The organism is Butyricicoccus sp. AM27-36 (assembly GCF_003480945.1).
Taxonomy (GTDB): domain Bacteria; phylum Bacillota; class Clostridia; order Oscillospirales; family Butyricicoccaceae; genus Agathobaculum; species Agathobaculum butyriciproducens.
The window spans coordinates 170,232-227,725 of sequence record NZ_QUJR01000005.1; the positions used below are offsets into that span (position 1 = coordinate 170,232).

The following is a 57,494-nucleotide window of genomic DNA, read 5'->3' on the forward strand; positions in this document are numbered from 1 at the left end:
GCAAGGACTATATCTCCGGCATCACGTTTTCCGGCGGCGATCCGCTTTTCCCCGGCAACCGTGAGGAGGTCAGCGAGCTGTGCCGCGAGATTCGGCAGAAGTTTCCGGACAAGACCATATGGCTGTACACCGGCTATCGCTGGGAGGAAATCAAGTGGCTGCCGTTTCTCGATCAGATTGACGTGCTGATCGACGGTCGTTTTGTACAGGCGCAGGCCGATCCGCAGCTTCACTGGCGCGGCAGTGCCAACCAGCGCGTGATCGATGTTCCGCGCACGCTTGCGGCTAACAGTATCGTCCTGCATGACGATAAGTAAAAAGGAGTGCTGAATTATGCAACAGATCGCACAGTTTTTCAAGGTATCCGAGGAACAGTTTGTCCGTGACTGGTGCGCGGCTACCCGCCGCAGCGCGGATGAGGCCAAGAAGGTCTATCAGAACATCCGGCTGCCGCGCCGCGCGACCAAAGGCTCTGCCGGCTATGATTTTTTTGCGCCGGAAAGCTTTACGCTTGTTCCGCATGAGACCATCCTTATTCCGACCGGTATCCGCGTTATGATCGAGGACGGTTGGGTGCTGAGCCTGTACCCGCGTTCCGGTCTGGGCTTCCGTCACCGTCTGCAGCTCGACAATACGGTCGGTATTATCGACAGCGACTACTTTGAGGCTAAAAATGAAGGACATATTCTCATTAAGATGACCAGCGACGATCACAAGGGCAAGACCCTTTCGGTTGCCGCCGGCGACGGCTTTGCACAAGGTATTTTCCTGCCGTTCGGTATTACCGTGGACGATGAGGCTGACGGTGAACGCACCGGCGGCTTCGGTAGCACGACTGAAAAGAAGTAACGATTTCATAAACAGCCAAAAGCGCATTCACAGAGATTTATCTGCGAATGCGCTTTTTCTTATGCCCTGTTTACATGAAACAGGCAGCACAGGATCCCGCGTAAGCACTTGGGACTTTTCCATACAACAACCTTCATATGCCTTACCCTCCTTCAGCACTGCAGCAGGAACAGCCCTGCCGCGATCACTGCCAGTGCAATCAGCCACACCGGCAGACAGGATGGGAGCAGACTGCCCAGCAGCAAGCCTGTTCCAAACATAAATACGGCAAGGCCGATTGCCTGACCACGGCAGAACATAGCGCATCACGCTCCTGTTACCAGTATAAGCAGCTCGGATAAAAAATGTGACAGCAAAGCGAAACCGATCTGCTCATATTTTACGCAAGCGCTTCATATGGTAATGCAGGAGCAGCGGTGAAACCAAAGGAGGCAGCATCAATGGAACTGAATCAAACAAGCATCTGCTACTACGAAAAGAAATTAGCGCATATCTCTGCGGCGACTGAGAGTGCGGATTCGATTGTGCCGGACACGTTTCCGGATATCGGACGAATTGTGTGCGCGTATGGTACGGCGGCCATCAAGGACCAGACTCCACAGAATGACCGCCTGCTGGTATCCGGCATCGTGCAGACGACCGTACTGTACGAACCGGAAAACGGTGGTAAGCTGCGTCGGCTCTCCGTGCCGGTCACGTTTGCGCATATTGAGGAATGTGAGGGTTTAACGGCAGAATCTATCTGCAGCACCGTGTGCCGCATTGCTGCAGTAGATGCCGAAGCTATGAACAGCCGCAAGGTGAGCGTCAGCGTTCAGCTTTGCTTTTTAACCGAAGGCTACTACAAAGCTGAGTGCGACGTGACGGAATCGGTCGAACTGGACGGCATAGAATGCCTGAGCCATTTGCAGAGCATAACGCTGCTGGAGCAGGTACGCAGTTATCCGGTGACAATACTGGACGACATACAGCTTGCGGATGCAGCGGAGCTGTCCCTTCTGCACACCGACTGCACGATGCAGGTATCCGAGTGCCGCGCCATGCATGGCAGAATCATCGTGAAAGGTGAAGCTGTGCTGCACTGTCTTGCCATGCAGGAGGATGATGCTGTGCGCGTACTGAACAGCAGCACGCCGTTCACGCAGATTCTCGAGCTGCCGGAAGCAGAAGAAGACGCCCTGACTGCAGTCCGGATGACCGTATCTGAGGCAGACTGCCGATTGGAATCCGATGGCATGCTGTCCTGCACCATCAGCGCACAGGCTATGGTGCTGCTGCGGCAGGAGCGCAGGCTGCGCTGCATCGAGGATATGTATCTGCCCGGCAAGGAGCTTGCTGCGCAGGCAGAGCATCCTGTATTGCAGAATATGCCATCCGCGCAGCCGTTTACATCCGAAGGCAGCGAGACTTTGCAGACCGCACAGCATGTATCTCATGTGATTGCCGCGCAGGCGGTCTGCTGCGGCGCAAAGCGTGTATCGGAGAGCGAGCTGCAAATCAAAGCTGGTATTCGCGTGCTGTATTTGAGTGATGAACAGCAGCTTTGCGCGGTACAGCGTATTGTACCGCTGACCATGCCGTACAGCGAAGCCGGAGAGCCGGAAGAGCTTACGCTTTCGGCACGCGCCACAGCGGCGGGTGAGCGAGGATTGCTTTTGACTGTCACCGCAAACGGTGCTGCTGCAACACAGGAGCGTGTGACATTCTGCCATATCTCTGCGTTGGAGATCAAGCCAAAGGAGAGCAGTCATAACGGCGTAACACTGGTTCTCAAGCAGATCAACGGCGAAGAACGGCTGTGGGACATTGCCAAAAACTGCGGTACGACCGAGCAGGCCATCCGCTGTGCGAATGACTTGCCGGCAGAGGCAGAGCGTGTGCAGAATGCCATGCTGCTGATTCCGATTCAGGACTGAAAGGCGGGAAGAGAATGGAAAACCAGATTTACGACCAAATCAGCAGCCGTACCGGCGGTGATATTTATATTGGTGTTGTCGGTCCGGTTCGTACGGGCAAATCCACATTTATCAAGCGGTTCATGGAGACTATGGTGCTGCCCGATATGGAGAATCCATACAAGCGGGAGCGCGCACGGGATGAATTGCCGCAGTCCGGCACCGGACGGACAATTATGACTGCCGAACCGAAATTTGTGCCGGAAGAAGCGGCGGAAATCGCTCTGCCGGAAGGCGGCGCATGCCGGGTACGGCTGGTGGACTGCGTAGGCTATCTGGTAGAGGGCGCACTCGGCGGCATGGAGGGAGATACACCGCGCATGGTATCTACACCGTGGCAGGAGGAACCCATGACACTGGCCGAAGCGGCAGAGATTGGCACACACAAGGTTATCGGTGAACACTCTACCATCGGACTGGTGGTGACGACCGACGGCAGCTTTACCGAGCTGCCGCGTGAAGCCTATATACCGGCAGAAAAACGCGTAATCGAGGAACTGCAGTCACTCGGCAAGCCGTTTCTCGTGCTGGTAAACTCGTCAGAGCCGAACGGCGAAACAGCACAGCGTGTATGTGCCGAGCTGCAGTCGCAGTACGGGATTGCACCGATTGCGGTGAACTGTCTTGAACTGGATGAGAGCGGCATTGCGGATATTCTGCAGCAGGTGCTGTATGAATTTCCGGTCTGCGAGATTGGTTTTGTCCTTCCGCGTTATATCGGTACTCTGCCGCTGCATCATCCGGTGCAGAACAGCATTTACCAGTGCATCCGCACAGCCGCCGAAGGCGGAGAAAAAATGCGCGATGTACAGAAGCTATGCCGTACCCTCGAAGAGAACGAATACGTCGAGCGGGCGAGCGTGGACAATATGGCGCTCGGCAGCGGCTCGGCGGTCGTGCATGTGGACATACCGGAAACCGTATTCTATGGCATTGTCGGCGAGCAGACCGGCATTCAGGTGCGGGATGACGCAGATTTGATTCGTGTGCTTGAGGATTTTGCTGCGGTGAAACAGCAGTACGAACGGCTGCATGGTGCGCTCGATCAGGTATATCAGACCGGTTACGGCATTGTGATGCCGTCGGTGGAGGAGCTGTCGCTCGAGGAACCGGAAATCGTTCGGCAGGGAGGGCGGTATGGTGTGCGTCTGCGGGCTTCTGCACCATCCATCCATATGATGCGGGCCAACATCAAAGCTGAGGTCAATCCGATCGTCGGCACGGAAAAGCAGTCGGAAGAACTGGTACACTATCTGCTCAGCGAGTTTGAGGAACAGCCGGAGAAGATTTGGGAGACCAATATTTTCGGAAAGTCGCTCAATGAACTCGTGCGTGAGGAACTGTCGCACAAATTGAGCCGTATGCCGGATGATGCCCGTGGTAAAATCCGCGAAACACTGGAAAAGATCATCAATGAAAGCGCAGGAGGACTCATTTGCATCATCCTGTGAAATCGGGCGTGCCTGCCAAAAACAGGCACGCTTTTTTAACAGAATTGTAAAGACTGTCCGCTTGTAAAGGTCGATTTGCTGTGCTAAAATGTATAGTGTATAGAAATGCGCATTTGAAGGAGACTTTTACTTGACCAAACAAGTGTTTATCATAAACGGCAGCGGCGGTGTCGGCAAGGATACCGTATGCAGTGCTGCCGCGCAAAGCTGGAAGGTGCAGAACATTTCGTCCATCACACCCATTTTGCAGGTGGCCAAAGCCGCAGGATGGGACGGCACCAAAACACCGGCGGCACGCCGTTTTCTTTCGCAGCTGAAGGCAGACTGCACAGAATTCAACGACCTTCCGTTCCGCTACTGCACAGAACAGCTGCAGATATTTACTGAAAATGATGCGGAACTGCTGTTCGTCCATATCCGGGAACCGGAGGAGATCGAGCGGTTTCGTCAGACAGCAGGCGTAAACTGCAAGACCATTCTTGTGCGTCGACCGACACTTGAGCAGGCACGCGGACAGCTGGGCAACCGCTCAGACGATGGCGTTGCAGCGTACGCCTATGATGCGGAATTTCTCAACGACGGTTCGCTGGAGGAACTGCCCGCAAAAGTACACGACTTTTTACAGGCTCTGATCGAGAGATAACTTCCAAGATCAGACACGGCTCTGTTTCACAGGAACAGCGCATAGAAAGGAACATCAAAACATGAGCCAGAACAAGAAGAAGTTCTTCGGCAAACACAAGAATGAACAGGAGCTTGAGCAGACACAGACGCTTCCGCCGATATCAGAAAACAACTCTGACAAGACCGTTCAGACGGAGGAAAATACTGCACCGGAAGAAGCATCCGAAAAAGCTGATGCTGACGAAAAAAACGAGAAGGCAGAGCAGTTTACTGAATCCTTTCGCAAAAGATTTAATCAAAGTAAATGCGTCCGCGTTATCATTGCAGCCGGATTGATTATTCTGCTGGTCGGCGGTTCGGTATTTGCTGTCATTCGCTCGCGCAATACCGGCACGGAGGACACAATTCCGACGACTGCAGTCGTTACCTATGGCGATATTGGCACTTATATCGAGGGCAGCGGTGAAACGGCTGCGCGCAATACGGAAGAACTTGGCTTGGGAATTGAGGGCAAAATCTCTCAGGTGCTGGTTTCCGAGGGAGATGAGGTGCATGCCGGTGATCCGCTGGTCGTTGTCGATCCGACCGGAATCCGCGAACAGCTGACAGCGGCACAGGCAGAATTCACTGCCGCGCAGAGTGAGCTGACCAACGCACAGGCAGCGATTACGCAGGCACAGAGCCGCATTGCCTCGGCGCAGAGCCAGTACACCCACGGCAGCGCTACGGCACCGTTCAGCGGCAAGTTTATCGCATCAAGCACATTTACAGCAGGGCAGAAGGTAAGTGCAGGACAGACCATCGGCCGTATGGTCAACGACAGCCAGATGCAGCTTGCTGTACAGTTTAGTTCGGAATATGCCAAAGATATCAAGGCCGGTCAGACGGCTACGATCTCTACCTCTGTCGGACAGGTTTCCGCTGTGGTTTCGTCGATTGATTCCGCTTCCGGCAAAGGTACTTTCCTTGTTGTATTAACCGTACAGAATCCTTCCGGTGCACTGGCGCAGGGAACGAGTGCTACCGCAACGATCAACAGCGACAGTGCCGGCACGATTTTCTCTTCCGGGTCGGGCACGCTGGACTACATCAAGGAGCAGGTTATCACGGCACCGATCGGCGGTGAAATCACGGCCTATAACGGCTCGAACCACACATACAGCAGCGGTGCAGTCATTATGTCGATCTCCAATGTTGCAGCGCCGGATACTTCGGACGCGCGGAGCAGCCTCACGGCTGCACAGAGTACGGCTGCAGCCGCACAGGCCAAGGTGAGCGAGATTCAGACGCGCATTCTCAAACTGCAGCAGGAGATTCTGGATGCTACGATGACGGCTTCGATTGACGGCGTTGTCACCTCACTGAACGCAGAAGAAGGGGAGGAGACCGATGGTACCGAGCCTCTGGTTGTTGTTTCCGACCTGAACGATACCGTTGTTACGGCCGAGCTGACGACAGATGAAGTGCAGTCTGTCGAGCCTGGTCAGACGGTAACAATGAACATGTACACGATGGATGGTTCCGAGCTGCCGCTCACCGGTGTGGTTGACTCGGTTTCGCCGGAGCCGAGTCAGAACACGGGCAGTCAGGGCAGTCTGACGACTTTTAAGACAATTATCACGGTTGATTCTATCGAAGGTCAGGCGATTTCCAGCGGCATGATGGTCGATTACAAAATTGCAGTTGCCGAATCGGACAGCTGCTTGATAGTACCGACTTCTGCTATCGTTCACACGGCGGATGGCAGTACGGGTGTATTCACCAAAACGCTCATCGACAAGGACGGCAACGAAATTCCGTTCGATGATACACTGCCGATTCCGGACGGCATGGAAGCACCCGAAGGTTATCAGCTGGTAGCGGTGGAAACCGGCGTTTCAGATGCGAACAATACCGAAATTTTCTGGGGCATCGATGAAGGTGCAACAGTTTATCTGAATGCCACACCAAATACATCAAACGCGGTAACTGATGAGGAAAATACAGCATATAACAGCTGATAAGCAGCATAAAGCACGGATTTTGTTTTAGAAACAGAAACCGTGCTTTCCTTTATTTCTTGCAAACTGGCATTATAAAATAATTATAATCTGAATATTTTAACATATTCAGATTAGGCGTATAATGCGTTCATACACCAAACAACAAAGGAGTCTGAACGACATGAGCGTACAATATAAGCTGAACAAGGAACTGGCCCAGATGCTGAAGGGCGGCGTCATTATGGACGTAACCACACCGGAGCAGGCAAAGATTGCCGAAGCAGCAGGCGCATGTGCAGTTATGGCATTGGAGCGCATTCCGGCTGATATCCGTGCAGCAGGCGGTGTTTCCCGTATGAGCGACCCGAAGATGATTCGCGGTATTCAGGAAGCGGTTTCCATTCCAGTTATGGCAAAGTGCCGTATCGGTCACTTTGTTGAGGCACAGGTGCTGGAAGCAATCGAGATCGACTATATCGACGAGAGTGAAGTGCTGTCTCCGGCGGACGATGTATACCACATTGATAAGACACAGTTCAAGGTTCCGTTTGTATGCGGTGCGCGTGATCTGGGTGAAGCTCTGCGTCGCATCGCTGAAGGCGCTGCAATGATCCGTACCAAGGGTGAGCCAGGCACCGGTGATGTTGTACAAGCGGTTCGTCACATGCGCGCTATGAACGCAGAGATTCGCCGTGTGCAGAATCTGCGTGAGGATGAGTTGTTTGAGGCCGCAAAGCAACTGCAGGTTCCGGTTGAACTGCTCCGAAGTGTGCATGAAAATGGCCGACTGCCGGTCGTAAACTTTGCAGCAGGCGGCGTTGCAACTCCGGCTGACGCAGCACTGATGATGCAGCTTGGCGCAGAAGGCGTATTCGTTGGCTCGGGCATCTTCAAGTCTGGCGATCCGGCAAAGCGTGCTGCAGCAATCGTAAAGGCGGTTACTAACTACACCGATGCAAAGCTGATTGCAGAACTGTCTACCGATCTGGGTGAAGCAATGGTTGGCATTAACGAGAACGAAATTGCATTGCTGATGGCAGAGCGAGGCAAGTAAAATGGCAGTTGGAATTCTGGCGCTGCAGGGCGCCTTCGCAGAGCATGCCGCAGTGCTGGATAAACTCGGCGTACCGCACTTCGAAATTCGCCAGAAGCGCGATTTGGATCAGCCGATGAATGGTTTGATTATTCCGGGTGGGGAAAGCACAGTAATGAATAAACTCTTGCGTGAACTGGAATTGTATGATACGCTGCGTGAACAGATTCAAAATGGACTTCCTGTATTCGGAACCTGTGCCGGTCTGATTCTGTTGGCTAAGCAGATTGATGGCGGCATACCATGCTTCAGTGTGATGGATATTCGCGTAAAGCGTAATGCCTATGGCAGACAGCTTGGCAGTTTTTTCACGGATGATCGGTTTGGCAGTATCGAGAGAATCCCGATGACATTCATTCGCGCACCATATATTGAGAGCGTAGGAAATAATGTCGAGGTGCTATCCATTGTTGACAGTAATATTGTTGCTGCACAGCAGGATAATATGCTCGTGACCGCATTTCATCCGGAATTAGATAAGGATTTGACGGTGCATCAGCATTTCATTCGGATGGTTGAGCAGTTTCGGTTGAAGAATACAGGATAACTAAAATAAGCGGCTCTGTATGAGCCGCTTACAGTCTGTCGAAAAACCCAGTTGCCCATTAAGCGGCAACTGGGTTTCTATCACATATACAACAGAAAATAGACAGGTCCTTAGGGCTCCTTTGCTACTGCAATGTGTGACGGAAATGTGTGACGGAGCCGGATCCGATGCTGAGTATGCTGGAATGACTGTGCATAGAGCTCATGGAGGTCGAGGTGGACCAGCAGCTAGGAGCAGAGAAAAGTCAGCGCATTGTCAGCATGGTGGTACTTATCGTGTGCGGTGTGGATGAAAACGGTCATAGGGATATCATTGCCGTTGAATCTATGGCCGAAGAATCCGGGAGCTCCTATGAAGTGCTGTTTCAGAATCTGGAGGACCGTAGTCTGTCCACGCCCAGGCTTATCCATTTCAGATGCACACGCCGGACTGGTTTCGGCAATTCGTGAATCCTTTCCCGACGCCTCATGGCAGCGCTGCAAGCTGCATTTCATGCGGAATATTCTGGTCTATGTGCCGCAGAAAGAGAAGAAATCCTAATCGTATTCGTGAAGCAAGGCGACGTTCCGGTGTTTCAACGCTTAAAATTGCTTCGGCGCTCGGTATCTGCCGTGATACGGTCTATCGCTGGGAACGTGGCGAAACATTATTTTCGTCCAGCGTCCTGTTGAATCTGGGGGACATTTTTGGTGTAACTTGTGATTGGCTGGTATGTCGTAGCGATGACCCGTATAAAACAGTTGACGAGGTAGGCATTCGTAGTGTAGAATCTAATTTAGACATAGGAATCTAATTATACAAAATAATGATTTTGTATAATTAGCAAACCATCTATCTAATAACAATTAGTAATTAACTGTTTTCATCCTATTTTCTCCAGATACTCTATCATATCAGCCACAGCACAATCATTATTAGAACTTACCATCACATTTACATTTCGCAGCACTTCCGGCTCTGCATTGGCTGGTGCAAACGAAATCTGAGCTTCTTGCAGCATGGATTCATCATTGTAGCTATCGCCAATAGCAAACACACGTTCAACGTCTGGTAAGTATTCAACAATATTTCGTAGAGCCGAACCCTTATTCACACCAGCGGCTGTGATTTCACAGAATGTCGGCATGCTGGATGTCACATCAAATACATGCGGATATCGAATCAGTAAATCCTGTGTAAGTGCGGTGATTTGTGCCGGTTCACCGGTAAAATTGACCGTACACCAGTCCGCAGTTGCGCTTTTTGCAAACTGCTCATTAGAAAGCATCTGATAATCCAAATGCAGCTTGTGCATGTGCTGCAGCGTGTGATCACTCATTTGACGAATCAGCGCCGTTTCTGCAGTAAAAACCTCACAACCGAATTGTGAATTATTTAACAATACATGCTCGATCATTTCTTTCGTCTCGTACGGCATGCCGGAGCAATACAAAATCTTGCGATTTTCATCGCAAATCAACGAACCATTCATCACACTGTATGGCGCATTGACCGGCAACTGGTCTATATATGTGCCAATAGCATGAGGAGAACGGCCGGTCGCAAGCGACAGCCGTCCTCCCTGTTTCGTAAAATATTGTAATGCGCGCAAATTTTCTGCCGGAATTTGCTTTGAATCATCGAGCAGCGTACCATCCATATCGCAGGCCAGCAGCATACCCTTAAACTTTTTCATTGCATACGCTCCAATTTATCAAGAACTTCAGTAAAATATTGTGGCAGCGATGCCGAAAACTCCATCCGCTCCCCTGTTTTCGGGTGCGTGAGCGTCAGCTTCGCTGCATGCAGACATTGACCGCCGATATTGGAAAACCGGTCTTTTTTCAGTCCGTACACCGGATCACCGATAATCGGATGACCAATAGATGCCATATGTACACGAATCTGGTGCGTACGTCCAGTCTCAAGCTGAAACGCCATATGTGTGTAGCCGTTATACCGTTTGATGACAGTATAATGCGTGATTGCCTCCCGTCCGCCTTCCACGATTGCCATTTTTTTTCGATCAGTCTTGTGACGGGCAATCGGCTTATCCACCGTTCCCGTATCATCCTTAACAGAACCAACCACAATCGCTTCATAGCCGCGATATGCCGTATGCGCCGCAATCTGAGCCGCCAGACTCTGATGTGCGGCGTCATTTTTCGCCACAACGAGCAGACCACTGGTATCCTTATCAATACGATGCACAATGCCCGGTCGATGTTCACCGTTAATACCAGACAGGCTGTCACCACAGTGGTACATCAATGCATTTACCAACGTACCGTCCCAGTTGCCGGCCGCCGGATGCACAACCATGCCGCGTGGCTTGTTGACCACCACAATATCCGCATCCTCATAAACAATATCCAGCGGAATATTCTCCGGCTTGAGATCTACTTCCTTTAACTCCGGAAGCTGAACCGTAACCGCCTCGCCGCCGACCAGCTTGTAATTTTTCTTGAGCGGCTGACCGTTACAGCTTACTGCCTGCTCTGACAACAGATTCTGCGCCGCAGAACGGGTCAGTCCTTCAATCTGCTCTGCCAGCCAGCTGTCGATACGCTTGCCGGATTGCTCTGCCGGAACTGTAAATTGTAATTCACTCATGGTTACTTCTCCGCTTCGCTTGTCTCCTTGTGCTGAAACATAAAATATAGCACAAACAGTACGCCACCTACACAAATGAAGATATCTGCCACATTAAATACCGGGAAATGAATCAGACGGAAGTCAAACATATCGACAACAAAACCGCGTGCTACACGATCAATGGCGTTGCCGAGTGCGCCTGCCGCTACCAGAATCAGCGACCAGCAGCCAAGCTGAGTCTGCAGCATATTCCTGTAAATCGCTATGAAAATGGCAACTGTAATCACAATGGCCAATACAACAAAAATCCAGCGTGAATCAAACTGCGCGAACAGGCTGAATGCTGCACCGCGATTCTCAATATAGGTCAAGTGAAACACACCATTGATCAACGGAATGGTCTGCTGTGCCTGCAGGGATGTAAACGCCCAGTATTTCACTGCCTGATCTGCCGCGATCATCAGCAAGATTGCACAAATATAAATCGGCATTTTCTACCTCCAAAACAAAAAGGAGGAACAGAATTGCTCTGCTCCCCCTTGGATTCTTCTTTTAGCCTACAACCTTGGCACAGCGAGCACACAGACCCGGATGCTTTGCATCAGAACCAACGGTCTTAGCCTGCTTCCAGCAGCGCAGGCACTTCTCACCTGCTGCGCGGGCAACAGCAATCTTCAGACCCGGCAGATTCTCGCTTGCAGAACCCTCGCCGTCACCGGCAACCACATCAAGTTCGGAAACGATGCACAGATCAGCCAGATCCTGACCACAGCCGTTCAGGAATGCAGCCTGCTCAGCGTCAGCGTAAACAGTAACGCATGCTTCCAGCGGCTTGCCGATGGTCTTAGCAGTACGCGCACCCTCGAGCGCCTTGTTTACATCATCGCGGAATGCTGTCAACTTGTCCCACTTAGCACGATCCTCATCGCTGAAGGACAAAGCCTCGTCAGCCTGCGGCATCTCGTTATATGCTACGTTGCGAGCATCATCCTCAGCAGCGTGCGGCATAGCCTGCCAGATTTCGTCTGCGGTAAAGCACAGAATCGGAGACAGCATGCGAACCAGCGCACTCAGGATACGATAGATCGTAGTCTGTGCAGAGCGGCGGCTCAGACCATCGGTCTCATCGCAGTACAGACGATCCTTGATCACATCGAGGTAGAAGTTGGACATATCAACAACACAGAAATTATGAATTGCATGGAATACGGTGTGGAATTCGTAGCTATCATATCCCTCACGAACCTTTGCAGCAAGGTCGTTCAGCTTCATCAGTGCCCACTTATCCAGCTCCGGCATATCTGTGTATGCAACAGCGTTGGTCTTAGGATCAAAGTCAAACAGGTTGCCCAGAATGTAGCGAGCCGTGTTACGGATCTTGAGGTAGTTCTGCGACAGATGCTTGAGCATATCCTTGGAAATACGCATATCCTGACGGTAGTCAGAAGAAGCAACCCACAGACGCATTACATCTGCGCCATACTGCTTGAGGATATCCTCCGGAGCAATACCATTGCCCAGAGATTTGGACATCTTCTGGCGCTCCTCATCCACAATCATACCGTGGGTGATAACCGTCTTGTACGGAGCCTTGCCCTGCGTAGCAATAGAAGTCAGCATCGAGGACTGGAACCAGCCGCGATACTGGTCGTTGCCTTCCAGATATACGTCAACCGGGGTCTTCTGGCCTTCGCGGTTCTCGATAACAGCACGCCAGGAGGAACCGGAATCGAACCATACGTCCATGGTGTCGGTTTCCTTGTCAAATTCGCTGCAGCCGCACTCACACTTGGTGCCTGCCGGCAGAATCTCAGCAGCCGCCATGTCGAACCATGCGTTGGAGCCCTTTTCACGGAACAGATCAGCAACGGTCTTAATCGTCTGCTCATTTACCAGCGGCTTGCCGCACTTCTTGCAGGTGAAGATCGGAATCGGAACACCCCAGACACGCTGACGGGAAATACACCAGTCAGAACGCTCACGGATCATGGAGGTCATGCGCTCCTGACCCCAGCCGGGAATCCACTTGATGTCCTCACAAGCCTTGACTGCGTCATCCTTGAGCGCATCAACAGAGCAGAACCACTGCTCAGTAGTGCGGAAGATGATCGGATTTTTGCAGCGCCAGCAATGCGGATAGCTGTGCACGATGTCCTCGGTTGCGAGAAGTGCGCCGCAGTCATCCAGATCCTTGAGGATAACCTCGTTGGAATCATCCACGAACATACCCTCGTACTTGCCGGATTCAGCGGTATGGCGTCCCTTGCCGTCAACCGGAACGATGATCGGGATGTTGTACCTCTGGCAAACGATAAAGTCATCAGCACCGAAGCCCGGAGCGGTATGAACACAGCCGGTACCGGCATCGAGCGTTACATGGTCACCGGTGATAACCAGAGAATCACGGTCGAACAGCGGGTGCTTGGTCTTGATCAGCTCCAGATCAGAGCCAAGAACGGTTGCGAGAACTTCCCAGCTGTCAATACCGGCAGTCTTCATAACAGAAGCAACCAGTTCCTTAGCCAGAACATAAACCTCGCCATTCGGGACCTTAACGAAATCATACTCGAAGTTTGGGTTCAGAGAAATTGCAAGGTTGCCCGGAATGGTCCAGGTAGTGGTGGTCCAAATTACGAAATATACGTTCTCTTTGGTACCAAGCAGTTTGGTGATAACACCCTTGTCATCGGTTACAGCGAATTTTACAAAGATAGACTTACACGGAACATCCTTGTACTCAATCTCTGCCTCAGCCAGTGCGGTCTCGTCGTGCGGGCACCAGTAAACCGGCTTCTGACCCTTGTAGATGTAACCCTTCTTAGCCATCTCGCCGAAAATCTCAATCTGAGCAGCCTCATAATCGTGGGTCAGGGTCAGGTACGGACGATCCCAGTCGCCGATAACACCCAGACGCTTAAACTGGGTACGCTGGGTATTGACATGATCGTGTGCAAACTCTTCACACTTGGAGCGGAACTCCGCAGTGGAAACCTTGCTGCGATCCATGCCGTAAGCCTTGATTGCCTGACGCTCAATCGGAAGACCATGGGTATCCCAGCCCGGAATGTACGGAGCCTGATAACCCATCATATTGCGCGAACGCAGAATAAAATCCTTGAGGATCTTATTCAGTGCATGACCCATATGCAGATTGCCGTTTGCATACGGAGGGCCGTCGTGCAGAACGAAAAGCGGTTTGCCCTCGTTCTTCTTCATCAGTTCATGGTAGAGGTCGTTCTTCTCCCAGTTTTCCAGAAAACCCGGCTCGCGCTTCGGCAGACCGGCACGCATCGGGAATTCGGTTTTGGGCAAATTGATCGTGTTGTTGTAATCCTGCTGCATTGTGCAGTATTCAGTCCTTTCGCTTATTTACTTAACGTCCTTCGGGTCGTATTCAGTGCCGAACTGCAGTTCGCCGAAGTCGAATTTACGCGTTGCATCTTCCACTGGTGCATCGCCCTTCCCAGTCGCATTTGTGTTCTTTGCATCTTCAGTCTGCTGTACCGGAGCGAGGTTTTCGCCCTTCGCCAACTCTGCCAGTGCTCTTGCCTGCGACTGATACAGCTTTGCTACATGAGCGATGAACTCAGCAGTGTTCTTGCGGGCAGTCTCCAGTTTCTGTTCCTCGGTGTTGATTTCCGCCTGGGTGTCTTTCACCTTGTTTGCGGTTTCATCCTTCGCAGAAGCAATGATCTCCTCTGCTTCCTTCTTTGCCTTGTCGATTGTCTCCTGTGCAATCGACTGAGCGGTCAGTAGGGTACGGTGCATTCCTTCTTCAACACCGCGGTATTCTTCAATTTTATCGACCAGCACCTTCATTTTTGCCTTCATAGCAGCGTTTTCCTTCTGCATCGCTGCAAATTCCTCTGCAACACGCTCGAGAAAAGTATCGACAGACTTCATGTCATATCCGCCGAAAACTGCTTTTTCAAAGCCGATTTCTTGTATTTCCTGCACCGTCATATGTTTTTCCTCCGTCTTTATATCATTTGCCGTACTGACACGGAAAAATGGTCGGGCTGCGCCCGACCAAATCAGCGCCGTTTGTCCGGCAGGCTTAAAGCATATATACCATTTGTTCTAAAACAATCAGAACAAAAAATGCCAGCATAAACGCAAAATCAAACGGACAATTCCGCAGTGCACTCACGCGGCTCAGCAGACTGCGAAAAGGTTGAATGAGCGGCTCGGTAACAAGGCACAGAAACTCGTAGATTTTCGAGTCGCTGCCCTGTACGAACCAACTCATGATTGCCCGTGCAAAAAACATAAACTGCAGAATGCGCAATAAGCTGCCTACGAAATATATTACCAAGCTGTTCACGATAGTACTCACGATCTGCGCTTAGAAATACATACCGCTGTTTTCCAGTTCGTCGATCAGATCGCCCATAATATCAACATTGTAGGGTGTGATAATATAGGTGCTGTTTGCAACCTTCTTGATCTTGCCTTCGTTTGCATATGCAACACCGCTGAGGAAGTCCACCAGGCGACGGGCAATATCCTTGTTGGTCTGCTCCAGATTGAGGACAACCGTGCGCTTGTCCTTGAGATGATCTGCAATCTCTGCAGCCGCCTCAAAACGATCCGGCTTGACCAGAACCACAGCCAGCTGTGTAGTAGTATTGATGTTTACAACCTTATCGCTGCGATCGTGACGGCGCACCTGAGGCGCGTCCTGTGCATCACTGTCGTACGAACGGTCATAGGATCTTCTATTGTAAGATGATGGCTCGCTATCCATCGCAGGTTCTTCGTTTCTCTGACGGGGCATCTCGTCTTCGTAGTCGTCCTCCAACTCGCTGCCCTTTACCCAATCAATAAAGCCTTTGATTGAACCCATGCCAAGTTCCTCCTTATGTTTTAAGGCGAAACGATCTGATACGGCCGTTTGCCAAAGATCGCCGTGCCCACGCGAACCATGTTCGCTCCGCACGCAATCGCCGTTTCAAAATCATTCGTCATTCCCATAGACAAATAATCCATATCTACATTATCGTATTTTTTCGTCAAAATGTCAATAAATACTTGACGCATTTCGGTAAAGTAGTTTGAATTTTTTGTTTTTTCATCTGCAACGGGAGGAATTGCCATCAATCCGCGGATATGAAGTGACTTTTTTGCGCTCAATTTCACGATCGCATCGTGCAGTTCTTCGGGCGGAAGACCGCTTTTTGCGGCTTCTCTGCCGATATTTACCTCCAGAAGAATATCCTGACAAACACCGCGCTTCTCGGCTTCCTTGGCGATAGCCTCGCCGAGATGAACCGAGCCGACTGACTGAATCAGCGAAACCTTGCCGATCAGGTACTTGACCTTGTTGGTCTGCAGCGTGCCGATAAACTGAAGGTCTGCGCCATCGTAGGCGTCCTGTTCATACTTTTCCTGCAGCTCCTGCACACGGTTTTCACCGCACACGCGGATGCCTGCTTCGATGGCTGCCTGCACGCGCTCGGCGTCATTCATTTTGGTTGCAGCCACCAGCGTAATTTCACTGGGATCGCGCCCTGCCTGCACGGCGGCATTGTTGACGCGCTCGATCACAGATTTTACGCGTTCCTGCAGTTCTTTCTTTTCTTGCTCCGTCATGTTTTCACCACCATATTGTTTTGCAGATTTTTACCTTGAACGATAACCTGGTCTCGCTCGACCAGCATATCGGAGTCGGTCGCACTCTGTTTGACGACATAATAATCGTCCGCCTCAAACAGCTCGTTAATCATTTTGAATTTCTGTATCGAGCCGCTCAGGATGAACACGCCGGGGATTTGCGTGGTCTTTCCGTCGCTGTCTGTTTGTTCCTGCACGCGGACGGCACTCTTCGGCACCTTGAGTCCGGTGTAGGTCGCAATGATAATTTCGATCGGCTGTTCGCGCATGGAAACCATTTCACTGCTGAATTCTGTGCCTTCCATCACCAGCAGAGCCGTATCACTGCCACCTTGATGATTGATGGAATGCACGGTTACTTTGGATTCCATCGAAGCCTGCGTAAAGTTTACTGTCAGCTCCTGACCGACCTGCAGACGCTCGGCCTGCTCGGCCGGAATCTTAGCTGCCAGATACCAGTTGAATCCCTTGACGATCTTGCCGAGCGAATTGCTGTTCTCAGCAGACGGCTGCTGCGCAACGGTCTTGTCAAACTGCTCCACGGTCATCTCATCCAGTGAGGATGGTGTGAGAATACTCTCGTATCCATCCACTACCTCGGAGAAATATCCGGACGAAGATGCAGTAAGTTCCGTGGTCCGGCCGGTAAGCTGATGCTCAAGCGAGGACTGCTCAGAAACCAAAGCGTCACGTTCGGCAGATACCTCGTTGGTATCCACATTGCCTGCCTCACGGCGCAGCGACAGCGTGCGCAGCGAACTTGCGGCGGATGCGACCGAAGAACCGCTGCCTTCCTTCACCTGCTCGGCCAGCTGCTCGATCGTCAGCGTGATGACCTGATCCAGCTTTGCGATGTTTGAGCTGTCCGATGCGGACTGCAGCGCCGTATCCAGAAGAGAAATACGTTCCTCCAGCGGATCGAGCTGTCGGCTCAGGTCCATAGATTCCTGATCGGAATAGATGATCGCCAGCGGTGCGTCCTGCTGTACGCGTTCACCGCTGTACACGATGTGCTTGACCGAGCTTCCCGTGGCATTGTCGATCGGTTCTTCATCGCGGAAGAACCAGCCATCGCTCGTAAAGCTGTCATTAACTGTGACATGCAGAGCCGGTGTGGTCTCCGGTGCAGCCGAAAAAGCGTTAGAAAGACGGCCGCCCAGATAAATCACCATCAGCACTGCCGCAATGATAAATACAACGCGGTTTCCGCCGTCATTCCGCCGTTTTCGCGGCTTGGATTTTGTGCTTTTTGTCTGTTGTCCCATGTAAAGACCTCGTATATGTTCACTGTTCCGCACGCTCCCCTCTCGGTGCATGGAGATCGACTCTATGCTGTGGGATCAGAGTAGAGATTGCGTGCTTATAGATCATTTGCTGTTTTCCGTCGCTCTCCAAAATCACAACGAAGCTGTCGAATCCGCGGACGATACCGCGCATCTGAAAGCCGTTCGTTAAAAATACGGTGATGTTCTGCGCCTGCTGACGCAGTGCACTGAGCATTCTGTCCTGTAAGTTGATTTCGTTTCGCACAATGATTCCTCCAGTTGAAATTACAATTTATGGTATCATTGTACACCGTGGTTTTGAAGATATTTTGTCGTTTCCTGTAAGACGAAAGGAAGTTCTTCTCCACTATTATAATATATCCAGTGGATGCTGTCATCCCTTTTCAGCCAGGTAAGCTGACGTTTTGCATAATTTCTGCTGCGGCGCTTGAGCAATTCGGTACATTCTTCCAATGTTTGCTCGCCGTTCAGATAGCCGAGCAGCTCTTTGTAGCCGATGGCCTGCGCGGCAGTGCCGGTCAGCAGACCGCGTTCCACCAACCGTTTCGTCTCCTCCAGCAGACCGTTTTCCAGCATAAGATCCACTCTGCGATTGATGCGGTCATACAGAATTTCACGGTCAGACGGGCAAACACCGATCTTGAGCGCATCATACTTTGGCTCCGGGCGCTTGTTCCTGCGGTTAAATTCGTCGATCGTCATACCGGTCTGCTCATACACCTCAAGAGCACGAATGACGCGCTTGAGATTATTCGGGTGCAGACGTTCCGCTCCGGCCGGATCTACCTTAGCCAGACAGTCATGTACCGCCTGATTGCCCTGCTCAGCCGCCATCTGTTGATATTTCTCACGCACGGTCAGGTCGGTCTCATCGCCGGAGAATACGCTGCACTCGATGAGCGCGTCCATGTACAATCCTGTACCGCCGACAACGATCGGCATCATGCCGCGCGACAGAATATCCTGTGCAGCAGCGTCTGCCAGTTCGACATACCGCGCCACTGAGAACGTTTCGCCGGGCTCGCATACATCGAACAGATGGTGCGGTACGTCCTGCCGTTCCCTCATATCCGGCTTGGCGGTGCCGATATCCATTTCGCGGTAAAGCTGCATGGAATCCGCAGAAATGATCTCGGTATGCAGTTGTTGCGCCAGCGCGACCGATAAGGCAGTTTTGCCGCTGGCAGTCGGTCCGCAGATGCAGATCAAACGGTTTTCCATGCTGTTTCCTCACTTTTTATTGATTTACACGCTTGAACATCTTGTCAAGCTCATATTTGGTCAGACGAACGGTCGTCGGTCTGCCATGCGGGCAGGAGCGCACGTTGTCATCGCTCAGCACCCGCTCGCACAGGTCCTGCAACTCGGTCATCGTGGTCGGTTTGCCTGCCTTGATAGCCGCCTTGCATGCTACCGTATGAATTAAATCGTCCAGACGATCCGGCACGGTAGTACGGCTGTTCATCGCCTTTTCGGCCAATTCACTGATGACGCTCTGCACATCGCCGCTATCCAGATAAGCGGGCACGCTGCGTACGGCAAAGCTGTTCTCGCCAAAGCTGTCGATGGAAAAGCCTGCCTGACGGATGTCCGCGATCTGCGACTGCACAGCGGCGGCTTCCTCGCCGGTCAGCTCTACAATTACAGGCGTGAGAAGCTGCTGCTGCGGCATATCGGTCTCTGCACGCAGTTTGTTAAACAGAATGCGTTCATGCGCGGCATGCTTGTCGATGAGAATCAAGCCGTCCTTGTCCTCAGCAATGATGTACGTCTGGAAGCATTCGCCGATTACACGCACACCAGTATCTAGCGGCTGCAGGATCTGCGGCTTATCCTTGACCTCCGGTGCGCTGACAGGCGGCACAACAACCATCGGCTCATCTTCCGGCTCCGGTGTCAGCGTATGCACGGCAGGTGTTGGTTCTGCGACCGACGACTCAACCGGCTGTGCCATTCGCGGACGAATCGGTTCCTGCGGTTCGTCCTGCAGGATGCGCGGCGCGGATAGATAAGCCGATGCACTGCGCGGACGCTCTGCCTTTGGCGGGATCGAAACGAGAAAATCCTCTAAATCCGGTGCTTCCTCGTCGTTCTTTACCGGTGTAATCGGTGTTGGCTTTACACGCGGCGCGGCAAACGGCTTGGGGTCCACCGGCTTCGGAATCGCAAATCGCTGCTGCTCGTGCGTCAGATTATCTTCACGCGGCTTGGCAGGCGCTTCCTTCTCCTTGTGCTCCAGATGCGGCATATTGTCGTTTGCGGCAAGTGCATTCTTGCAGGCAATATACACGACTTCGAAAATCGGCTTTTCCTGCGAAAATTTGACTTCGGTTTTTGCCGGATGCACGTTGACATCGACCGCTGACAGCGGCAGATCAAGGAAAACCGCACCAGACGGATACTTTCCGGTGATAATCGCATTGCGATAGGCCTCTTCCATTGCAGCCTGCATAAGACGGCTCTTGACATAGCGTCCATTGACGAAAAAGTGCTGCATCGAACGGTTGGCACGTCCGGCGTGCGGCTTGACAATGTAGCCGTGTACGGTCATACCGTTGCGCTCGGTCATCGGCACTTCAATCATATTGGCAGTCATTTCCTTGCCGAATACACCGAACACCGGTGCAATCAGCTTGCCCTTGCCGTCCGACGAGAATACCTGCTTGCCGTCGCGAATGAGCGTGAACGCAATCTCCGGATGGGAGAGCGCCGCATGCTGTACTACGCCGAGAATGTAACCCGCCTCGGTGAAGTCCTTTTTGAGAAACTTCATGCGAGCCGGTGTGTTGAAGAACAGGTCGCGCACAACGATTGTTGTGCCTTCCGGACAGCCGGCTTCCTCCTGTGTCTGAATCTCACCGGCTTCCAGATGCAGGTGCAGACCCGCAATCGAACCTGCCTGACGCGTAAACAGATCAATGCGCGTAACCGACGAAATCGCAGCCAATGCTTCACCGCGGAAACCCAATGTGCCGATGGCGTTCAAATCTTCCTCGGTGCGCAGCTTGCTGGTTGCGTGGCGACGGAAAGCCACGGGCGCGTCCTCTGCCGACATGCCGCAGCCGTTATCCGCAATACGCAGATAGGTAATGCCGCCGTTTTCAATCTCCACTGTAATGCGGGTAGAACCTGCGTCGATCGCATTCTCGACCAGCTCCTTCGCCACAGAGGACGGCCGTTCAACAACCTCTCCCGCTGCGATCAGATCCGCAAGGTGCGGAGATAATTCATGAATCACTGCCATTTTTCTTTGTTTTCCTTTCCGGAACAAATCATGGTTGGTCTTTCCTGCCCTGATAAATGATTAAACCAGCTTTTTCAGCTCATACAGTGCGTTGAGCGCCTCGATCGGCGTCATGGTGTCCACCTGCAGTGCACGCAGCCGCTCTGCAACTGCATCGCCGGAGAGCGAATCTATCGTAATCTGCGGAACGTCTTCCGGTTCCTCGGCTACGGCGTGCAGCTCGATTTTCGGCATGGTGGATTCCAGATCAGCTAGCACGGCCTTTGCTCGCTTGATGACCGGATTCGGCACACCGGCCAGCTTTGCAACCTCAATGCCATAGCTGTCATCCGCGCCGCCGCGCACGATTTTGCGCAGGAACGTAATGTCATCACCGCGCTTTTTGACCGCGATATTGTAATTCTTGACGCCCTTAACCAGATCTTCAAGCACAGTCAGCTCGTGATAATGCGTTGCAAACAGCGCGCGTGCGCCAATGCGCTTTTTGTCCGCTACATACTCTACAACTGCGCGAGCAATGCTCATGCCGTCATAGGTAGAGGTGCCACGTCCAATCTCATCCAGAATGATCAAACTGGACTTGGTAGCGTGCCGCAGAATATCCGCGACCTCGCTCATCTCCACCATGAAGGTGGATTGACCGCTCGCCAGATCATCCGACGCGCCGACACGGGTAAACACGCGGTCTGCCACGCCGATATGCGCAGACGAGGCCGGTACATACGAACCAATCTGCGCCATGATGGTAATCAGTGCCACCTGCCGCATATAGGTGGATTTGCCTGCCATATTCGGGCCGGTGATGATAGCGACGCGGTTTTCCTTGCTGTCGAGCAAGGTGTCGTTCGGGATGAACAGACTGTCGGACAGCATTTTCTCAACAACCGGGTGACGACCGTCCTTGATGTCAATGCGGTCGGAAAAATCAACCACCGGACAAACATAGTTGTTATCACAAGCCACATCGGCCAGAGCACACAGAACGTCAAGCGCTGCGATAGCCTGCGCGGTTTTCTGCACACGGTGGACCTCAGCGGCAATCTGGTCGCGTACAGAAACGAATACCTCGTACTCGAGAGCGGTCAGGCGTTCCTGCGCACCGAGCACGGTGCTCTCGAGCTGTTTCAGCTCCTCGGTGATATAGCGCTCGCTGTTCGCAAGCGTCTGCTTACGAATATAGTTCTCTGGAACCGCCTCCGCATTGGAGCGGCTGACCTCAATATAATAGCCGAACACACGGTTGTAGCCGATTTTCAGCTTGCTGATGCCGGTACGCTCGCGTTCCGCCTGCTCGATTTCGGCAATTTTGCCCTTGCCGCCGGACGCAAGGTCGCGCAGACGGTCAATCTCCTCGTTGAAGCCTTTGCGGATCATGCCGCCTTCCCGAAGAAGAATCGGCGGCTCGTCTACAATGGCCTGCTCGACCAGCGCGCGGATGTCTTCGAGCAGATCAATCTTGCCGGTCAGCTCGCGCAGCATAGCCTGGCCGAACAGAGCAGCCTGCGTTTTGATCTCCGGCAGACAAGAAATTGCCGCCGACAGCGCACGCAGATCACGGCAGTTTGCAGTGCCGTAGGCTACACGCCCGATCAGGCGCTCCATATCAAACACCCGCTTGAGTGCGTCCGTCAACGCCGTGCGGGCAATTACATCGTCACACAATGCACCTACCGCCTGCTGACGGCGTGCAATATGCAGCGGATTATACAGCGGTTTTTCAATCCACTGACGAATCAGGCGCGAGCCCATTGCCGTGCGCGTGTGGTCAAGCACCCACAGCAGCGTGCCCTTCTTTTCCTTGGTCCGCATGGTCTCGCATAGCTCGAGATTGCGGCGTGCGATCAGGTCAAGCTCCATGTACTGACCCTGATGGTACACCTGCAGCTGATTCAGACTGGAAAGGCTGGCCTTCTGCGTCTGTTCAAGGTAATCCAACAGACCGCCGAGGCACCGCACAGTGCACGGCAGGTCGGTCAGACCGATAGCGTCAAAGTCCTGCACCTTGAAGTGCTCCTGAATGCGTTCCGCACTGCGCTGTGCCTCAAAGCACTCCTCCGGCATCGGCTCGATAAGCGCCTCCAGACGTTCCTTCAGAAAGGACTGAAGGCTGTCTGCCGAAATGGCTCCGCCACCGACCAGCACCTCACGCGGCACAAAACGTCCGAACTCACTGGTTATGTCATTCCAGTTATCCGATCCGGTCGCGTACACCGAACCTGTCGTAATATCAGCAAAGCATACGCCGACAGAACCACCGGCTGCGTATACGCAGCCGAGAAAGTTGTTCCGATTTTCATCCAGCATGGAGGCTTCCACGACCGTACCCGGTGTCACGCGTCGGATGATCTCGCGCTTGACCAGACCTTTTGCCTTTTTCGGGTCCTCCATCTGCTCACAGATTGCAATTTTGTAACCCTTCTGCACCAGCTTGGCAATATAGCCTTCCGCACTGTGATACGGTACGCCGCACATCGGTGCACGTTCTCCCTGACCGCAGTCGCGGCCGGTCAGCGTCAGCTCCAGCTCGCGGGAGACCAGCTTGGCATCGTCAAAGAACATTTCGTAAAAATCGCCCAGACGGTAAAACAGAATGTAATCTTTATTTTTGTTTTTGATCTCAAAATACTGCTGCATCATGGGCGTCAGTTCAGCCATGTTCTTACCTCTTTCTTATAATTTGTGTGCAAACAGACAGCGAAGCGAGGTTTTCTCGATCTCTGCCTCGATAAATTCACCGATTTTGATATCGTCACCGCGTACGCAGACAAGCAGGTTGCCCTCGGTACGCGCAGTGAACGGATACTCCGATCCCTTGGCATTGCCGTCCACAAGCAGCCGCAGCTTTTTGCTCTGATACGCCGCCTGCTTTTCAGCAACGATTTCATCCTGCGCCTTGAGCAGTCGCTCGAAGCGGCGCTGCTTGTCCTGCTGTGTTGCGTTATCCTCATAAGAGGCCGCGGGCGTGCCCGTGCGGGGCGAATACAGAAACGTAAACAGCAGGTCAAACCGGGTATCCTGCACCAGCTTTAAGGTGTCCTCGAAATTCTCTTCCGTTTCGCCCGGGAAACCGACGATAATATCGCTCGACAGCGTAATATCCGGCATTTTCGATCGTGCGGCCGCAATCAGCGATTTGTAGTGCTCTGCCGTGTAGCGGCGATTCATGCGATGCAGAATCTCGTCACTGCCAGACTGGAACGGCAGATGCAGCTGCTTTGCAACCTTATCGCACTCTGCCATAGCAGAGAACAGCTTGGGGGACGCGTCCTTCGGGTGGCTTGTCATAAACCGCAGCCAGAAATCGCCGGGCACGGCGTTGAGACGGCGCAGAAGATCGGCAAAATCCACGTCAATGCCGAGATCCTTGCCATAGGAGTTGACGTTCTGCCCGAGCAGAGTAATCTCCTTATAGCCTGCATCGACCAGCTCGCGCAGTTCCTTTTCGATCTCCTCCGGTCGGCGGCTGCGCTCTCTACCTCGCACATACGGCACGATGCAGTAGGTGCAGAAATTGTTGCAGCCATACATGATGGACAGCCACGCCTTCGCGCCCTTGGCACGCAGCACCGGCAGTCCTTCGGCAATATCGTCCTCGCCGCCGATGTCAAATACGCGTTTTTTCTCGGTCAGCACGCGGTACAGCAACGACGGAAACCGCCAGAGCGCATGCGTGCCGAACAGGAGATTTACCTGCGGATAGCTTTTCTTGATCTTCTCGACGTTCTTCTCCTGCTGGGCCATGCAGCCGCACATTGCAATAACAATGCCCGGGCGATCCTTTTTCAGATGGCGGAGTGCGCCGACGTTGCCGAACGCACGATCCTCGGCATGCTCACGCACAGCACAGGTGTTGAACAGGATAAAATCTGCCTCGTCGGGCGTATCGGTCATTTCGTAGCCCATTTCGGACAGCATGCCGCGGATACGCTCGGTATCCGCCTCGTTCTGCTGACAGCCGAACGTATGCGTATAGGCTTTGGGGCGCTTGTCCCCCAATAGGCGGGCTACTGCGTCAATATAGGTAAACTGCGATTGCAGCTGTTCTTCGGAAACATTCTGGGTTGCCATGAAACTCTCCTTTTATCGAAATGGAGTGCCGTCAGCGGTGAACACATTCATGCGGTGGTATGCGCTGAACGGAATTTCGTACTGCGGCAGATACTGCCGGATGGCACGGGTCAGATATTCCGGACTCATGTTGTTATTGCCGGCAGCGGTGGTGACAACAGCGGTCACCTCATCCGGACCATCGGTCACGGTCAGATCGCGCATCAGCTCACGCATATTGACGACCTTTTCGCCGCGCTTGGAGCGCTTGACGATCTCGACCATGGGGCGGCGGAACAGATTGCGCACATCGTCGGCAAAGCCCTTGGGCGTACCATCCTCAAAACCCCATGTGATGCGGTACTGCGACCATTCGATCGAACCGACCTTCATGCCGCCGTCGGCAAGCGGGTAAATCTCGATTGCACGCAGGCCCTCGGGAAATACATCATTGAGCGCTTCCACCGCATTTTCCGGCACGGCTTCTGCCGTGATATTGAAATCCAGAAATTCGCACTCGCCGGAGTAGCCGGTCGAGAGCGGCAGCGCCACCGAAACGTAGGCGTGCTGGTTGAAGCCCTCGGTAAACCACAGCGGCATTTGACAGCGCGCCATCGAGCGCTGCATGGCGTGCATGAGATCAAGGTGGGAGATATACTTGGCGCGTCCCTCCTTGGCAAACTTCATTCTTGCCTTAAACATGGCACTTGCCTCCCTTCAGCAGAGCGCTTGCGCCGCAGCCGGCACACTGGTGCATACAGTCCGGCGTGATAGCCGCTTCACGGGAACGCTCCCACTCACGCTTGAGATGCTCCTTGCGCGTGCCGCAGCCGATGTGATCCCACGGGAACACCTCGTCCATCGGACGCTGACGGGATGCGTAGAACTCTGGATCGAGTCCGCAGTCGCGGAACGCCTGCATCCACTTGTCAAAGTCGAAGCACTGATCCCAGCCGTCCATCTTGCAGCCGCGCTGCCACGCCAGCAGAATCGCCTTGCCCTGACGGCGGTCGCCGCGTGCAATAACGCCCTCGAGCACCGAGGTTTCGGCATCATGCCAGTTGTAGGTGACGTTCTTGGTCTTCATCACAACTTTCATATGCGCCTGCTTCTCGCGGAACTGCTCGAGCGTATCCTGTGCATCCCACTGGAACGGAGTCTGCGGCTTGGGCACGAAGCACGATGCCGACGCTGTGATACGCACGCCGCGCGCACGGTTGGGCGTGTTTTCGCGCCAGCAGTAGGCAACCTTTTTGCAGATGTCGGAAATACCATCCAGATCCTCATAGGTTTCGGTCGGCAGACCCATCATGAAATAGAGCTTGACGTTATTCCAGCCGCCTTGAAAGGCAATCTCGCAGGCATGTAGCACGTCCTCCTCGCGGATGTTCTTGTTGATAACATCACGCAGGCGCTGCGTACCGGCCTCACATGCGAACGTCAGGCCGCTTTTGCGGGTTTTCTGTACGCGTTCCATCAGTTCGGCGGAAAAGCTGTCCGCACGAAGAGACGGCAGCGACAGGCTGATATGACGCGGCTCACAATAATCGAGCATGCACTCGGTCAGACCGGACAGCTCACCGTAGTCACTGGTAGACAGCGAGGACAGAGAGATTTCCTCGTAACCGGAGTTCTTGAGCACCGCCTGCGCCTGCTTGAGCAGCACTTCCTTGGACTTGGTGCGCAGTGGACGATAAGTGTGGCCGGCCTGACAGAACCGGCAGCCGCGCGGACAGCCGCGGAATAGCTCGATCATCGCACGGTCGAACACAATATCCGTCGAGGGCACAACGAAGGACTCCGGATAGTACATGGTATCCAGATCCTTGACGATGCGCTTCTGCACGAGTGCGGGTGCGCCGTGTGTCGGCGTAACGCGCTCAATCGTGCCGTCCTCGTGGTACTTGACCTCGTACAGCGAAGGTACATACATGCCCTCGATCTGTGCTGCCGCAATCAGGAATTCCTGCTTAGACCAGCCTTCGCGCTTGGCCTTGCGGTACAGATCGGTAAATTCCAGCATGATCTCCTCGCCGTCGCCGATCATGAACAGGTCAACAAAGTCAGCGAGCGGCTCCGGATTGTAGGCACACGGACCGCCGCAGGCTACAATATGCTTGAGCTCGGTGCGGTCCTTTGCCAGCACCGGAATACCGCCGAGATCCAGCATATTCAGAATGTTGGAAAACGACAGCTCGTACTGCAGCGTAAAAGCGATAATATCAAAGTCCGACAATGGGTCACCGCTCTCCAGGCCGTACAGCGGCAGCCCTGCCTCACGCATTTCGGCCTCCATGTCAATCCATGGCGCGCAGACGCGTTCGCACCAGATGCCCTTCTGATCGTTGAGCAGACCGTACAGGATACGCGAACCGAGGTGAGACATGGCAACCTCATAGGTATCCGGAAAACAGAACGCAAATCGTAGATCGATGTTCTTTTTATCTTTCATCACCGAGCCCCATTCACCGCCGACGTAGCGTGCCGGCTTCTGTACACGGGACAAAATGGCTTCCATCTTTTTATGCAAGACGTATTCCTCCATTTTCATTCATACAGATTATTGTATCATATCCTTCTGAAAAAAACCATACCGTTTTTGACCGTTTTCGCGCAGAAAGTACATGAAACAAAAAAATAAACGCGAAGAAAGCTTTTACACTTCCTTCGCGTTTTGCTTATTCCTCCGGAATTTCCGGCTTGCTACCGAGCAGTCGAGTCGTATTGAACACGGTCAGCACCGTGAGTACAGCATCGACGATAACTGCCATCCACATCTGCGCCAGACCGATCAGCGCCAGTACAGCAAGCACCAGCTTGATGGCGGCCAGCAGTGTCAGATTCTGCATTGCAACTCCGTGTGTAGTCTTGCAGACCTGAACAGCCTCACCGAGACCGCTCAGATCATTTGCGGTAATCAGTATATTCGCCGCATCCGCTGAATAGCGGGAGCCGCGCGTGCCCATTGCCACACCGACATCGGCCATCTTGAGCTGCTCGATATCGCTTACGCCGTCGCCGACATAGGCGGTCGTGCCGTCTGTCGGAATCGTGCGCATCATAAAGTCCAGCTTCGCTTGCTTTTCCTCGGGCATCAAACCGCAGTGAACGGTGTCGATGCCGGCGGCATTTGCAATTCGCTGAGTTGGTGTCTCAGCGTCACCGGTGATAAGCACCGTGCGCTCAACGCCCTGATCCTTGATCTTCTTGATCGCGTCAGCAGCGGACGGACGAACCGTATCCTCCAATTCAATCACACCGATGTGCGCCCCTTCACAGGCGATGTAAACAACCGTGCCGTCGATATCCGGCAAGCCCTTGACACCGCGGGAGACCATCAGCTTGCGGTTGCCTACCAGCAGAACGTGATCACCGATACGGGCGCGCACGCCACGGCCCGGGAATTCCTCAAATTCCTCGATCTTTGGCAGTTTTTCCTGGCATGCACTTGCGATTGCGCGCGCAATCGGATGCTGTGAAAGCTGCTCAGCTGCTGCGGCAAGTGCCAGACAGTTCTTTTCGGAAAACTCTTGTGTGGGATAAATCTTTTTAATCTGCAGATTGCCGTTGGTCACTGTGCCGGTCTTGTTGAACACGACCAGACGCAGGTCTGCAGTCCGTTCCATCGCTTCGCTGCCCTTCATGTGAACGCCTTCACTCTCAAGTCGGCCGCCGCCGCATACAAAAGCAAGCGGTACAGCCAGCGCCAGTGCGGTTGGACAGCAGGCGATGAGAAGCGTCAGTCCGCGATATATCCAGCCGGTCATATCTGAACCGGGCATGAACAGCGGCGGAAGTGCAGCTACCAGTACGGCAATGACGATCACAACCGGAACCAGACGCTTGGCATTACGCTGCGCACTTTTTTCCAACGCTGCCTTGTGCTCGGCGGCCGCATTCTGTACGCGGCGAATCTGACGAACCGCGCAGTCTTCATAGCGCGAAATCACACGAATCAGCATCAGAGAGCCGTTATACCGGCTGCCTGCCAGCACACGCGTGTTCTTATCAACTGCCATCGGCACGTTTTCGCCAGTAAGCACGCTGTCATCCACCGTGCCGTCTCCACGAAGTACAACGCCGTCAATCGGTACGCGCTCACCCGAGTGTACCAGAACCAGCTCGCCCAGACGGATATCTGCCAGCGGAACCTGACGCTGTTCGCCCTTCATATTGACGACCGTTGCCTTTTCCGACATGAAATCATGCTGCTGCGGCAATGCCTGATAGGTGGATGATAGAACGATATCGCCTGCAATTTTTCCAATCTCAAACAGGATGAGCACGATCGTTGCTTCTGCACGGCCGCCGAGCGCGAATGCGCCGATGGATGCCATTAGCACGAGCAGATATTCATCGAAAAATGAACCGTGTGTCAGATTGGTCAGCACACGCGCTGCAATCGGCAGCGCTGTGATCAAAAACGCCAACAGGCAGAGCGGCAATGCCGCGCTCGAACCTCCCATCGCGATTCCGGCCACAAGAACGATTGCCGCGGCAGCCAGCCGTGCGCCTGTGCTCTGCATATCCAACCGTGTCATCGGCTGATAGGTCACTTCGGCGCCTTCCTGTATACGGCGTGCATTTTCTCGCCGCAGACGGGTCTGCTCACGCCGACGCATTTTGGCCCGGTACTGTGCCTTCTGCACGAAATTCATACCGGTGGTATCGTCCGCGTCCTCCGGAACTTCGATTACCGGCGGTTCCGGTTTCTTTTCCTCCGGCTTTTTTTCATCCTTTGGTTTAGGCTTCTCCTTAGGTGCGGATTTTGCCTGTTCCTTTTTCTCCGCCTTGTCCTTTTCATGGTTTTTCAGTTTTTCTTTTAGCTTCTGCAGCCTGTCCGGCTTTTCCTCTACGATAGGCTCGAATTCCGCTTCCGCTGATTGTTCTTCCTCAGGAAGCTCGTCCTCTATACCTTCGTCGTCAAATTCCGGTTCATCCCAGTCGCCCTCGTCTTCAGCCTCATCCGGCGAATCTTCTTCTTCGTCAAATTCGTCTTCCGCATCTTCCGGCGTTTCCTCAGCTGCGTCTGATTCCTCCGAGGGCTTTGCAGCCTCAGCTGCCGCCGCTTCCTCTGGCGGCGTTTCCGCCTCCGGAGATTCGCTTTCACTTTGGTGCGATGTATCGGCTTCCGGTTCAGTCTCCGGCTGCTCCGCATTCTTGTCCGGCGGCTCAGGCTCGCCGGGCGGCGCTGATTCTTCTTTTTCAGGCGGTTTTTTGTTCTCTTCGGGTTTAGGCTTTTCCGGAGCGGCAAACAGCTGCGCTACTGCCGAATTTTCCAGATCCGCTAAAATCGAATCGACCTGTGCTAAAATATCTTCCGCCGTTGTCTGGTCCTTCTTCTGTTCCGAATCAGGGCGGTTATTTTCGCTCATTCCGTTTATCCCTCCTGCACGTGCGCGATTCCCTGTGCCAAAATGGTCTGAATATGATCATCGCACAGCGCATAGTATACTGTTTTTCCGGTTTTTCGACTCTTGACCAACCGCGCCTGTTTCAAAAAACGAAGCTGATGCGATATCGCGGACTGGCTCATGTTCAGCAGCGACGCAATATCGCAGACACACAGCTCCGCGGACACAAGCGCCGCCAGTATCCGCAAGCGGGTCTTGTCGGAAAACGCTTTGAAAAAATCTGATGCGGCTGTAGTGATCTCCTCTGCCGGCATTGCGCTGCGCGCTGCCATAACTGCGTCCGTATGGACGATATGCTCCTCGCAGCACTCCAGTTCTGCGTCTGTATGCTTTGCCGACAATTTGATCCCTCCCGCAATATGTGCATATCTATTCAACTTATGATAACATTCCAGTCCACTTCTGTCAAGAATCGAGTCGGACACAAATGACAATTTTGCGTGCAAAAAAGTCCTGCAGGCCGGATACGGTCTGCAGGACTTGAACGCATTTTTTACTTCTTGGGCTGTTCGCGCTTCGGATCGGTCATAACTTCCTTGAATGAGGTTGCCAGACCCGCAAGGCTCTGAATCTCGCTCGGGATAATGATCTTAGTTGCCTTGCCGTCAGCGGCGCTGCTGAATGCCTCGAGGGATTTCAGCTTGATAACCTGCTCCGTCGGTGCCGCTTCATTCAGCAGATTGATGGAATCTGCCAGTGCCTTCTGCACGGTAAGCAGCGCTTCCGCTTCACCTTCGGCCTCCTTGATCTTGGCAAGGCGATTTGCCTCTGCAGCAAGAACGGTTGCTTCCTTTTCACCTTCAGCCACCAGAATCGCGGACTGCTTTTTACCTTCCGCTACCAGAATGGACTCGCGGCGTTCGCGCTCGGCCTTCATCTGCTTCTCCATAGATTCCTGAATGGCAGCCGGCGGAATGATGTTCTTCAGCTCCACGCGGTTTACCTTAATGCCCCAGTCATCGGTCGCTTCATCGAGGATGGAGCGCATTTTGGTGTTGATGATATCGCGGCTGGTCAGCGTCTGGTCAAGCTCGAGATCACCGATGATGTTTCGCAGTGTGGTTGCAGTCAGATTTTCGATTGCCGCCATCGGACTTTCGATACCGTATGCAAACAGCTTCGGGTCGGTGATCTGGAAGTACACGACCGTGTCGATCTGCATGGTTACGTTATCCTTGGTGATAACCGGCTGCGGCGGAAAATCGACTACCTGCTCCTTGAGGGTTACCTTGCGGGCAATGCGCTCAAACAGCGGCACCTTGAAATGCAGGCCGGTGCTCCATGTGTCGCGGTAGGTACCGAGACGCTCGATAACATACGCCTTCGCCTGCGGCACGATCACGATATTGCTTGCAATGAACGCGATGAACAGAATAATCAGCACAATCCAGATGATGGGTACAATAATATAATCCATGATAACGCTCCTTTACAGTTGGTTCGGTTTTACAATCGCCTTGACGCCGCGGATCTCCACAACCGTGACTCTTGTCCCGATTGCAATTTGCGCGTCAGTCATACTGCGGGCTGTCCAGATCTTTCCGTTGATTTTCACCGCACCGGTCTCCAGAATATTGTCAATCGGTTCGGTAACAACAGCCGTCTGTCCGATGATACGATCTGCGTTGGTCGCCTGCTGCCGACTGCCGAGAAAACGGCGGCAGAGCGGACGCACCAGTACAAGCAGCAGCGCGGAGAACACGATGAACACAATCCACTGCCCCATCAGCCCGACCGAAAGGCTGGCTGCAATGAGTGCCGCGACACCGCCGGCAGCGAACCAGATGCCGCACAGCGTGAGTGTAAACGCCTCTACCGCTACACTGATGATAATGACAGCCAGCCAGATATACAGGCTGTCAATTCCAAACATCATAAACTATCCCCTCCCTTGGCAACAGTATAGCATGTGCCTACGAAAAAGTACAGCAAAACCCGATTAAATTTCCGGTTAATTTTTGCATATTGCACAAAATGTCGAATAAAACAAATCCGCCCGGACCGTGCAGTACAGTTCGAGCGGAAAATCTTCAAAAAATCAGCGGGTCATGCAGCGCAAGACGTATCAGCCAAATTGCGATATCCAGCACAATAACGCTCCACAGCAGCATGCGCTCGAGGTTTTTGGAGCCAAGAAGCGGCTTTTTGCCAAACAGTGCGTACAAAACGACTGTCGGCAGAACGAAAACCATCGGGTGAAACCGCAGTGCCGTACGAAAGTCCAGTCGGAGCAGAGCGGCAAGTGCACGGCTCAGTCCGCAGCCGGGACATGGCACGCCGGTCAAGTATTTGATCGGACAGTTCCAGCCAAACAGCAGCGCCGAGGCGTATGCCAGTGCACCCAGTATCAGCAGCACGAGCAGACCGTTCAGACCGCGCCGAAAGCGCTCCGGCATCAGCCCTTGTAGGTTTCGCGGAACTCGAGGAACTCGTCATAGGTGCATTCTTTGTCCAGAACGCCCTTTTCACGAATTTCGATAATACGGGTCGCAATGGTCTGCACGAACTCGTGGTCATGAGACGCGAACAGTACGGTGCCCTTGAAATCACGAACGCCGTTGTTGACTGCGGTGATGGATTCCAGATCGAGGTGGTTGGTCGGCTGGTCGATGACAAGCACGTTCGAGCCGAAGAGCATCATGCGCGCCAGCATCAGGCGAACCTTCTCACCGCCGGACAGTACGCGAACCGGCTTGTAAACATCGTCGCCGGAGAACAGCATACGGCCGAGGAAGCCGCGCAGCGTGGATTCCAGTGTATCCGTGCGGGAATACGGTGCGATCCAGTCGAGCATGTTTTCCTCGTGGCCCTCGAAGAACTCGTTGTTATCCTTCGGAAAATAGCTCTGCGAGGTGGTAACGCCCCACTTGAAGCTGCCCTCATCCGGTTTCATCTCACCCATAAGAATCTGGAACAGCGTAGTCATTGCCAGCTCGTTATCCGAGATGAACGCAATCTTGTCACCGCGGCGCACGATGAAAGATACGTTGTCGAGCACCTTCTCGCCGTCGATGGTCTTGGAGATGCCGCGCACCTCGAGAATGTCCTTGCCTGCCTCACGGTCCGCGTCAAACGCTACCCACGGGTAACGGCGGGACGAAGCCGGCATTTCCTCGACAGACAGCTTGTCGATCAGCTTGCGGCGGCTGGTCGCCTGACGGGACTTGGACTTGTTTGCCGCAAAACGCTGAATGAAGTTCTGCAGTTCCTTGATCTTTTCCTCGTTCTTGCGGTTCTGATCCTTGATCATGCGCTGAACCAGCTGAGAGGACTCATACCAGAACTCGTAGTTGCCGACATACAGCTTGATCTTGCCGTAATCGATATCAACGATATGGGTACATACATTGTTCAGGAAGTGACGGTCATGCGATACAACGAGGACGGTACCCTCAAAATCGGCAAGGAAGTCCTCCAGCCAGCGGACTGCCTGAATATCCAGATGGTTGGTAGGCTCGTCCAGCAGCAGAATATCCGGCTTGCCGAACAGCGCACGCGCCAGCAGCACCTTGACCTTCTCGACGTCACCGAGGTTCTTCATCTCGGTGTACAGGATGGCATCTGCATCCAGACCCAGACCGTTCAGCAGCTGGCTGGCCTCGGTCTCGGCGTCCCAACCGCCCATTTCAGCAAACTCGGACTCCAGCTCGGCAGCCCTGTTGCCGTCCTCCTCGGTGAACGGGTCCTTCATGTAGAGCGCATCCTTTTCGTGCATGACCTCAAGCAGACGCTCGTTGCCGCCGAGAACCGTGTTGAGAACGGTCTCCTCGTTGAAGGCGAAGTGGTCCTGCTTGAGTACGCTCATACGGGTCTTGGGCGCAATCGAAACCGTGCCGGTGGACGGGTCCAGATCGCCGGACAGAATGCGCAGGAAGGTAGACTTGCCTGCACCGTTTGCACCGATAACACCGTAGCAGTTGCCTTGGGTAAATTTCAGGTTTACATCTTTGAACAGTGGCTCGCCGCTGAAGTTTAAGCTAAGATCGCTGATAGTGATCATGTAAGAGATTCCTCCCGCATTATTTTTCAATTAGAATCAGTATACCACACAAACCGCTGTTTTCACAGATAATTTACAGATGCAGCCGCATTTTTGTTCATGTTGTCTTGAAACGACACCCAGAATGCTATATACTATATTTATAAATATCAATCCCTATTTGTTTCAGGAGGTTTTTCCCTATGTCTAACCTGATGGAAGTTATCAAGTCTCGCCGCTCTACGCGCGCGTTCAAGTCCGAGCTGCCGCCGAAGGATCAGATCATGCAGATTGTTGAAGCTGCTGAATGGGCGCCTTCCGGCATGGGCAAGTACCTGTGGCACTTTACCGTGATTTACAATGCAGAGAAGTCGCTCAAGCTGGCTCGTGCCGTTGCTGAGGCAGACAATCGCGGTCCGGAGTATAATTTCTACGGTGCACCGGTCAACATCATCATTTCCTACAAGCGGGATGAGCACCACGCTCTGGTAGACGGCGTTGCTGCAATGGAGAATCTGCTGCTGATGGCTACCGAGCTTGGCCTCGGCTCCTGCTGGATCAACCAGCTGCGCGAGACCTGCGACGTACCCGAGGTTCGTGCACTGCTGACTGAGTACGGCGTACCGGAGGATCATATCGTTGTCTGCTCCGCTGCAATTGGCTACATCGAGAAGGAAACGCCGGCAAAGCCGCGTCATGAGGGCTTAGTTTCGATTACCGAATAATCGAAACAATGGAAAATTGAGAATTGAAAATGCCGCTATTCTTGCGTGCATTAAATCACTCGGCTGTGCCGAATACCTTAATTTTCAATTCATTAGCGACGAAAGGAGCTAATATCATGGATGAGAAGATTGCTAAATTAAAAGAATGGATCGATGGCAGCGACAATATTGTCTTTTTCGGCGGTGCGGGCGTATCGACCGAGAGCGGCATTCCGGATTTCCGCTCGGTGGACGGTCTATACAACCAGCAGTACAAATACCCGCCGGAGACCATTCTCAGCCACACGTTCTTTTTGAGTGAAACCGAGGAGTTTTACCGCTTCTATCGGGCGAAAATGCTGGCGCTCGATGCAAAGCCGAACGCGGCTCACCTCAAGCTGGCCGAGTGGGAACGCGAGGGCAAGTGTCGTGCCGTTGTAACGCAGAACATCGACGGTCTGCACCAGAAGGCAGGCTCGAAGGAAGTGCTTGAGCTGCACGGCTCAGTACTGCGTAACTACTGTATGCGCTGCCGCAAGCCATATCCGGTTGAGAATATCGCCAAGGGCACCGGCATTCCGCGATGCTCCTGCGGCGGCATTATCAAACCGGATGTCGTGCTGTACGAGGAGGGACTCGACAGCTACACGATCAACAAGAGCGTAGACTACATCTCCAAGGCTGATATTCTGATTATCGGCGGCACATCGCTGGCTGTGTATCCGGCCGCTGGTCTGATCGACTATTACCGCGGCAATAAGCTGGTTTTGGTCAATAAGTCCCCTACTCCTGCGGATCGCCGTGCTGATCTGGTCATTCATGCGCCGATCGGTGAGGTTTTCTCGCAGCTGTAACGTTAAAAATGTATGAAACTCCCCTTTTCGGTTATACTGACTGCAAACCGAAAGGGGAGTTTTTCTATGCTTATCGACAAAATCGCACTGATACTGATGATTATCGGCGGTCTGAACTGGGGACTGATCGGCATTTTCAAGCTCGATCTGGTCGCGCTGCTGTGCGGCGGACAGACCGGCGCCATCAGCCGCATCGTCTACACCCTAGTCGGACTGGCGGCAGCATGGTGTATCTCGCTGCTCTTCCGACAGGATGACACCACACAGCAGCCGAAAAGTTGAATAAAAAGCAAAGCCCGCCGGAAACGGCGGGTTTTGCTTGTCAAATTGTAAGAGGTAAATAGGAATACGCGATACTTTGCTTAGTTAAATGCCTGCTCGAGGTCAGCCAGAATATCGTTGATATTCTCGGTGCCAATGGACAGACGGATGGTGCCCTGATGGATACCCTGATCCTCCAGTTCCTCTGCGGTCAGCTGCGAGTGAGTGGTGGTTGCCGGATGGATGACCAGACTCTTAACGTCAGCAACATTTGCCAACAGAGAAAAGATCTGCAGCTTGTCAATGAACTTAAATGCTGCTTCCTTTCCGCCCTTGATATCGAAGGTGAAGATGGATGCGCCGCCGTTCGGGAAGTACTTCTCGTACAGAGCATGATCCGGGTGGTTCGGCAGAGACGGATGGTTTACATGCTCAACCTGCGGGTGATTGGTCAGGAACTCAACGACCTTCTTGGTGTTCTCAACGTGACGTTCGATACGCAGAGACAGAGTCTCGGTGCCCTGCAGCAGCAGGAATGCGTTGAACGGAGAAATGGTAGCACCGGTATCACGCAGCAGGATAGCGCGGATGTAGGTTACGAACGCAGCAGGACCAACAGCATCTGCGAAAGAGATGCCGTGATAGCTCGGGTTCGGCTCAGCGATCGGCGCATACTTGCCGGATGCCTTCCAGTCGAACTTGCCGGAATCAACAATGATGCCGCCGAGGGTCGTGCCGTGGCCGCCGATGAACTTGGTAGCAGAGTGAACAACGATATCAGCGCCGTACTCAATCGGACGGATGAGGTACGGGGTACCGAAAGTGTTGTCGATTACGAGCGGCAGACCGTGCTTGTGCGCAATCTTTGCGATAGCCTCGATATCCGGAATATCGGAATTCGGGTTGCCGAGAGTCTCGATGTAAACCGCCTTAGTATTGTCCTTGATAGCGCCTTCCAGTTCTTCCAGATTGTGTGCATCAACGAAGGTGGTCTCAACGCCGAACTGCGGCAGAGTATGTGCCAGCAGGTTGTAGCTGCCGCCGTAGATGGTCTTCTGTGCTACGATGTGGTCGCCGGCCTGAGCAAGTGCCTGAATGGTGTAAGTGATTGCTGCGGCACCGGAAGCGGTAGCCAGAGCAGCAACACCACCCTCGAGCGCTGCAATGCGCTTCTCGAACACATCCTGCGTAGAATTGGTCAGACGACCGTAGATATTGCCTGCGTCAGCCAGACCGAAACGGTCTGCCGCGTGCTGACTGTCATGGAAAACATAAGAAGTGGTCTGGTAGATCGGAACTGCACGGGAATCGGTAACCGGGTCAGCGGTTTCCTGACCGATGTGCAGCTGCTTGGTTTCAAAGGACCAGTTTTCGGTATTCTTGATAGTTGCCATGATGAATTATCTCCTTTTTATACATTCCATAAAGTTGTTTGTGACTTGCTGTAATAAAAAGAAGAATCACATTCGCCCAAATCGGAAATTCGAGCGGAGCAGCTTTTCAAAGTAGTATCGCATAACCGCTTCTCCTAAATTCATATTATTTCACTGGGATTGCTATGATTATACTAAATACCCCCTCTCCTGTCAACCCTTTCCGACAAACTTTTTTCGTTCCGGCAGATTGCCCAATTTCCGATGGCCCAATCCCTATTTTTTCGATAGGTTTTGGAGTGGTGTTTCCTGTTCGCCATCCAAATAAAAGAAAACCGCCGCACAGGGATTGTGCAGCGGTTTTGATGATCAATGTTCAGCAGCGAAAAATCAGAACTCGATCTTCTTTGCGATATAAGCAGCAACTTCCTCAATCTTGATGCGCTCCTGCTCCATAGTGTCACGGTCACGAACGGTTACGCAGCCGTCCTGCTCGGTCTCGAAATCGACGGTTACGCAGTACGGTGTACCGATCTCGTCCTCACGGCGATAGCGCTTACCGATAGAGCCTGCATCGTCAAAATCAACAGAGAACTGCTTAGCCAGCTCCTGCCAGATCGGCATAGCCTTGTCGGTCAGCTTCTTGGACAGCGGCAGTACAGCAGCCTTGAACGGTGCCAGAGCCGGATGCAGACGCAGAACAGTACGAACATCGTCCTTGCCGTTCTTGTCCTGACCTACGACTTCCTCGTCGTAAGCGTCGCACAGGAAGGCCAGTGCAACACGGTCAGCACCAAGCGAAGGCTCGATAACATACGGAATATACTTCTCGTTTGCTTCCTGATCGAAGTATTCCATCGAAACACCCGAGGTGTTCTGATGCTGGGTCAGGTCGAAATTAGTGCGGTCGGCAATGCCCCACAGCTCGCCCCAGCCAAACGGGAACATAAACTCGATATCGGTGGTAGCGTTGGAGTAGTGAGACAGCTCCTCCGGATCGTGGTCGCGCAGACGCAGGTTCTCGTCCTTCATGCCGAGAGACAGCAGGAAGTTGTGGCAGTAATCCTTCCAGTACTTGAACCACTCAAGGTCGGTGCCCGGCTTGCAGAAGAACTCCAGTTCCATCTGCTCAAACTCGCGGGTACGGAAGGTGAAGTTGCCCGGGGTGATCTCGTTGCGGAAGGACTTGCCCACCTGACCAACGCCGAACGGAATCTTCTTACGGGTGGTGCGCTGGATGTTCTGGAAGTTTACGAAGATGCCCTGTGCGGTCTCCGGACGCAGATACAGCTCGTTCTTCGCGTTCTCGGTAACGCCCTGGAAGGTCTTGAACATCAGATTGAACTGACGGATGTCGGTCCAGTTGTGCTTGCCGCAGGTCGGGCATGCGATCTCATGCTCATCAATGAATGCCTTCATCTCAGCCTGGCTGAGCGCGTCAACACTCTTGCCGAGATCGTAGTTATTCTCAGCACACCAGTCCTCAATTACCTTATCGGCACGGAAACGCTCCTTGCACTCCTTGCAGTCCATCAGCGGGTCAGAGAATCCGCCAACGTGACCGGAAGCAACCCAGGTCATCGGGTTCATCAGGATCGCGGAGTCAAGACCTACATTGTACTGGCTCTCCTGCACAAATTTCTTGCGCCATGCTGCCTTGACGTTGTTCTTGAACTCAACGCCGAGCGGACCGTAGTCCCAGGTGTTTGCAAGACCGCCGTAAATCTCCGAGCCGGAGTATACGAAGCCGCGGCCCTTGCAAAGCGCTACGATCTTTTCCATTGTTTTTTCGCTGTTTTTCATGTTAAATTCTCCTTTTGGCACAGCTGGCTGCTGCACGCTGTTTTTGCTTTGCACCCGAAAAAAGTGCTTGACATGAAATTATTCTACCGTTATAATTAATAATTGTCAAGGGTAGTTTAGCGAATTAAACGAATAGAGTTTGGTTTGATCGGTAAATCGCTTGCAAAAAGTTGACATTTGGGCGTTTAGCGCAGTTGCAAGCAGTGCGGAAAGCAGTCTCCGTCTTCCCTGTTCAGTTGAGTTTGGTCAAAACACTTTTCTTGACAACATATATTCGGGCTTGTAGCTCAGTTTGGGAGAGCGTTCGGTTCGCATCCGAGAGGTCGAGGGTTCGATCCCCTTCAAGTCCACCAAATCAAGATAATCCGAACCTTTTTCCGGTAGGGAATGGGTTCGGATTTATCATTTATTTAGACGAAATAGTGTAACGCAAAACGGCGGCGGTATGTGTGGTACATACTGCCGCCGCTGTTATTGGGGATTATCCCCCTGTTCTTGCTGCTGTGCTTGCCATTCGGCAAAGGCCCGTTTGCCCTCGTCACTTTTAAAATAGCTTTGCATATCCGGGAGCAGACAGCGGGCAATCGCCTCTAACTCATAGTCAGGTATCTTTGGATGGTATTGCTTCTTGCGCTGTGTCAATCTGGCCTCCCTCCTTTGAGGCACTATTGTATTGTCGATAGTTGATAATGTTTTTGACTGCCCCGGCTTCATCGGTAATGGAGATTGTCTTTTCATAGGTGAGCGGTGCGCCGTGTACCAATGCTTGCGCTTCGGCTTCCGTTGTCTGCCATATTTCCGGCCTTTTCACCCCCCGGCTTGCCCGGTACAGATTAAAGCCGGGCGGGTACAGGTGCAGCCGCGCCCCTTTGATAATTGCTTTCTTTCGGTGCTTGCCTTGTTCGTCTGTTATTTCCGCCTCGGCTATCTGTCCTTTTGCATTTCCGACGCGGAGCGCTTCCGATAATTCCATATCGCCCAGATATGCGGTTAGGTACAAGCCGGGGTTGTCAATTTCTTGTAGGCTTTTGGTCTTGGTAAATCCATGCCCCCAAATCCGCGCCATATCTGCATTAGGAATGAAAGGTGCTTTTTTCGGGAACAGAAAGAGGCAATGCAAATGCCATGCGCCCCGCCCTTGCGGTTCTGCTGCTGTGATATATTCCGCAGGTTGGTATTCATGCTTTTTGAGATAGTACCGAAACCGCTGCCAGAAACGGCGGAAATCCTCGTAGACACGCCTTTCATCCCGCATATTTTCTTTATATGTCAGCGTTACCCACAATGCCGTTTCCGGGGCTGTTAGATTGGCATTGATTAAGTCGCGCAGCTTGCGGAGCGATTGTGCAACACTGGCTTTGCTGTCTGCCCGGTTTGCGGAATGACAGAACTCTTTGACTTCGCCCGTTCGCTTATCAACATATAAGTCGGCGTTTACCTTTTCAATGACAGCACATGGAGTGGAACGCATATAGCGAACTTCAATCACATTCCCGCATCGTTTGACCGTCACAGGCGTTTCCGCCCTGTCTGGCCGCACATCCAGGATTCTGTCAATGTTCATAAAATATCAAGTTAAGCCGCCTGCGGCGGCGGGCGGTTCGGCGGCTCTCGCGCTGCTTCGCCGCCCGCTCCGCCCGTTTTAACGGCTCATTGCCTCTTGAATCGCCTTGTCCAAAGCATCCATGCTCTGCACCTCTGCAATTCTGATTTTCTCGATACCAACGCCATCAATATAAAGATGCCCCTCGCGCTTGCTGCACTGTGTAATGGATTCTGCAACTTCATCCGGGAAGAGCATTCTCCGCCCCTCACGGCTAAGATTGCCAAGGGCAAGACAGCATTGAAAGTTATCTCTCGCCCCGGCAAAATAAGTCGCGTCCGGCCTTTGGATTCCGATAATAGGAAAGAAGCGATATGCCCGCCCTAGCATGAGCAGCTCCGCGAGCCTCGCCTTTGCCTGCTCAGCGGTTTTCTTATCCAAGGATAGAAGAAAGCTGCCCCACTCATCAATAATAAGATATTGGGGCGCACCCGCTGTGCTGTTTTCCTGCTGTTGCTTGAACGCCGCATAGTAATCTTCCAAGCCTTGTAGACAGTCTGCATAGCCATAATATCTGGGCTTGTCAGAAAGACTTCGAAAGTCAAATTGCTTGAAATCAAGTAACCAGATTTTCGCGTCCGGCTGAAAGCGTGCAATCTTCGTAAGCAGAATTTTAAGGGCAACGGTTTTCCCTGTGCCAGTCGCACCAACGATAAGCATATTGATTATGTGTTTTACATCAATACTGCCCGAAGCGGAATCGTCGGGCGTGAATAAGGCGGGGCGAATATATTTTTGCGGAAGAAAGTACAAAAGGGTATAGTTTATATTACGCCCGTACTCCATGCGGAAAATTCCGCCCATTATTACCCGCAGTCGCTCATAATGGCTGTTAAAATCCGGCAGCGACAACCCCTTGTTATTGACCTTCAAAATCAAGCCGTGGGGCTTGCCTTTATCGCGTTTAACGCTGACTAGCGCAGGGTATTCGTTTTGCGCGTTATGCAATCCGCAGCATCGCACAGCGCGGTCAAATCGTCGTTTCAAAAGCGGCGGTGTACGAATGACTTGAATAAGGCAGATAACCACAGTCAAGGTGAGGGCAAGTGCAACAGCATAGAAAGTGAAATTATCATTTTGAAATATTAGATTTTTTACTTGCTCCATGCAAAATTCCTTTCTGGGCAGACATAGGAAACCCTATGTCTGCCCTATATTTTTATTTGCTGTTAAGGGTAACGATCTGGGCGGTCTGGGCGGTAGCGGTCATACCGATACCACTACCATTGCTGGAAAAAAGGCTCACAGCACAGTCGGGAATCTGCACAAACAAGGGCTTACAGTTCATAACAGCTTCCTCAATTTCTTCATCAGTCACTTTGGGCAGCGGATCATAATCAAACTTGACCGTAAGAGGGGCGAGGCGCGCGCCTTGCAGCGCCACGGTCAGCTTAACCCCGATAGCTTCCTCTGAAGCGCGTTTTCCATCGCTTCCGTATGAAAAAATATCGGCTTTCCCCGTCAAAATGGCGAAGTCCCTGCCGTTAACAGCAGTCAGATCAACATTCAGTTTGTAGGGCACTGTATGCTCCTTTCTCCCCGTCAAGCCGGATAGGACAGCTGGTTTACAAATTAGTTTTCGCTACTGGAAATTACTTTCCGCACTACGCCATCTTCCATAAGAATCGTCATGGAATCTGTGGACATATTCGCTGTTGGAATACAGAACGCCGTAAACCGCGTATCATCATTGATAGTTCCAGCCAAGTACTGCGCAGTTGCGGCCTCGTCAGCATACAGGACGAGAAACTTCTGTTCCTCCTTAGTTCCTACCGGAATGAATTGAATCGAAGTGAGTTTCTTATTTCTTGACATTTTAAGCACCTTTCTCCCCGTCGAGCCGATAGGACAGCTACATAATTTTCATTTGATGGGCCATCATCTCTGTTGTCCAGCTGGTAAGTGTATTGTAGTCCAAATTTTTATCTGGCGCAGTAATTGAGCGAATACATATGGAATTGCCCTATCACAAGGAAAACGCTGTTTTTGATATGGCAAAAAGCCATCAAAAGCAGCGTTTTCGGGGAATATAATTCTTTCGGTGAAATTCGGCATTTTCTACAAAAAAACAAGGAAGTCGTCCGTTATATCGGACGACTTCCTATTTAGGCTCTTTATTGCGTTTTTTATATTCCATGCTTTCTCCGTTTTTTTCTCTGCCATAGGAACCTAATCGCTTCGTTTTGGGAATACCCAATTTTTCTAATATTTTGTTACACTGCTCAATACTATAATCCATGCAATATTCCAACAAAAAGAGATAAGCAAGATGTTCCGGATTATCCAGACGGAAAGCCAATCCCGCAGATTGTAATAACCTATCTGTAAGAATTGGACTTAGCTTAAATCCAATGCACATTGATATAACTGTTCCCATGTCTACAACACATTCTGATCTGTGCATATTAGTGCGAAATACATTGGCGTTTAGACCCGTCAACTCCGTAGCTTTCGGAACATCTAGAATGGTTTTTCCGTGCCATATCTTTGTGAGCCCTTTTTCTATCATAATAGCTTCGACCGTTTTTCCGAAAGGCTTTTGAATAACGGAAGCCTCCCGATAAAGTGCCTCTATTGCTTTACTTAACGCTTCTTTCTCATCATTTGCAGATTCACCTGAATCTATACCGCGAGATACTATGTTCTCAACTTTTTCCTGAAATATTTTGAGTGTATCTTCTTGTGTGCGTTCGCTATCTTTAATAAAATTGATTAAAAGCGCTTGTTCGTTAGCAATATCAGGATTTTTATTATTCATCTTTTATTTACCCAATTTCCTGCTCTATGTTTTCAAACAAAGCATCATCAAAAAACTCACGAACTGTAATTTTCAGCCCAACACATATTTTTGCGATGGTTGTCAATGTTGGATTGTTACTCCCGGTATTGATGATGCTATTCAAAGTCGATTGCGTTAAACCGGATTCCAGAGCCAGTTTATTGATTGTTATATTGTTGGCTTCGCACAAATCAAGGATTCGCTGCTTTACCGCATCTCTTACATTCACATTTTACAACACCTTTATACAGATTAGTATTGTAATCAGTCTATAAGGTTATCCGCTTAAACAGCTAACGATATGTCGTTGATTTTCCCATATATTTATGGTATGATGAGAGGACAAATTAAAAGACAGGAGTGACCCACATGAAAAAACTGCTATCCCTTGCACTCGCATTAGCGCTCTGTTTCAGTCTGACTGTTCCCGCATTTGCCGCAAACAAAGCGGGTGACACTACGATTACAGACGCAAACGGCACTTACACCCTCTCAAAACCTATTCTTTACACCATTTCGCGCTCAGAACTGGAAAAAATCAACATGGATTCCGTATCGGTATTTATCGGTGGCGAACCCATTAACGAGGATTATTTTGGTTCGGCACAGTCTTATCTACGCGACTATTTCTTTGCCAAAGCAGCTACGATTTATGCCGTTCCAGAAGGCACGAACATCGAGCTGCCGGATGGTATTCTGACATCGGACTATATTTCGATTGACTTAGCGTTCAAGAACGGAACTTGCTACGCAACAGAGGCGAATACGGTGCTCTTTCCCGGGCTGACATCTGTCAAGCTATCGGATACGGAATATCTTGCAAAGATAGATTTGATATTGGCAAATCTTCCGGATAACGACAGTTGGGGAAGCAGTCCAAGCGAAGTTGATGCTGGTGCAATATATTTTTATGTTACCGGAAATACTGCCGCTTCCAATCCGTTTGCCGGTAATACACCGAATACTCCTGAATCTGCCAACTCTCCTGCAACCCCGACCTTTACCGATGTAGCCGCAAACGCCTATTATGCGAACTCGGTGGCTTGGGCGGTTGATAAGAGTATCACAGCAGGAACATCTAAAACAACCTTTTCCCCGAATAGCACCTGCACTACGGCGCAGATTTTGACTTTCCTCTGGCGCTCACAGGGTTCGCCCGAACCGACTAGCAAGACGAACACATTCACCGACATAAAGGAAAGCGACTATTTTTATAAGGCCGCGTTGTGGGCGAAAGAAAATAATATCGTTTCCAGAGATAGCACTGTTTTCAATGGAAATACCCCTTGCACTCGCAGTATGGCCGTGCTTTACATTTGGAGAGCAGCAGGGTTCTATGCCGCTGAAAAGCACAGCAATTTTACCGATGTAGCCACTACAACGATTTATGCTCCCGCTGTTGATTGGGCGGTTGAACAAGGTGTGACAAGCGGCACAAGCAAAACGACATTCTCTCCCGATACCACTTGCACCCGCGCCCAAATCGTGACCTTCCTATATCGGGCATTTTCTAAATAAGCCTTTATTGTTTCAGAGGCGGTCAGAGTATTTATTCTGACCGCCTCGTTTTATGCTATATTCGTGTTGACTATTTAACTCGTATATTGTATCATAATAAAACAAGAAAGGAGTGTTGACTATGCAAGAGGTAGCGCAGCGGCTTAAATCTCTGCGGGAAAGTGTCGGCTTGTCACAGGCTAAATTGGCCGCGCTGATGGGCGCAACACAGGCCAGTGTGAACCGCTATGAAAACGGACAGTCCTCCCCGCCGCTAAAGATTTTGCGGTGGTATGCCGATTTCTTTGATGTTTCTTTGGATTATATCTTTGCCCGAACGGAGCAGCCGGAGGGAAAGCTATACGAGCATAAGCCGAAAGTGGTGGAAGCTATTACACAGGACAACAAGGAACTACGGCAGTTTGTCGATATGTGCTTTGACCCGGCTTCTCCGGTCAGTGAAAAATTACGGGAAACACTAACAAAGCTGTTGGAAGAACAGCGAAAATAAGGCGGGAGTTTCCCCTTGCGGAGAATATTCAAAAGATCTCCGCCCGTCAAGGTTAAAATGAACTGGCTGCGCCAGACCTTGACAAACGGAGATTTTTGAATGGCAGGACATCAAGGGAAACGCCCACCAGTGAGGCGGGCAAGCCACCCACAGAGTAACGAAAGGTTGTGCAAGTATGAAAGCTGTGATTTACGCCCGCTATTCTTCCGATAGTCAGCGTGAGGAAAGCATAGAGGGGCAGCTTCGGGAGTGCAAGGAATACGCCGAGCGCAACGGCATAACGGTGTTAAGCACCTATATTGACCGTGCATTGTCCGCGAAAACAGATAACCGCCCGGATTTCCAACGCATGATTAAGGACAGCGTAAACGGCCTGTTCGATATTGTCCTTGTTTGGAAGTTGGACAGGTTCGCCAGAAACCGCTATGACAGTGCCCACTACAAAGCCATTTTGAAGAAAAACGGCGTTAAGGTGGTATCGGCAAAAGAGGCTATTGCAGAGGACAGCACTGGTATTTTGCTGGAAAGTCTGTTAGAGGGGTACGCCGAGTTTCATTCCGTTGAACTGTCCGAGAAGATACACCGAGGGCAGAAAGAAAACGCCCTAAAGGGGTTGAACAACGGCGGCGGTATTCCGTTGGGGTATGTGTTGGGAAGTGATAAACGATTGGCGGTTGACCCCATGACCGCGCCCGTGGTGTTGGAGATTTTTACCCGCTATGCCGATGGCGAAACCGTCCGTGCTATCGTGGAATCTCTCAATGAGCGAGGGTTGCAGACCAAGCACAACAAGCCGTACAGTTTAGGCAGCTTCAACGCCATCTTGAAAAACAGAAAGTACATAGGCGAGTATCGGTATCAAGATGTAGTTATTCCCGGCGGCGTTCCCGCTATTGTTCCGCAGGAACTATTTGACCGGGTACAAGCACGCATAGCACGGAACAAACGCGCCCCGGCTATGAGTAAAGCGGATGAAGCCTTTTTGCTGACAACGAAGCTGTTTTGCGGCAAGTGTGGGCGGCTGATGGTAGGCGAAAGCGGTACGAGCCATACCGGGAAGAAGCACTACTATTACAAATGCGGAAGCGCAAAGCGGAAAACTGGCTGTACCAAAAAGGCGGTAAAAAAGGACTGGATAGAAAATCTGGTGGTCGAGCGTACCATGCAAATGATATTTGATGATACAACGCTTAACGCAATCGCAAGTATGGTGCTTGATGTACAAGCGCGGGAAAATACCTCTCTGCCCGTTCTAAAGGCACAGTTAGCGCAGACCGAGCAAGGCATACAAAATATGTTGAACGCCATTCAGCAGGGAATTTTCACCGTGTCTACAAAACAGCGGTTGGAGGAGCTGGAAGCCACCAAGGAACGGTTGACGGTCAGCATCTTACAGGAAGAACTTCAAAAGCCGCATCTTAGCAGAGAACAGATTTTATTTTTTCTGCAACGCTTCCGCGCCATTGATACTACCAAGCAGGAGCAGCGGCAGCGCTTGATTGATAGCTTTGTCAACGCGGTTTATGTGTACGATGATAAAATCATTCTGACCTTTAACTATCAAGACGGAACGGAAACAATTACTTTGGACGATATAAACGGTTCGGATTTGGACGCAAGCGCTCCACCATAATGCGAAGATACAAACTGTTTTCATAGTTCGGAATGTTTTCGCATTAACCATCAGAATAGAGCACACCTGATTCCCCGCCTCCTAATAAGAAAACATGAGATAGTCCAGTAAAATCAATGTTTTCAGAGGCAAGGAACACGATGTGAAGTCAAAAAATCAAATACTGGCAGGATAAAGGGTGCTGATGTGAAATATCAGCACCCTTTTCCTGTCCCAAACGCCATAGGGAATCCTATGGCGTTTTTACTTTCCATCAAGTACACGGAAAACTGTATTGAAAGGGGTGAGAAATCGAAGGTATTTCTTCATGTAGGAAATGCAAATCAAGTGTCCATAGGTTTTCCCACATGGAGAAGCAAGTGGGCACAGAATTGAATTTTTTCCGAAAACGAACACTTTTCCAGACCGCCGGAGGGAGGTGAGATTATGGCGGTATTTCGCATTGAGAAAACCCGCGACTACACGGTGATGGCAAACCATCATCTGCGGAACACGGCACTGTCGCTGAAAGCGAAGGGGCTGCTGTCCCTCATGCTATCCTTGCCGGAGGATTGGGACTACACCACCAAAGGTCTTGCGCGGATATGCCGGGATGGAGTGGACAGCATTTGTGCTACGGTCCGGGAGCTGGAGGATGCGGGATACATTATCCGTGAAAGAGTCCGCAACGCCAACGGGCGGCTCGGCAGCATCGAGTACACGATTTTGGAGCAGCCCAGGCCGCCGGAACCTAAACCGGGAAAACCTGAACGGGAAAATCCAGTTCAGGTAAAACCAGTCTTGGATTCTCCTGTCTTGGGAAAACCTGAACAGGAAAAACCCGCACAATTAAATACTAAAGGATCAAGTAACCAAATATCAAATACTGATTCATCAAGTACGGAAGGATCAAATCCTATCCAATCAAGTCCCCAAACCCCCGCAGAGACCAAACGAACCGGACGGGACTGGATGCGGGAGCGAGAGAGCTATCGGGAACTGATTTTGGAGAATATCGAGTATGACTATCTATGCCGGGATGACCGGCTGGATCGGGATATGCTGAATGAACTGGTGGAACTCATGGTGGATACCGTCTGTTCCCGCAGGGAAACGATCCGCATTGCCGGGGACGACTATCCGGCGGAGGTGGTCAAATCCCGGTTCCTGAAGCTGAACAGTTCTCACATTGAGTATGTGTTGGACCGTATGCGGGAGAACACCACCTATGTCCGCAACATCAAGAAATATCTGCTGGCTGCCCTGTATAACGCCCCGGCCACCATCGACAGCTACTATGCGTCCCTGGTGAACCATGACCTGTACGGCAGCGGAGAAAGGAGATGATAGGTCATGCAGGAAGAAGTCACCCAGCGCACCATTGCCCTCTGTGTGGAGGCCACCAAACTCTCCGCCGGGATGCTGCAGCAGGCCATGAAAAAAGTGCTGGACGAGATGCAGAAAGGAGTGACCGGCCATAAGACCAAGCTGCACCACGGAAAGCAGACCCTCCGGCAGCTGATGAAGCACAACACCGGCGTTTCCAACATCGAGATCACCGACCGGAACATCCGGGCCTTTTCCGCCACCGCCAAGAAGTACGGCATTGACTTTGCTCTGAAAAAGGATACCAGCGGCGAGATACCCCGCTACCTGGTGTTCTTCAAGGGCCGGGATGCCGACGTTATCACGGCAGCCTTTCGGGAGTTCTCCGCAAAGAACCTGGAGAAAGAGAAAAAGCCCTCCATCCGCAAGGAGCTGGAGCAGGCGAAACAGCAGTCCAAAGCCCAGCACCGCCAGCGGGAGAAGGTCAAGACCAAAGACCGGGGTGTGGAATTATGACGGTTGACTGGAAGAAAAAGCTGATCCCCAACCTCCCGTATCTGCTGTTCGTGTATCTCTTTGACAAGCTCTGCCAGGCGGTGCGCCTTGCGCCCGGCCTTGACGCCTCTGAAAAGTTCCTGCATTTGAGCCAGGGCTTTACGGAGGCGTTTTCTTCTGGGCTGCCAAGTCTGCATCCGCTGGACCTGCTGGCGGGTATCGCCGGGGCGGTCATTGTTCGGCTGGCGGTGTATGCCAAGAGCAAGAATACAAAGAAATATCGCAAGGGCATTGAGTACGGCAGCGCACGATGGGGCACGGCGGCCGATATTGCCCCCTATGTCGATCCGGTTCCCGACTGGAACATTCCTTTGACCCAGACGGAAAAGCTCACCATGTCCAGCCGCCCGAAAAATCCCAAGTACGCCCGAAACAAGAACATTCTGGTCATCGGCGGCAGCGGCAGCGGCAAGACCCGGTTCTTCGTCAAGCCCTCACTCATGCAGATGCACAGCAGCTATGTGGTCACCGATCCCAAAGGACAGCTTTTGTCCGAGGTGGGGACCATGCTGCGGCGGGGCGCCCCCAAGCTGGACGAGAACGGAAAACCCCTGCGGGATGCCCGCGGGAAGGTCATCTATGAGCCGTACCGCATTAAAGTCCTCAACACCATCAACTTCAAAAAGAGCATGAAATACAACCCCTTCGCCTATATTCGGTCGGAGAAAGACATCCTCAAATTGGTCAATGTCATCATTGCCAACACCAAAGGCGACGGAGAAAAATCCTCGGAAGATTTTTGGGTGAAGGCCGAGCGGCTTTTGTACTGCGCCCTGATCGGGTACATCTGGTACGAGGCGGAGCCGGAAGAAAAGAACTTCCTCACGCTGCTGGAGCTCATCAACGCATCGGAGGCCAGAGAGGACGACGAGGAATTTCAGTCGCCCGTGGATATTCTGTTCGCCAAGCTGGAGAAGGAGCACCCGGACCACTTCGCTGTGAAGCAGTACCGCAAATTCAAATTGGCTGCCGGCAAGACCTTGAAATCCATCCTGATTAGCTGCGGCGCCCGCCTTGCCCCCTTCGATATTGCGGAGCTGCGGGAGATCATGTCGGACGACGAACTGGAACTGGACACCCTGGGCGACCGAAAAACGGCGCTGTTTCTCATTATGAGCGATACGGATACCACCTTCAACTTCGTTATCGCCATGCTGCAAAGCCAGCTATTCAATCTCCTTTGCGACAAGGCGGACGACGTGTACGGCGGCAGGCTGCCCGTCCATGTGCGGTGCCTCCTGGACGAGTTCGCCAATATCGGGCAGATACCCAACTTCGACAAGTTGATCGCCACCATCCGGAGCCGGGAAATCTCGGCTTCTATTATTTTGCAGTCCCAAAGCCAGTTAAAGACCATCTACAAGGACGCCGCGGATACCATTGTGGGCAACTGCGACACCACCTTGTTTTTGGGAGGCAAGGAGAAATCCACCCTGAAAGAAATCTCGGAGCTGCTGGGCAAGGAGACCATCGACAGCTTCAATCAATCCGAGAACCGGGGCAGTCAGGTTTCCCACGGCCTCAACTATCAGAAATTAGGAAAGGAGCTGATGACCCAGGACGAGATTGCGGTGATGGACGGAGGCAAGTGTATCTTGCAGCTTCGAGGGGTGCGGCCGTTTTTCAGCGACAAGTTTGATATAACGAAGCATCCCCGCTACAAGTACCTTGCCGACGCCGACAAGAAAAATACCTTTGACATTGAACGGTACATGAAACGCAGACCGGCCATTGTGAAGCCGGACGAGCCTTTCGATCTGTACGAATTGAAAGCCACCGACCTTCAACCCAACAATTCAACTGAACGAAAGGAAATGTGAATATGAGCTTTTTTACTAACGCTATCGACGTTTTGCAGACTCTGGTCATCGCCCTGGGCGGCGGCCTGTGCGTGTGGGGCGGCATCAACCTTCTGGAAGGTTACGGCCAGGACAACCCTGCCTCCAAAAGCCAGGGCATCAAGCAGCTCATGGCGGGCGGCGGCGTTGCCCTCATCGGCATCACCCTGATCCCTCTGCTGTCCGGTCTGCTGTCCACCACCTAATGATTCTCCAAAACCGGCGGGGGCTTTCGCTTGATAGCGGGAGCCCCCGCAAAGGAGGTGATCTCCCTTGATATTGGATATGATCCAGGAGTGGTTCAAGGAACTGCTCATTGACGGTATCATTTCAAACCTGACCGGGATGTTTGATACCCTGAATACAAAGGTGGGCGAGATCGCCGGGGAGGTCGGCATGACGCCCGCCGCCTGGAACAGCAGCATCTTCAACATGATCCGAAACCTCTCGGAAACGGTGATTGTCCCCATCGCTGGCATCATCCTCACCTTCGTCATGTGCTACGAGCTGATCCAGCTCATCATCGAGAAAAATAACCTCCACGACTTTGACACCTGGATTTTCTTCAAGTGGATTTTCAAGACCTTCTGCGCGGTGCTGATCGTCACCAACACCTGGAACATCGTCATGGCGGTGTTCGATGTGGCGCAGAATGTGGTCAGTCAGTCGGCGGGGGTCATCATCTCGGACGCAGGCATCGACATTTCCGGCGTGGTGGGCAATCTGGAGACCCAGCTTGCCGACTGGAGCGTGGGCGCCCTGCTGGGGCTGTGGTTCCAGAGTGTGTTCGTGGGGCTGTGTACGCAGATTCTTTCCATCTGTATCTTCCTGGTGATCTACGGCAGAATGATTGAGGTGTATTTGGTCACCTCCATAGGGCCGATTCCCTTTGCCACGATGGTCAACCGGGAATGGGGCTCCACGGGGCAGAACTACCTTCGCTCCCTGCTGGCCCTGGGCTTCCAGGCCTTCCTCATTATGATCTGCGTGGGCATCTATGCCGTGCTGGTGGAGGGCATCTCCACATCCGGCGACAACATATCCGCTGCCATCTGGGGGTGCATGGGCTATACGGTTCTGCTGTGCTACACATTGTTCAAGACCGGCAGCCTTGCAAAATCCCTGTTCGGCGCCCACTAAAGGAGGCAGATATTTGAGAGTAGGCCTTATTGATGTGGACTCGCACAATTTTCCCAACCTGTGCCTGATGAAGCTCTCGGAGTATCACACCAGACACGGGGATCGGGTGGAATGGTGGGACCCTGCAAAGCAATATGACCTTGTTTATAAAAGCCGGGTATTTACAGACACCTATTCCAAAGACACCATACAGGTGAGCAATGCGGATAAGGTCATCCAGGGCGGTACAGGTTACGGCCCCGGCGAAAACCTCCCGCATGAGATCGAGCATATTCGGCCGGACTATTTTCTATATCCGCGGTTTTTAGGTACAGCCTACGGCTTTTTAAGCCGTGGCTGTCCAAGGAACTGCGGATTTTGTATTGTCAGCAAAAAAGAAGGGCGCAGGAGCGTCCGGGTGGCTGATCTTTCCGAGTTTTGGAATGGTGAGGAAGAAATCAAACTGATGGACCCGAACCTGCTTGCCTGTCCCGACCATGAAAGGCTCATTGAACAGCTAATTGAGAGCCGGGCGCTGGTGGACTTTACCCAGGGGCTCGATATTCGCCTTATCAGCCGTGATAATGTATCTCTACTGAACAAAGTGCGGACAAAAGCGGTGCATTTCGCATGGGATAACCGGACGAGGACCTGACGGAGTATTTCCGTCGCTTTCGTGAACTTACTTCCATAAAGAGCGACCGAAACCGCCGTGTCTATGTCCTGACCAATTACGGCAGCACCCATGAACAGGATTTGTACCGGGTAAACACCTTGCGGGCATTGGGATATGATCCCTATGTGATGATCTATGAGCGTCCCACGGCTCCACGCATTACCCGCCATCTGCAAAGATGGGTAAATAATAAACGGATTTTTCATTCCGTATCAGATTTTAAGGACTATGCGCCGATGAAGAAGGAGGTGTGAAACATTGGCTTATGTAACAATCCCGAAGGACCTGAGTCGGATACAGAGCAAGGTCCTGTTCGGGCTGACCAAACGACAAGTGATCTGTTTCGGAGCGGCGGCGCTGGTAGGCGTGCCGCTTTTCTTTTTGGCAAAGGCGAGCCTGGGAACTACCACGGCGGCGCTGTGCATGATCCTGGTGATGCTGCCCTTTTTCCTGTTCGCCATGTATGAGAAGAACGGGCAGCCGCTGGAAGTGTTCCTGGGGCATCTGATCCAGAACAAATTCATCCGGCCGAAGGTACGCATCTACCAGACAAACAATCTCTATTCCGCCCTGGTGCGGCAATCCCAACTGGAACAGGAGGTGAAGCGGATTGCGAGAAAAGGCAGAAAAACCGGCAAAGCGTAAGCTCACCCGTGCCGAGCGCAAGCAGATCGAGGCGGTGATCCGGCAGGCGAAGGGCGACGGAAAAGCCCATACGGTGCAGGACAGCATCCCGTTTCAGAATATGTTCCCGGACGGTCTGTGCAGGCTGGAGGGCGGCGCCTTCTCCAAGACCATTGCCTTTGAGGATGTGAATTACCGCCTGGCGGGGCCGGAGGATCAGCGGAGCATCTTTGAAAGCCTCTGCGATTTCTACAACGGCTACGACCCCTCCATCGGTGTTCAGGTCTCTTTGGACAGTCGCAGCGGAGGCAGCGCCGCCGATGAAATGTTCGGCATCCGCAGGCAGGGCAACGACCTGGACCCCATCCGGGACGAGGCGGTGGACATCCTGCGGATGCAGTACAAGCGGGGCAACAACGGCTATGTGAAAACCAAGTATGTGACCCTGACCATCGAGGCGGAGAACCTCCCTGCGGCCCGGGCGCGGTTTGCCCGCATTGAGACCGACACCCTCAACCGCTTCAAGGTCATGGGTGCGGCCGCTCATGTGCTGGATGGAAAGGAGCGGCTGGAGCTGCTTTACAACATCCTCCACCCGGAGGGCGGGCAGTTCGCCTTTGAATGGGACTGGCTCCCGGCCAGCGGCCTTTCGGTGAAGGACTTCATTTCTCCGTCCTCCTTCCACTTCGGGGAGACCCGCACCTTCCGCATCGGAAAGCGGTATGGGGCGGTGTCCTTCCTGCAAATCCTGGCGCCCGAGATGCACGACCGTATCCTCACCGACTTCATGGAGGCGGACGGAAATATCATGGTGACCATGCACATCCGGGGCATCAACCAGAACGAGGCCATCAAAATGGTCAAGCGGAAGATCACCGACCTGGACGCCATGAAGATACAGGAGCAGAAGCGGGCGGTGCGCAGCGGCTACGATATGGACATCCTTCCTTCGGACCTCTCTACATACGGCGGCGCGGCAAAGGACCTGCTCACCGACCTGCAATCCCGCAACGAGAGAATGTTCAACATGACCTTCCTGGTGCTGCACACGGCGGAGACCCGTCAAAAGCTGGAGATCGCCGTATCCCAGGCGGCCAGCGTCGCCCAGACCTATAACTGCCTTCTGACCCGGCTGGACTTCCAGCAGGAGGACGGGCTTATGAGCAGCCTTCCCCTGGGGCTCAACCGCATCAAGATAGAACGGAGCCTGACCACTTCGGCCCTGGCGGTGTTCGTCCCCTTCGTCACCCAGGAGGTGTTCATGGGCGGCGACGCCATGTACTACGGGCTCAACGCCCTTTCCAATAACATGATCCTGCTGGACCGCAAGCAATCCCGCTGTCCCAACGGTCTTGTGTTCGGCACCCCCGGCAGCGGCAAATCCATGAGCTGCAAGCGGGAGATCACCTTTATCATGCTGATGACCCAGGATAATGTCATCATCTGCGACCCGGAGGACGAGTATTCGCCCCTGGTGAAGCGATTGGGCGGTCAGGTGATCCGGCTGTCCCCGTCCAGCACCGACTATGTGAACCCTCTGGACATCAACCTCAACTACTCCGAGGAAGAAAACCCGCTGGCGCTGAAAAGTGATTTCGTCTTATCCTTCTGCGAGCTCATCATGGGCAGCAAGACGGGGCTGGAGGCCATCGAGAAAACCGTCATTGACCGGGCGGTACAGATGATCTACCAGCCCTACTTTGCCGATCCCCGGCCAGAGAATATGCCCATTCTGGGCGACCTGATGAACGCCCTTCTGTCCCAGCACATCCCGGAGGCCGACCGAGTGGCCCAGGCGCTGGACCTCTATGTGAACGGTTCGCTGAACTTCTTCAACCACCGTACCACCGTGGACATCTCCAACCGCCTTGTCTGCTTTGACATCAAGGGCCTGGGCAAGAACCTGAAAAAGCCGGGGATGCTCATTGTTCAGGATGCGGTGTGGAACACCGTTACCATCAACCGGGCTATCGGGCGCTCCACCTGGTATTTCGTGGACGAGTTCCACCTTTTGCTGAAGGAGGAACAGACCGCCGCATACAGCGCCGAGATTTGGAAACGGTTCAGAAAATGGGGCGGTATCCCTACCGGGGCGACCCAGAACCCCAAAGACCTGCTTTCCTCCCCGGAGATCGAAAACATCCTGGAAAACAGCGACTTCATCTATATGCTCAACCAGGCGGCGGGAGACCGGAAGATACTGGCGGAGCGGCTGAACATTTCATCGGAGCAGCTTGCCTATGTGACCAACTCCGAGCCGGGCCACGGGCTGCTGTTCTTCAACAATGTCATCCTGCCCTTTGCGGATGACTTCCCGAAAGACACCGAGCTCTATAAATTGCTCACCACCAAGCCCAGCGAGGTTGCACACGAAACTGTGGACGACGAAAAGGAGGACCAGAATGGATAACAAGATGGCGGTTTTCAATAACCGCGAATTTGGCAGCATCCGAGTGATCGAAGAAAACGGCAATTATCTGTTTTGCGGATTTGATGTTGCGAAAGCCCTGGGATATGCAAAACCGAGGAACGCCATCAATACGCATTGTAAGGGGGCCCTGAAACGGGGCGCCCTTACAGAAGGAGGCGTACAGGAATTGACATTCATCCCGGAGGGTGATGTGTACCGCCTGATCGTTCATAGTCGGCTGCCTGGTGCGGAACGCTTTGAAAAATGGGTGTTTGACGAAGTTCTCCCCATGATCCGCAAGACGGGCGGGTACATGACTGCCTCCCTTCTGGAGCAGGCGGCGGAAAAACCGGAAATATTGCTGGCTTTTGCCGACCAGCTTCTTGCCGAGCATGAGAAAAACCGGCAGCTCTCCGGCGAGGTGGAACGGCTGCGGCCGAAAGCAGATTTTTATGACGCCTTTGTCCATGAAGAAAACTGCACCAATATCCGAGCCACGGCGAAAGAACTGCAAATCGGGGAGCGTGCGTTTTGCCGTTTCCTGATGGACGCGGGATTTCTGTACCGCTGCCCGGCCGGATACCTTCTGCCCTATGCCAAGCCCTCCAATAACGGATTATTCCGTGTGAAGGACTTCTGGAAATATGGGCATTTTGGACAGCAGACCTTGATTACGCCCCAGGGCAAAAATGTGATCCGTCTGCTGCTGGATGATGGGCAAATGCGGCTGGAATGGAAGGAAAGGATGGGATAAGGATATGGAACAGGAAAAGCTGTATGTCATCGAGGAAAAGACCTATGAGGCACATATCGACGAGGAAGTGCATCTCTACGGGCTGCTTCATCAGCTTGCCTTCCTTGCCGGAAAAATCAAGGACCGGGAGGATGTGGAGGCGTTCATTGCGGCGGCGAAGCGGTACGGCCAGATCGCCGATGACAAGTTTGACGCCTGGAACATTCCCGGCCGTTACCTGGTGTTCGGCGACAAGGCGGACCTTGCCGGGATGAAGGCGCGGGAGCTGTGCGAGCTGGACGCCTTCTATGTGGAGTGTGAGGACGACGAACCCGAACCGGGCGGCGGCCGCCAGGAGGAACACTATCTGATCCCCGGCAGCGGATTCCGGCTGCTGGTGAGCGAACTGCACATGTTCCTGGTAACCTGGTACAGCATCGCCAAGTGTCTGTCGCAGGCACAGAACGAGAAAGATTTTCTCCGACTGCAAAAGAAATACGGGAACTATGAAAAGACGCTGAACAGGCTGCGCCGCAAGCTGGGTCTTTCCGCTGACAG

General features: G+C 52.5%; 59 protein-coding genes and 1 tRNA gene (2 of these 60 cut by a window edge). 28 read left to right on the forward strand and 32 right to left on the reverse strand.

Annotation, left to right across the window (positions count from 1 at the left end):
• Positions 1 to 317 carry the 3' portion of an anaerobic ribonucleoside-triphosphate reductase activating protein gene (gene nrdG, locus DW724_RS08680; RefSeq protein ID WP_118761209.1) on the forward strand. Its footprint begins 178 nt before the window's first position, so 317 of the gene's 495 nt are visible here — the last part of the coding sequence; its start codon lies beyond the left edge, outside the window; its stop codon occupies positions 315 to 317.
• Between the two features lie 16 nt (positions 318 to 333).
• Positions 334 to 849: a deoxyuridine 5'-triphosphate nucleotidohydrolase gene (locus DW724_RS08685; RefSeq protein WP_118285774.1), complete on the forward strand. Its 516-nt coding sequence runs from the start codon at positions 334 to 336 to the stop codon at positions 847 to 849.
• A gap of 152 nt (positions 850 to 1,001) precedes the next feature.
• Here DW724_RS08685 and DW724_RS15600 read toward each other — a convergent pair whose 3' ends face one another.
• On the reverse strand, positions 1,002 to 1,148 hold the full coding sequence (locus DW724_RS15600; protein ID WP_158557213.1) for a hypothetical protein: 147 nt from the start codon (positions 1,146 to 1,148) through the stop codon (positions 1,002 to 1,004).
• 141 nt (positions 1,149 to 1,289) lie between these two features.
• Here DW724_RS15600 and DW724_RS08690 point away from each other — a divergent pair, with 141 nt between their 5' ends.
• The 9 genes from DW724_RS08690 (at position 1,290) to DW724_RS16420 (ending at position 9,294) form a co-directional block, all read left to right on the forward strand.
• Positions 1,290 to 2,765: a DUF3794 domain-containing protein gene (locus DW724_RS08690; RefSeq protein WP_118761210.1), complete on the forward strand. Its 1,476-nt coding sequence runs from the start codon at positions 1,290 to 1,292 to the stop codon at positions 2,763 to 2,765.
• Between the two features lie 14 nt (positions 2,766 to 2,779).
• On the forward strand, positions 2,780 to 4,255 hold the full coding sequence (gene spoIVA / locus DW724_RS08695; RefSeq protein ID WP_118761211.1) for a stage IV sporulation protein A: 1,476 nt from the start codon (positions 2,780 to 2,782) through the stop codon (positions 4,253 to 4,255).
• 130 nt (positions 4,256 to 4,385) lie between these two features.
• Complete coding sequence (locus DW724_RS08700) at positions 4,386 to 4,898, forward strand: hypothetical protein (RefSeq protein WP_118761212.1); 513 nt, start codon at positions 4,386 to 4,388, stop codon at positions 4,896 to 4,898.
• 61 nt (positions 4,899 to 4,959) lie between these two features.
• Complete coding sequence (locus tag DW724_RS08705; RefSeq protein WP_118761213.1) at positions 4,960 to 6,879, forward strand: HlyD family efflux transporter periplasmic adaptor subunit; 1,920 nt, start codon at positions 4,960 to 4,962, stop codon at positions 6,877 to 6,879.
• Between the two features lie 163 nt (positions 6,880 to 7,042).
• On the forward strand, positions 7,043 to 7,915 hold the full coding sequence (pdxS, locus tag DW724_RS08710) for a pyridoxal 5'-phosphate synthase lyase subunit PdxS (RefSeq protein ID WP_110436780.1): 873 nt from the start codon (positions 7,043 to 7,045) through the stop codon (positions 7,913 to 7,915).
• A gap of 1 nt (position 7,916) precedes the next feature.
• Entirely contained in the window at positions 7,917 to 8,501 is a 585-nt protein-coding gene (pdxT, locus tag DW724_RS08715; protein WP_118761214.1) for a pyridoxal 5'-phosphate synthase glutaminase subunit PdxT, read from the forward strand.
• Positions 8,502 to 8,716: 215 nt separating this feature from the next.
• On the forward strand, positions 8,717 to 8,950 hold the full coding sequence (locus DW724_RS16415) for a transposase (RefSeq protein WP_158580245.1): 234 nt from the start codon (positions 8,717 to 8,719) through the stop codon (positions 8,948 to 8,950).
• Positions 8,943 to 9,041: a transposase gene (locus DW724_RS16010; protein ID WP_442861276.1), complete on the forward strand. Its 99-nt coding sequence runs from the start codon at positions 8,943 to 8,945 to the stop codon at positions 9,039 to 9,041. The genes DW724_RS16415 and DW724_RS16010 overlap by 8 nt, the downstream gene beginning before the upstream one ends.
• Positions 9,013 to 9,294 (forward strand): helix-turn-helix domain-containing protein, encoded by a 282-nt coding sequence (locus DW724_RS16420; RefSeq protein WP_158580247.1) that lies wholly within the window; start codon positions 9,013 to 9,015, stop codon positions 9,292 to 9,294. The genes DW724_RS16010 and DW724_RS16420 overlap by 29 nt, the downstream gene beginning before the upstream one ends.
• A gap of 69 nt (positions 9,295 to 9,363) precedes the next feature.
• Here the strand turns inward: DW724_RS16420 and DW724_RS08735 are convergent, their stop codons facing one another.
• The 22 genes from DW724_RS08735 to DW724_RS08840 form a co-directional block, all read right to left on the reverse strand.
• A complete protein-coding gene (locus DW724_RS08735) occupies positions 9,364 to 10,176 on the reverse strand; it encodes a Cof-type HAD-IIB family hydrolase (RefSeq protein WP_118761217.1) in 813 nt (270 codons plus the stop codon).
• Positions 10,173 to 11,093, reverse strand: a complete 921-nt coding sequence (locus DW724_RS08740) for an RluA family pseudouridine synthase (RefSeq protein ID WP_118761218.1) — start codon at positions 11,091 to 11,093, stop codon at positions 10,173 to 10,175. Before DW724_RS08740 ends, DW724_RS08735 begins: the two co-directional genes overlap by 4 nt.
• Before the next feature lie 2 nt (positions 11,094 to 11,095).
• Positions 11,096 to 11,566 (reverse strand): signal peptidase II, encoded by a 471-nt coding sequence (gene lspA / locus DW724_RS08745; protein ID WP_118761219.1) that lies wholly within the window; start codon positions 11,564 to 11,566, stop codon positions 11,096 to 11,098.
• Positions 11,567 to 11,627: 61 nt separating this feature from the next.
• A complete protein-coding gene (ileS, locus tag DW724_RS08750) occupies positions 11,628 to 14,417 on the reverse strand; it encodes an isoleucine--tRNA ligase (protein WP_118761220.1) in 2,790 nt (929 codons plus the stop codon).
• Between the two features lie 27 nt (positions 14,418 to 14,444).
• The gene (locus tag DW724_RS08755; protein WP_117488033.1) at positions 14,445 to 15,038 is read right to left on the reverse strand and encodes a DivIVA domain-containing protein; all 594 of its coding nucleotides are present in this window, start codon (positions 15,036 to 15,038) and stop codon (positions 14,445 to 14,447) included.
• A 94-nt stretch (positions 15,039 to 15,132) separates the two neighbouring features.
• Positions 15,133 to 15,411, reverse strand: a complete 279-nt coding sequence (locus DW724_RS16425) for a YggT family protein (protein ID WP_147358098.1) — start codon at positions 15,409 to 15,411, stop codon at positions 15,133 to 15,135.
• Between the two features lie 9 nt (positions 15,412 to 15,420).
• Positions 15,421 to 15,921: a cell division protein SepF gene (locus DW724_RS08765; protein WP_243022707.1), complete on the reverse strand. Its 501-nt coding sequence runs from the start codon at positions 15,919 to 15,921 to the stop codon at positions 15,421 to 15,423.
• 20 nt (positions 15,922 to 15,941) lie between these two features.
• Positions 15,942 to 16,667: a YggS family pyridoxal phosphate-dependent enzyme gene (locus DW724_RS08770; RefSeq protein WP_118359411.1), complete on the reverse strand. Its 726-nt coding sequence runs from the start codon at positions 16,665 to 16,667 to the stop codon at positions 15,942 to 15,944.
• Positions 16,664 to 17,953, reverse strand: coding sequence for an HlyD family efflux transporter periplasmic adaptor subunit (locus DW724_RS08775; RefSeq protein WP_118761221.1), 1,290 nt, complete (start codon positions 17,951 to 17,953; stop codon positions 16,664 to 16,666). The genes DW724_RS08770 and DW724_RS08775 overlap by 4 nt, the downstream gene beginning before the upstream one ends.
• Positions 17,954 to 17,972: 19 nt before the next feature.
• Positions 17,973 to 18,221, reverse strand: a complete 249-nt coding sequence (gene hfq / locus DW724_RS08780; protein ID WP_199667438.1) for an RNA chaperone Hfq — start codon at positions 18,219 to 18,221, stop codon at positions 17,973 to 17,975.
• Positions 18,222 to 18,253: 32 nt separating this feature from the next.
• Complete coding sequence (miaA, locus tag DW724_RS08785; protein WP_118761222.1) at positions 18,254 to 19,195, reverse strand: tRNA (adenosine(37)-N6)-dimethylallyltransferase MiaA; 942 nt, start codon at positions 19,193 to 19,195, stop codon at positions 18,254 to 18,256.
• Between the two features lie 16 nt (positions 19,196 to 19,211).
• On the reverse strand, positions 19,212 to 21,218 hold the full coding sequence (mutL, locus tag DW724_RS08790) for a DNA mismatch repair endonuclease MutL (protein ID WP_118761223.1): 2,007 nt from the start codon (positions 21,216 to 21,218) through the stop codon (positions 19,212 to 19,214).
• Between the two features lie 60 nt (positions 21,219 to 21,278).
• Positions 21,279 to 23,873 (reverse strand): DNA mismatch repair protein MutS, encoded by a 2,595-nt coding sequence (gene mutS, locus DW724_RS08795; protein ID WP_118761224.1) that lies wholly within the window; start codon positions 23,871 to 23,873, stop codon positions 21,279 to 21,281.
• 15 nt (positions 23,874 to 23,888) lie between these two features.
• Positions 23,889 to 25,286 carry a tRNA (N6-isopentenyl adenosine(37)-C2)-methylthiotransferase MiaB gene (gene miaB, locus DW724_RS08800; protein ID WP_118761225.1) on the reverse strand — a complete coding sequence of 466 codons (1,398 nt, stop codon included), beginning with the start codon at positions 25,284 to 25,286 and terminating at the stop codon, positions 23,889 to 23,891.
• A 12-nt stretch (positions 25,287 to 25,298) separates the two neighbouring features.
• Positions 25,299 to 25,967, reverse strand: coding sequence for a TIGR03936 family radical SAM-associated protein (locus tag DW724_RS08805; protein WP_118761226.1), 669 nt, complete (start codon positions 25,965 to 25,967; stop codon positions 25,299 to 25,301).
• The gene (locus DW724_RS08810) at positions 25,960 to 27,810 is read right to left on the reverse strand and encodes a TIGR03960 family B12-binding radical SAM protein (RefSeq protein ID WP_118761245.1); all 1,851 of its coding nucleotides are present in this window, start codon (positions 27,808 to 27,810) and stop codon (positions 25,960 to 25,962) included. Before DW724_RS08810 ends, DW724_RS08805 begins: the two co-directional genes overlap by 8 nt.
• A 133-nt stretch (positions 27,811 to 27,943) precedes the next feature.
• The gene (locus tag DW724_RS08815) at positions 27,944 to 30,640 is read right to left on the reverse strand and encodes a heavy metal translocating P-type ATPase (protein ID WP_118761227.1); all 2,697 of its coding nucleotides are present in this window, start codon (positions 30,638 to 30,640) and stop codon (positions 27,944 to 27,946) included.
• Between the two features lie 5 nt (positions 30,641 to 30,645).
• Entirely contained in the window at positions 30,646 to 30,951 is a 306-nt protein-coding gene (locus DW724_RS08820; RefSeq protein WP_117750896.1) for an ArsR/SmtB family transcription factor, read from the reverse strand.
• 221 nt (positions 30,952 to 31,172) lie between these two features.
• The gene (locus tag DW724_RS08825) at positions 31,173 to 32,096 is read right to left on the reverse strand and encodes an SPFH domain-containing protein (protein WP_118645575.1); all 924 of its coding nucleotides are present in this window, start codon (positions 32,094 to 32,096) and stop codon (positions 31,173 to 31,175) included.
• Positions 32,097 to 32,108: 12 nt separating this feature from the next.
• Positions 32,109 to 32,555 carry an NfeD family protein gene (locus DW724_RS08830; RefSeq protein WP_118761228.1) on the reverse strand — a complete coding sequence of 149 codons (447 nt, stop codon included), beginning with the start codon at positions 32,553 to 32,555 and terminating at the stop codon, positions 32,109 to 32,111.
• A 154-nt stretch (positions 32,556 to 32,709) separates the two neighbouring features.
• Complete coding sequence (locus DW724_RS08835; RefSeq protein ID WP_118761229.1) at positions 32,710 to 33,075, reverse strand: DUF2752 domain-containing protein; 366 nt, start codon at positions 33,073 to 33,075, stop codon at positions 32,710 to 32,712.
• Positions 33,075 to 34,679, reverse strand: a complete 1,605-nt coding sequence (locus DW724_RS08840; protein ID WP_110436760.1) for an ABC-F family ATP-binding cassette domain-containing protein — start codon at positions 34,677 to 34,679, stop codon at positions 33,075 to 33,077. Before DW724_RS08840 ends, DW724_RS08835 begins: the two co-directional genes overlap by 1 nt.
• A 182-nt stretch (positions 34,680 to 34,861) precedes the next feature.
• On the opposite strand from DW724_RS08840, the gene DW724_RS08845 reads away from it, so the two are divergent.
• The 3 genes from DW724_RS08845 to DW724_RS08855 all read left to right on the forward strand — a co-directional run bounded on the left by DW724_RS08845 (position 34,862) and on the right by DW724_RS08855 (position 36,498).
• Complete coding sequence (locus DW724_RS08845) at positions 34,862 to 35,383, forward strand: nitroreductase family protein (protein WP_118761230.1); 522 nt, start codon at positions 34,862 to 34,864, stop codon at positions 35,381 to 35,383.
• A 116-nt stretch (positions 35,384 to 35,499) separates the two neighbouring features.
• Positions 35,500 to 36,216, forward strand: coding sequence for an NAD-dependent protein deacylase (locus DW724_RS08850; RefSeq protein ID WP_117488005.1), 717 nt, complete (start codon positions 35,500 to 35,502; stop codon positions 36,214 to 36,216).
• 66 nt (positions 36,217 to 36,282) lie between these two features.
• Positions 36,283 to 36,498: a DUF378 domain-containing protein gene (locus DW724_RS08855; RefSeq protein ID WP_118285795.1), complete on the forward strand. Its 216-nt coding sequence runs from the start codon at positions 36,283 to 36,285 to the stop codon at positions 36,496 to 36,498.
• 80 nt (positions 36,499 to 36,578) lie between these two features.
• Here the strand turns inward: DW724_RS08855 and DW724_RS08860 are convergent, their stop codons facing one another.
• Together DW724_RS08860 and DW724_RS08865 are read right to left on the reverse strand one after the other, a co-directional pair.
• Positions 36,579 to 37,871, reverse strand: coding sequence for an O-acetylhomoserine aminocarboxypropyltransferase/cysteine synthase family protein (locus DW724_RS08860; protein ID WP_117488003.1), 1,293 nt, complete (start codon positions 37,869 to 37,871; stop codon positions 36,579 to 36,581).
• A gap of 369 nt (positions 37,872 to 38,240) precedes the next feature.
• The gene (locus tag DW724_RS08865) at positions 38,241 to 39,653 is read right to left on the reverse strand and encodes a glycine--tRNA ligase (protein ID WP_110436756.1); all 1,413 of its coding nucleotides are present in this window, start codon (positions 39,651 to 39,653) and stop codon (positions 38,241 to 38,243) included.
• 276 nt (positions 39,654 to 39,929) lie between these two features.
• Here DW724_RS08865 and DW724_RS08870 point away from each other — a divergent pair.
• A tRNA-Ala gene (locus tag DW724_RS08870) sits at positions 39,930 to 40,006 on the forward strand.
• Positions 40,007 to 40,124: 118 nt separating this feature from the next.
• On the opposite strand, the gene DW724_RS15805 is transcribed toward DW724_RS08870, so the two are convergent.
• From DW724_RS15805 to DW724_RS08900, 7 genes are all read right to left on the reverse strand, one after another.
• Positions 40,125 to 40,295 carry a hypothetical protein gene (locus DW724_RS15805; protein ID WP_202183519.1) on the reverse strand — a complete coding sequence of 57 codons (171 nt, stop codon included), beginning with the start codon at positions 40,293 to 40,295 and terminating at the stop codon, positions 40,125 to 40,127.
• Positions 40,255 to 41,166: a helitron helicase-like domain-containing protein gene (locus tag DW724_RS08875; RefSeq protein WP_243105714.1), complete on the reverse strand. Its 912-nt coding sequence runs from the start codon at positions 41,164 to 41,166 to the stop codon at positions 40,255 to 40,257. The genes DW724_RS15805 and DW724_RS08875 overlap by 41 nt, the downstream gene beginning before the upstream one ends.
• A gap of 129 nt (positions 41,167 to 41,295) precedes the next feature.
• Positions 41,296 to 42,363 (reverse strand): FtsK/SpoIIIE domain-containing protein, encoded by a 1,068-nt coding sequence (locus DW724_RS08880; protein WP_118761231.1) that lies wholly within the window; start codon positions 42,361 to 42,363, stop codon positions 41,296 to 41,298.
• Between the two features lie 52 nt (positions 42,364 to 42,415).
• Positions 42,416 to 42,778, reverse strand: coding sequence for a hypothetical protein (locus DW724_RS08885; protein WP_118761232.1), 363 nt, complete (start codon positions 42,776 to 42,778; stop codon positions 42,416 to 42,418).
• A gap of 50 nt (positions 42,779 to 42,828) precedes the next feature.
• A complete protein-coding gene (locus tag DW724_RS15810; protein WP_118761233.1) occupies positions 42,829 to 43,071 on the reverse strand; it encodes a hypothetical protein in 243 nt (80 codons plus the stop codon).
• Between the two features lie 286 nt (positions 43,072 to 43,357).
• On the reverse strand, positions 43,358 to 44,014 hold the full coding sequence (locus DW724_RS08895) for a hypothetical protein (RefSeq protein WP_009256789.1): 657 nt from the start codon (positions 44,012 to 44,014) through the stop codon (positions 43,358 to 43,360).
• Positions 44,015 to 44,021: 7 nt separating this feature from the next.
• Positions 44,022 to 44,264, reverse strand: coding sequence for a helix-turn-helix domain-containing protein (locus tag DW724_RS08900; protein WP_081029018.1), 243 nt, complete (start codon positions 44,262 to 44,264; stop codon positions 44,022 to 44,024).
• 140 nt (positions 44,265 to 44,404) lie between these two features.
• Between DW724_RS08900 and DW724_RS08905 the strand changes: the two genes are divergently transcribed.
• The 13 genes from DW724_RS08905 to DW724_RS08965 all read left to right on the forward strand — a co-directional run.
• On the forward strand, positions 44,405 to 45,553 hold the full coding sequence (locus DW724_RS08905) for an S-layer homology domain-containing protein (protein WP_118761234.1): 1,149 nt from the start codon (positions 44,405 to 44,407) through the stop codon (positions 45,551 to 45,553).
• 121 nt (positions 45,554 to 45,674) lie between these two features.
• Entirely contained in the window at positions 45,675 to 46,043 is a 369-nt protein-coding gene (locus DW724_RS08910) for a helix-turn-helix domain-containing protein (RefSeq protein WP_117751625.1), read from the forward strand.
• Between the two features lie 175 nt (positions 46,044 to 46,218).
• A complete protein-coding gene (locus DW724_RS08915) occupies positions 46,219 to 47,676 on the forward strand; it encodes a recombinase family protein (RefSeq protein WP_118761235.1) in 1,458 nt (485 codons plus the stop codon).
• A 426-nt stretch (positions 47,677 to 48,102) separates the two neighbouring features.
• Positions 48,103 to 49,002, forward strand: a complete 900-nt coding sequence (locus tag DW724_RS08920; RefSeq protein ID WP_117515954.1) for a DUF6017 domain-containing protein — start codon at positions 48,103 to 48,105, stop codon at positions 49,000 to 49,002.
• Between the two features lie 6 nt (positions 49,003 to 49,008).
• On the forward strand, positions 49,009 to 49,497 hold the full coding sequence (locus DW724_RS08925) for a PcfB family protein (protein WP_117515955.1): 489 nt from the start codon (positions 49,009 to 49,011) through the stop codon (positions 49,495 to 49,497).
• Positions 49,494 to 51,356, forward strand: coding sequence for a VirD4-like conjugal transfer protein, CD1115 family (locus DW724_RS08930; protein ID WP_118235786.1), 1,863 nt, complete (start codon positions 49,494 to 49,496; stop codon positions 51,354 to 51,356). The genes DW724_RS08925 and DW724_RS08930 overlap by 4 nt, the downstream gene beginning before the upstream one ends.
• A gap of 2 nt (positions 51,357 to 51,358) precedes the next feature.
• Positions 51,359 to 51,580, forward strand: a complete 222-nt coding sequence (locus tag DW724_RS08935) for a Maff2 family mobile element protein (protein WP_087374121.1) — start codon at positions 51,359 to 51,361, stop codon at positions 51,578 to 51,580.
• Between the two features lie 79 nt (positions 51,581 to 51,659).
• Positions 51,660 to 52,514, forward strand: a complete 855-nt coding sequence (locus DW724_RS08940; RefSeq protein ID WP_118235807.1) for a VirB6/TrbL-like conjugal transfer protein, CD1112 family — start codon at positions 51,660 to 51,662, stop codon at positions 52,512 to 52,514.
• Positions 52,515 to 52,527: 13 nt separating this feature from the next.
• Positions 52,528 to 53,148, forward strand: a complete 621-nt coding sequence (locus DW724_RS08945) for a hypothetical protein (protein ID WP_229101819.1) — start codon at positions 52,528 to 52,530, stop codon at positions 53,146 to 53,148.
• A 279-nt stretch (positions 53,149 to 53,427) separates the two neighbouring features.
• On the forward strand, positions 53,428 to 53,814 hold the full coding sequence (locus DW724_RS08950; protein WP_059004499.1) for a PrgI family protein: 387 nt from the start codon (positions 53,428 to 53,430) through the stop codon (positions 53,812 to 53,814).
• Entirely contained in the window at positions 53,780 to 56,203 is a 2,424-nt protein-coding gene (locus DW724_RS08955) for a VirB4-like conjugal transfer ATPase, CD1110 family (protein WP_118617149.1), read from the forward strand. Before DW724_RS08950 ends, DW724_RS08955 begins: the two co-directional genes overlap by 35 nt.
• The gene (locus tag DW724_RS08960; protein ID WP_117515655.1) at positions 56,196 to 56,957 is read left to right on the forward strand and encodes a BRO family protein; all 762 of its coding nucleotides are present in this window, start codon (positions 56,196 to 56,198) and stop codon (positions 56,955 to 56,957) included. The genes DW724_RS08955 and DW724_RS08960 overlap by 8 nt, the downstream gene beginning before the upstream one ends.
• Before the next feature lie 4 nt (positions 56,958 to 56,961).
• Positions 56,962 to 57,494, forward strand: partial view of a hypothetical protein gene (locus DW724_RS08965; RefSeq protein ID WP_059004496.1) — the 5' portion only. 88 nt of this gene lie beyond the right edge of the window; 533 of the gene's 621 nt are visible here — the first part of the coding sequence; it begins with the start codon at positions 56,962 to 56,964; its stop codon lies off the right edge, out of view.

What these genes read in the sequence shown, in the direction of transcription:
- DW724_RS08915 (WP_118761235.1), top strand. Translation starts at nt 46,219, where the DNA reads ATGAAAGCTGTGATTTACGCCCGCTATTCTTCCGATAGTCAGCGTGAG.
- DW724_RS08920 (WP_117515954.1), top strand. Translation starts at nt 48,103, where the DNA reads ATGGCGGTATTTCGCATTGAGAAAACCCGCGACTACACGGTGATGGCA.
- pdxT (WP_118761214.1), top strand. Translation starts at nt 7,917, where the DNA reads ATGGCAGTTGGAATTCTGGCGCTGCAGGGCGCCTTCGCAGAGCATGCC.
- DW724_RS08775 (WP_118761221.1), bottom strand. Translation starts at nt 17,953, where the DNA reads ATGGGACAACAGACAAAAAGCACAAAATCCAAGCCGCGAAAACGGCGG.
- DW724_RS08810 (WP_118761245.1), bottom strand. Translation starts at nt 27,810, where the DNA reads ATGGAGGAATACGTCTTGCATAAAAAGATGGAAGCCATTTTGTCCCGT.
- DW724_RS08910 (WP_117751625.1), top strand. Translation starts at nt 45,675, where the DNA reads ATGCAAGAGGTAGCGCAGCGGCTTAAATCTCTGCGGGAAAGTGTCGGC.
- DW724_RS08930 (WP_118235786.1), top strand. Translation starts at nt 49,494, where the DNA reads ATGACGGTTGACTGGAAGAAAAAGCTGATCCCCAACCTCCCGTATCTG.
- DW724_RS08705 (WP_118761213.1), top strand. Translation starts at nt 4,960, where the DNA reads ATGAGCCAGAACAAGAAGAAGTTCTTCGGCAAACACAAGAATGAACAG.
- DW724_RS08805 (WP_118761226.1), bottom strand. Translation starts at nt 25,967, where the DNA reads ATGTTTAAGGCAAGAATGAAGTTTGCCAAGGAGGGACGCGCCAAGTAT.
- DW724_RS08820 (WP_117750896.1), bottom strand. Translation starts at nt 30,951, where the DNA reads ATGGCAGCGCGCAGCGCAATGCCGGCAGAGGAGATCACTACAGCCGCA.
- mutS (WP_118761224.1), bottom strand. Translation starts at nt 23,873, where the DNA reads ATGGCTGAACTGACGCCCATGATGCAGCAGTATTTTGAGATCAAAAAC.
- DW724_RS08690 (WP_118761210.1), top strand. Translation starts at nt 1,290, where the DNA reads ATGGAACTGAATCAAACAAGCATCTGCTACTACGAAAAGAAATTAGCG.
- DW724_RS16420 (WP_158580247.1), top strand. Translation starts at nt 9,013, where the DNA reads ATGTGCCGCAGAAAGAGAAGAAATCCTAATCGTATTCGTGAAGCAAGG.
- DW724_RS08825 (WP_118645575.1), bottom strand. Translation starts at nt 32,096, where the DNA reads ATGGATTATATTATTGTACCCATCATCTGGATTGTGCTGATTATTCTG.
- DW724_RS08960 (WP_117515655.1), top strand. Translation starts at nt 56,196, where the DNA reads ATGGATAACAAGATGGCGGTTTTCAATAACCGCGAATTTGGCAGCATC.
- DW724_RS08860 (WP_117488003.1), bottom strand. Translation starts at nt 37,871, where the DNA reads ATGGCAACTATCAAGAATACCGAAAACTGGTCCTTTGAAACCAAGCAG.
- DW724_RS08935 (WP_087374121.1), top strand. Translation starts at nt 51,359, where the DNA reads ATGAGCTTTTTTACTAACGCTATCGACGTTTTGCAGACTCTGGTCATC.
- DW724_RS08835 (WP_118761229.1), bottom strand. Translation starts at nt 33,075, where the DNA reads ATGCCGGAGCGCTTTCGGCGCGGTCTGAACGGTCTGCTCGTGCTGCTG.
- miaB (WP_118761225.1), bottom strand. Translation starts at nt 25,286, where the DNA reads ATGGCAACCCAGAATGTTTCCGAAGAACAGCTGCAATCGCAGTTTACC.
- DW724_RS08740 (WP_118761218.1), bottom strand. Translation starts at nt 11,093, where the DNA reads ATGAGTGAATTACAATTTACAGTTCCGGCAGAGCAATCCGGCAAGCGT.
- DW724_RS08845 (WP_118761230.1), top strand. Translation starts at nt 34,862, where the DNA reads ATGTCTAACCTGATGGAAGTTATCAAGTCTCGCCGCTCTACGCGCGCG.
- DW724_RS08855 (WP_118285795.1), top strand. Translation starts at nt 36,283, where the DNA reads ATGCTTATCGACAAAATCGCACTGATACTGATGATTATCGGCGGTCTG.
- miaA (WP_118761222.1), bottom strand. Translation starts at nt 19,195, where the DNA reads ATGGAAAACCGTTTGATCTGCATCTGCGGACCGACTGCCAGCGGCAAA.
- DW724_RS08880 (WP_118761231.1), bottom strand. Translation starts at nt 42,363, where the DNA reads ATGGAGCAAGTAAAAAATCTAATATTTCAAAATGATAATTTCACTTTC.
- DW724_RS08905 (WP_118761234.1), top strand. Translation starts at nt 44,405, where the DNA reads ATGAAAAAACTGCTATCCCTTGCACTCGCATTAGCGCTCTGTTTCAGT.
- DW724_RS08850 (WP_117488005.1), top strand. Translation starts at nt 35,500, where the DNA reads ATGGATGAGAAGATTGCTAAATTAAAAGAATGGATCGATGGCAGCGAC.
- DW724_RS08815 (WP_118761227.1), bottom strand. Translation starts at nt 30,640, where the DNA reads ATGAGCGAAAATAACCGCCCTGATTCGGAACAGAAGAAGGACCAGACA.
- DW724_RS08865 (WP_110436756.1), bottom strand. Translation starts at nt 39,653, where the DNA reads ATGAAAAACAGCGAAAAAACAATGGAAAAGATCGTAGCGCTTTGCAAG.
- DW724_RS08940 (WP_118235807.1), top strand. Translation starts at nt 51,660, where the DNA reads ATGATCCAGGAGTGGTTCAAGGAACTGCTCATTGACGGTATCATTTCA.
- DW724_RS08770 (WP_118359411.1), bottom strand. Translation starts at nt 16,667, where the DNA reads ATGACGGAGCAAGAAAAGAAAGAACTGCAGGAACGCGTAAAATCTGTG.
- DW724_RS15600 (WP_158557213.1), bottom strand. Translation starts at nt 1,148, where the DNA reads ATGTTCTGCCGTGGTCAGGCAATCGGCCTTGCCGTATTTATGTTTGGA.
- DW724_RS08765 (WP_243022707.1), bottom strand. Translation starts at nt 15,921, where the DNA reads ATGGGTTCAATCAAAGGCTTTATTGATTGGGTAAAGGGCAGCGAGTTG.
- mutL (WP_118761223.1), bottom strand. Translation starts at nt 21,218, where the DNA reads ATGGCAGTGATTCATGAATTATCTCCGCACCTTGCGGATCTGATCGCA.
- DW724_RS15810 (WP_118761233.1), bottom strand. Translation starts at nt 43,071, where the DNA reads ATGTCAAGAAATAAGAAACTCACTTCGATTCAATTCATTCCGGTAGGA.
- DW724_RS08925 (WP_117515955.1), top strand. Translation starts at nt 49,009, where the DNA reads ATGCAGGAAGAAGTCACCCAGCGCACCATTGCCCTCTGTGTGGAGGCC.
- DW724_RS08735 (WP_118761217.1), bottom strand. Translation starts at nt 10,176, where the DNA reads ATGAAAAAGTTTAAGGGTATGCTGCTGGCCTGCGATATGGATGGTACG.
- ileS (WP_118761220.1), bottom strand. Translation starts at nt 14,417, where the DNA reads ATGCAGCAGGATTACAACAACACGATCAATTTGCCCAAAACCGAATTC.
- DW724_RS08755 (WP_117488033.1), bottom strand. Translation starts at nt 15,038, where the DNA reads ATGACGGTGCAGGAAATACAAGAAATCGGCTTTGAAAAAGCAGTTTTC.
- pdxS (WP_110436780.1), top strand. Translation starts at nt 7,043, where the DNA reads ATGAGCGTACAATATAAGCTGAACAAGGAACTGGCCCAGATGCTGAAG.
- lspA (WP_118761219.1), bottom strand. Translation starts at nt 11,566, where the DNA reads ATGCCGATTTATATTTGTGCAATCTTGCTGATGATCGCGGCAGATCAG.
- DW724_RS08840 (WP_110436760.1), bottom strand. Translation starts at nt 34,679, where the DNA reads ATGATCACTATCAGCGATCTTAGCTTAAACTTCAGCGGCGAGCCACTG.
- DW724_RS08830 (WP_118761228.1), bottom strand. Translation starts at nt 32,555, where the DNA reads ATGATGTTTGGAATTGACAGCCTGTATATCTGGCTGGCTGTCATTATC.
- DW724_RS08895 (WP_009256789.1), bottom strand. Translation starts at nt 44,014, where the DNA reads ATGAATAATAAAAATCCTGATATTGCTAACGAACAAGCGCTTTTAATC.
- DW724_RS08685 (WP_118285774.1), top strand. Translation starts at nt 334, where the DNA reads ATGCAACAGATCGCACAGTTTTTCAAGGTATCCGAGGAACAGTTTGTC.
- spoIVA (WP_118761211.1), top strand. Translation starts at nt 2,780, where the DNA reads ATGGAAAACCAGATTTACGACCAAATCAGCAGCCGTACCGGCGGTGAT.